This window comes from Photobacterium sp. 2_MG-2023, from assembly GCF_030547675.1.
GTDB lineage: Bacteria > Pseudomonadota > Gammaproteobacteria > Enterobacterales > Vibrionaceae > Photobacterium > Photobacterium arenosum.
Genome location: NZ_JAUOQQ010000022.1, coordinates 1 through 56,769, shown reverse-complemented (window position 1 = coordinate 56,769; position 56,769 = coordinate 1). Strand labels below are relative to the sequence as shown.

The 56,769-nt window shown below is 53.4% G+C and carries 58 protein-coding genes (1 of these 58 only partly in view); 38 read left to right on the top strand and 20 right to left on the bottom strand.

Going from position 1 to position 56,769, the window contains the following annotated elements; all coding sequences use genetic code 11:
- The 3 genes in view from recF to dnaA are tightly spaced (at most 3 nt apart) and all read right to left on the bottom strand, a layout consistent with a single transcriptional unit that may run on beyond the window.
- Nucleotides 1-549: the 5' portion of a DNA replication/repair protein RecF gene (recF, locus tag Q4491_RS16455; RefSeq protein ID WP_303459019.1), read on the bottom strand. The gene continues 543 nt to the left of window position 1, outside the view; only the first 549 of its 1,092 coding nucleotides appear in the window; its start codon is at nt 547-549; its stop codon lies beyond the left edge, outside the window.
- A 3-nt stretch (nt 550-552) separates the two neighbouring features.
- On the bottom strand, nt 553-1,653 hold the full coding sequence (gene dnaN / locus Q4491_RS16450) for a DNA polymerase III subunit beta (RefSeq protein WP_303459016.1): 1,101 nt from the start codon (nt 1,651-1,653) through the stop codon (nt 553-555).
- A gap of 1 nt (nt 1,654) precedes the next feature.
- Nucleotides 1,655-3,037 (bottom strand): chromosomal replication initiator protein DnaA, encoded by a 1,383-nt coding sequence (gene dnaA, locus Q4491_RS16445; RefSeq protein WP_192017650.1) that lies wholly within the window; start codon nt 3,035-3,037, stop codon nt 1,655-1,657.
- 411 nt (nt 3,038-3,448) lie between these two features.
- On the opposite strand from dnaA, the gene Q4491_RS16440 reads away from it, so the two are divergent.
- The 26 genes from Q4491_RS16440 to Q4491_RS16315 all read left to right on the top strand — a co-directional run bounded on the left by Q4491_RS16440 (nt 3,449) and on the right by Q4491_RS16315 (nt 27,514).
- The gene (locus Q4491_RS16440) at nt 3,449-4,204 is read left to right on the top strand and encodes an amino acid ABC transporter substrate-binding protein (protein ID WP_192017649.1); all 756 of its coding nucleotides are present in this window, start codon (nt 3,449-3,451) and stop codon (nt 4,202-4,204) included.
- Nucleotides 4,205-4,327: 123 nt separating this feature from the next.
- Entirely contained in the window at nt 4,328-4,999 is a 672-nt protein-coding gene (locus tag Q4491_RS16435) for an amino acid ABC transporter permease (protein WP_192017648.1), read from the top strand.
- Complete coding sequence (locus Q4491_RS16430; protein ID WP_192017647.1) at nt 4,996-5,733, top strand: amino acid ABC transporter ATP-binding protein; 738 nt, start codon at nt 4,996-4,998, stop codon at nt 5,731-5,733. Before Q4491_RS16435 ends, Q4491_RS16430 begins: the two co-directional genes overlap by 4 nt.
- 235 nt (nt 5,734-5,968) lie before the next feature.
- Complete coding sequence (rpmH, locus tag Q4491_RS16425; protein ID WP_075762025.1) at nt 5,969-6,103, top strand: 50S ribosomal protein L34; 135 nt, start codon at nt 5,969-5,971, stop codon at nt 6,101-6,103.
- 14 nt (nt 6,104-6,117) lie between these two features.
- Complete coding sequence (gene rnpA, locus Q4491_RS16420; protein ID WP_027251744.1) at nt 6,118-6,474, top strand: ribonuclease P protein component; 357 nt, start codon at nt 6,118-6,120, stop codon at nt 6,472-6,474.
- Complete coding sequence (gene yidD / locus Q4491_RS16415) at nt 6,441-6,698, top strand: membrane protein insertion efficiency factor YidD (protein ID WP_081669217.1); 258 nt, start codon at nt 6,441-6,443, stop codon at nt 6,696-6,698. The genes rnpA and yidD overlap by 34 nt, the downstream gene beginning before the upstream one ends.
- Before the next feature lie 2 nt (nt 6,699-6,700).
- A complete protein-coding gene (gene yidC / locus Q4491_RS16410; protein WP_303459004.1) occupies nt 6,701-8,320 on the top strand; it encodes a membrane protein insertase YidC in 1,620 nt (539 codons plus the stop codon).
- A 130-nt stretch (nt 8,321-8,450) separates the two neighbouring features.
- Nucleotides 8,451-9,818 carry a tRNA uridine-5-carboxymethylaminomethyl(34) synthesis GTPase MnmE gene (gene mnmE, locus Q4491_RS16405; RefSeq protein WP_218386754.1) on the top strand — a complete coding sequence of 456 codons (1,368 nt, stop codon included), beginning with the start codon at nt 8,451-8,453 and terminating at the stop codon, nt 9,816-9,818.
- Between the two features lie 396 nt (nt 9,819-10,214).
- Entirely contained in the window at nt 10,215-10,655 is a 441-nt protein-coding gene (mioC, locus tag Q4491_RS16400) for an FMN-binding protein MioC (RefSeq protein ID WP_192017645.1), read from the top strand.
- A gap of 432 nt (nt 10,656-11,087) precedes the next feature.
- Entirely contained in the window at nt 11,088-12,992 is a 1,905-nt protein-coding gene (gene mnmG, locus Q4491_RS16395) for a tRNA uridine-5-carboxymethylaminomethyl(34) synthesis enzyme MnmG (RefSeq protein ID WP_192017644.1), read from the top strand.
- Nucleotides 12,989-13,612 (top strand): 16S rRNA (guanine(527)-N(7))-methyltransferase RsmG, encoded by a 624-nt coding sequence (rsmG, locus tag Q4491_RS16390; protein ID WP_120513851.1) that lies wholly within the window; start codon nt 12,989-12,991, stop codon nt 13,610-13,612. Before mnmG ends, rsmG begins: the two co-directional genes overlap by 4 nt.
- A gap of 17 nt (nt 13,613-13,629) precedes the next feature.
- Entirely contained in the window at nt 13,630-14,424 is a 795-nt protein-coding gene (locus Q4491_RS16385; protein ID WP_027251738.1) for a ParA family protein, read from the top strand.
- 12 nt (nt 14,425-14,436) lie between these two features.
- Complete coding sequence (locus tag Q4491_RS16380; protein WP_192017643.1) at nt 14,437-15,333, top strand: ParB/RepB/Spo0J family partition protein; 897 nt, start codon at nt 14,437-14,439, stop codon at nt 15,331-15,333.
- 177 nt (nt 15,334-15,510) lie between these two features.
- Complete coding sequence (locus tag Q4491_RS16375) at nt 15,511-15,900, top strand: F0F1 ATP synthase subunit I (protein WP_027251736.1); 390 nt, start codon at nt 15,511-15,513, stop codon at nt 15,898-15,900.
- A gap of 8 nt (nt 15,901-15,908) precedes the next feature.
- Nucleotides 15,909-16,715: a F0F1 ATP synthase subunit A gene (gene atpB / locus Q4491_RS16370; protein WP_027251735.1), complete on the top strand. Its 807-nt coding sequence runs from the start codon at nt 15,909-15,911 to the stop codon at nt 16,713-16,715.
- A gap of 65 nt (nt 16,716-16,780) precedes the next feature.
- Nucleotides 16,781-17,038, top strand: coding sequence for a F0F1 ATP synthase subunit C (gene atpE, locus Q4491_RS16365; protein ID WP_005302247.1), 258 nt, complete (start codon nt 16,781-16,783; stop codon nt 17,036-17,038).
- 49 nt (nt 17,039-17,087) lie between these two features.
- Complete coding sequence (atpF, locus tag Q4491_RS16360) at nt 17,088-17,558, top strand: F0F1 ATP synthase subunit B (RefSeq protein WP_192017641.1); 471 nt, start codon at nt 17,088-17,090, stop codon at nt 17,556-17,558.
- A 17-nt stretch (nt 17,559-17,575) separates the two neighbouring features.
- Complete coding sequence (gene atpH, locus Q4491_RS16355) at nt 17,576-18,109, top strand: F0F1 ATP synthase subunit delta (RefSeq protein WP_192017640.1); 534 nt, start codon at nt 17,576-17,578, stop codon at nt 18,107-18,109.
- 16 nt (nt 18,110-18,125) lie between these two features.
- Nucleotides 18,126-19,667 carry a F0F1 ATP synthase subunit alpha gene (gene atpA, locus Q4491_RS16350; RefSeq protein ID WP_027251732.1) on the top strand — a complete coding sequence of 514 codons (1,542 nt, stop codon included), beginning with the start codon at nt 18,126-18,128 and terminating at the stop codon, nt 19,665-19,667.
- A gap of 44 nt (nt 19,668-19,711) precedes the next feature.
- Nucleotides 19,712-20,578, top strand: a complete 867-nt coding sequence (atpG, locus tag Q4491_RS16345; RefSeq protein ID WP_192017639.1) for a F0F1 ATP synthase subunit gamma — start codon at nt 19,712-19,714, stop codon at nt 20,576-20,578.
- A 32-nt stretch (nt 20,579-20,610) separates the two neighbouring features.
- Complete coding sequence (atpD, locus tag Q4491_RS16340) at nt 20,611-22,017, top strand: F0F1 ATP synthase subunit beta (RefSeq protein WP_218386726.1); 1,407 nt, start codon at nt 20,611-20,613, stop codon at nt 22,015-22,017.
- 17 nt (nt 22,018-22,034) lie between these two features.
- On the top strand, nt 22,035-22,457 hold the full coding sequence (locus Q4491_RS16335) for a F0F1 ATP synthase subunit epsilon (protein WP_192017637.1): 423 nt from the start codon (nt 22,035-22,037) through the stop codon (nt 22,455-22,457).
- Nucleotides 22,458-22,683: 226 nt separating this feature from the next.
- The gene (glmU, locus tag Q4491_RS16330) at nt 22,684-24,045 is read left to right on the top strand and encodes a bifunctional UDP-N-acetylglucosamine diphosphorylase/glucosamine-1-phosphate N-acetyltransferase GlmU (RefSeq protein ID WP_218386724.1); all 1,362 of its coding nucleotides are present in this window, start codon (nt 22,684-22,686) and stop codon (nt 24,043-24,045) included.
- A 168-nt stretch (nt 24,046-24,213) separates the two neighbouring features.
- On the top strand, nt 24,214-24,987 hold the full coding sequence (locus tag Q4491_RS16325) for a DeoR/GlpR family DNA-binding transcription regulator (RefSeq protein WP_192017635.1): 774 nt from the start codon (nt 24,214-24,216) through the stop codon (nt 24,985-24,987).
- Between the two features lie 27 nt (nt 24,988-25,014).
- Nucleotides 25,015-26,847 carry a glutamine--fructose-6-phosphate transaminase (isomerizing) gene (glmS, locus tag Q4491_RS16320; RefSeq protein ID WP_192017634.1) on the top strand — a complete coding sequence of 611 codons (1,833 nt, stop codon included), beginning with the start codon at nt 25,015-25,017 and terminating at the stop codon, nt 26,845-26,847.
- Between the two features lie 286 nt (nt 26,848-27,133).
- The gene (locus Q4491_RS16315; protein WP_027251725.1) at nt 27,134-27,514 is read left to right on the top strand and encodes a helix-turn-helix transcriptional regulator; all 381 of its coding nucleotides are present in this window, start codon (nt 27,134-27,136) and stop codon (nt 27,512-27,514) included.
- Between the two features lie 96 nt (nt 27,515-27,610).
- Here Q4491_RS16315 and ilvA read toward each other — a convergent pair whose 3' ends face one another.
- The 5 genes from ilvA to ilvG all read right to left on the bottom strand — a co-directional run bounded on the left by ilvA (nt 27,611) and on the right by ilvG (nt 33,944).
- Nucleotides 27,611-29,164 carry a threonine ammonia-lyase, biosynthetic gene (gene ilvA / locus Q4491_RS16310; RefSeq protein WP_218386752.1) on the bottom strand — a complete coding sequence of 518 codons (1,554 nt, stop codon included), beginning with the start codon at nt 29,162-29,164 and terminating at the stop codon, nt 27,611-27,613.
- A gap of 5 nt (nt 29,165-29,169) precedes the next feature.
- Entirely contained in the window at nt 29,170-31,011 is a 1,842-nt protein-coding gene (gene ilvD, locus Q4491_RS16305; protein ID WP_218386720.1) for a dihydroxy-acid dehydratase, read from the bottom strand.
- A 78-nt stretch (nt 31,012-31,089) separates the two neighbouring features.
- Nucleotides 31,090-32,022 (bottom strand): branched-chain amino acid transaminase, encoded by a 933-nt coding sequence (locus Q4491_RS16300; RefSeq protein WP_120513865.1) that lies wholly within the window; start codon nt 32,020-32,022, stop codon nt 31,090-31,092.
- 15 nt (nt 32,023-32,037) lie between these two features.
- Nucleotides 32,038-32,298 carry an acetolactate synthase 2 small subunit gene (ilvM, locus tag Q4491_RS16295; protein WP_027251721.1) on the bottom strand — a complete coding sequence of 87 codons (261 nt, stop codon included), beginning with the start codon at nt 32,296-32,298 and terminating at the stop codon, nt 32,038-32,040.
- Nucleotides 32,295-33,944, bottom strand: coding sequence for an acetolactate synthase 2 catalytic subunit (gene ilvG / locus Q4491_RS16290; protein ID WP_303459052.1), 1,650 nt, complete (start codon nt 33,942-33,944; stop codon nt 32,295-32,297). The genes ilvM and ilvG overlap by 4 nt, the downstream gene beginning before the upstream one ends.
- Nucleotides 33,945-34,357: 413 nt before the next feature.
- Here ilvG and Q4491_RS16285 point away from each other — a divergent pair, with 413 nt between their 5' ends.
- Entirely contained in the window at nt 34,358-35,884 is a 1,527-nt protein-coding gene (locus Q4491_RS16285) for a YifB family Mg chelatase-like AAA ATPase (protein WP_303458976.1), read from the top strand.
- A 95-nt stretch (nt 35,885-35,979) separates the two neighbouring features.
- On the top strand, nt 35,980-36,474 hold the full coding sequence (locus tag Q4491_RS16280) for a DUF2059 domain-containing protein (protein ID WP_237796190.1): 495 nt from the start codon (nt 35,980-35,982) through the stop codon (nt 36,472-36,474).
- Between the two features lie 429 nt (nt 36,475-36,903).
- Here Q4491_RS16280 and Q4491_RS16275 read toward each other — a convergent pair whose 3' ends face one another.
- The 4 genes from Q4491_RS16275 to Q4491_RS16260 all read right to left on the bottom strand — a co-directional run bounded on the left by Q4491_RS16275 (nt 36,904) and on the right by Q4491_RS16260 (nt 40,539).
- Nucleotides 36,904-37,506: a thiol:disulfide interchange protein DsbA/DsbL gene (locus tag Q4491_RS16275; protein ID WP_192017628.1), complete on the bottom strand. Its 603-nt coding sequence runs from the start codon at nt 37,504-37,506 to the stop codon at nt 36,904-36,906.
- Nucleotides 37,507-37,578: 72 nt separating this feature from the next.
- Complete coding sequence (locus Q4491_RS16270; protein ID WP_192017627.1) at nt 37,579-38,568, bottom strand: serine/threonine protein kinase; 990 nt, start codon at nt 38,566-38,568, stop codon at nt 37,579-37,581.
- 95 nt (nt 38,569-38,663) lie between these two features.
- Entirely contained in the window at nt 38,664-40,094 is a 1,431-nt protein-coding gene (gene ccoG / locus Q4491_RS16265; RefSeq protein ID WP_303458970.1) for a cytochrome c oxidase accessory protein CcoG, read from the bottom strand.
- A 178-nt stretch (nt 40,095-40,272) separates the two neighbouring features.
- Nucleotides 40,273-40,539 (bottom strand): YihD family protein, encoded by a 267-nt coding sequence (locus Q4491_RS16260; protein WP_237796437.1) that lies wholly within the window; start codon nt 40,537-40,539, stop codon nt 40,273-40,275.
- Nucleotides 40,540-40,702: 163 nt separating this feature from the next.
- Between Q4491_RS16260 and Q4491_RS16255 the strand changes: the two genes are divergently transcribed.
- Together Q4491_RS16255 and Q4491_RS16250 are read left to right on the top strand one after the other, a co-directional pair.
- The gene (locus Q4491_RS16255) at nt 40,703-41,497 is read left to right on the top strand and encodes a sporulation protein (protein ID WP_303458967.1); all 795 of its coding nucleotides are present in this window, start codon (nt 40,703-40,705) and stop codon (nt 41,495-41,497) included.
- A gap of 119 nt (nt 41,498-41,616) precedes the next feature.
- Nucleotides 41,617-42,285 (top strand): hemolysin III family protein, encoded by a 669-nt coding sequence (locus Q4491_RS16250; protein ID WP_192017623.1) that lies wholly within the window; start codon nt 41,617-41,619, stop codon nt 42,283-42,285.
- A gap of 20 nt (nt 42,286-42,305) precedes the next feature.
- Here Q4491_RS16250 and Q4491_RS16245 read toward each other — a convergent pair whose 3' ends face one another.
- The 5 genes from Q4491_RS16245 to def all read right to left on the bottom strand — a co-directional run bounded on the left by Q4491_RS16245 (nt 42,306) and on the right by def (nt 48,186).
- Complete coding sequence (locus Q4491_RS16245) at nt 42,306-43,751, bottom strand: TrkH family potassium uptake protein (protein WP_237796439.1); 1,446 nt, start codon at nt 43,749-43,751, stop codon at nt 42,306-42,308.
- A gap of 6 nt (nt 43,752-43,757) precedes the next feature.
- Nucleotides 43,758-45,188 (bottom strand): Trk system potassium transporter TrkA, encoded by a 1,431-nt coding sequence (gene trkA / locus Q4491_RS16240; protein ID WP_327078759.1) that lies wholly within the window; start codon nt 45,186-45,188, stop codon nt 43,758-43,760.
- Between the two features lie 92 nt (nt 45,189-45,280).
- Nucleotides 45,281-46,579, bottom strand: a complete 1,299-nt coding sequence (rsmB, locus tag Q4491_RS16235; protein ID WP_303458959.1) for a 16S rRNA (cytosine(967)-C(5))-methyltransferase RsmB — start codon at nt 46,577-46,579, stop codon at nt 45,281-45,283.
- Nucleotides 46,580-46,716: 137 nt separating this feature from the next.
- Nucleotides 46,717-47,661 carry a methionyl-tRNA formyltransferase gene (fmt, locus tag Q4491_RS16230; RefSeq protein ID WP_218386702.1) on the bottom strand — a complete coding sequence of 315 codons (945 nt, stop codon included), beginning with the start codon at nt 47,659-47,661 and terminating at the stop codon, nt 46,717-46,719.
- A gap of 15 nt (nt 47,662-47,676) precedes the next feature.
- Nucleotides 47,677-48,186 carry a peptide deformylase gene (gene def, locus Q4491_RS16225; RefSeq protein WP_046222118.1) on the bottom strand — a complete coding sequence of 170 codons (510 nt, stop codon included), beginning with the start codon at nt 48,184-48,186 and terminating at the stop codon, nt 47,677-47,679.
- Between the two features lie 264 nt (nt 48,187-48,450).
- Between def and Q4491_RS16220 the strand changes: the two genes are divergently transcribed.
- The 4 genes from Q4491_RS16220 to Q4491_RS16205 are packed head-to-tail and all read left to right on the top strand — an operon-like array spanning nt 48,451 to nt 51,289.
- Nucleotides 48,451-49,134 carry a hypothetical protein gene (locus Q4491_RS16220; RefSeq protein WP_303458954.1) on the top strand — a complete coding sequence of 228 codons (684 nt, stop codon included), beginning with the start codon at nt 48,451-48,453 and terminating at the stop codon, nt 49,132-49,134.
- A complete protein-coding gene (dprA, locus tag Q4491_RS16215) occupies nt 49,127-50,221 on the top strand; it encodes a DNA-processing protein DprA (protein WP_303458952.1) in 1,095 nt (364 codons plus the stop codon). The genes Q4491_RS16220 and dprA overlap by 8 nt, the downstream gene beginning before the upstream one ends.
- A 2-nt stretch (nt 50,222-50,223) precedes the next feature.
- Nucleotides 50,224-50,697, top strand: a complete 474-nt coding sequence (locus Q4491_RS16210; protein ID WP_027251705.1) for a DUF494 family protein — start codon at nt 50,224-50,226, stop codon at nt 50,695-50,697.
- 31 nt (nt 50,698-50,728) lie between these two features.
- Complete coding sequence (locus Q4491_RS16205; RefSeq protein ID WP_237796443.1) at nt 50,729-51,289, top strand: type I DNA topoisomerase; 561 nt, start codon at nt 50,729-50,731, stop codon at nt 51,287-51,289.
- Between the two features lie 91 nt (nt 51,290-51,380).
- Here Q4491_RS16205 and Q4491_RS16200 read toward each other — a convergent pair whose 3' ends face one another.
- The gene (locus tag Q4491_RS16200) at nt 51,381-52,505 is read right to left on the bottom strand and encodes a 5-(carboxyamino)imidazole ribonucleotide synthase (RefSeq protein WP_303458944.1); all 1,125 of its coding nucleotides are present in this window, start codon (nt 52,503-52,505) and stop codon (nt 51,381-51,383) included.
- A gap of 2 nt (nt 52,506-52,507) precedes the next feature.
- Nucleotides 52,508-52,996 (bottom strand): 5-(carboxyamino)imidazole ribonucleotide mutase, encoded by a 489-nt coding sequence (gene purE / locus Q4491_RS16195; protein WP_027251702.1) that lies wholly within the window; start codon nt 52,994-52,996, stop codon nt 52,508-52,510.
- 199 nt (nt 52,997-53,195) lie between these two features.
- Between purE and tsaC the strand changes: the two genes are divergently transcribed.
- From tsaC to Q4491_RS16175, 4 genes are read left to right on the top strand one after another with little or no spacing between them, the layout of a single operon-like run.
- Complete coding sequence (gene tsaC / locus Q4491_RS16190; RefSeq protein ID WP_192017615.1) at nt 53,196-53,753, top strand: L-threonylcarbamoyladenylate synthase type 1 TsaC; 558 nt, start codon at nt 53,196-53,198, stop codon at nt 53,751-53,753.
- A 7-nt stretch (nt 53,754-53,760) separates the two neighbouring features.
- Complete coding sequence (gene hemF, locus Q4491_RS16185; protein WP_192017614.1) at nt 53,761-54,663, top strand: oxygen-dependent coproporphyrinogen oxidase; 903 nt, start codon at nt 53,761-53,763, stop codon at nt 54,661-54,663.
- Nucleotides 54,664-54,719: 56 nt separating this feature from the next.
- The gene (gene aroE, locus Q4491_RS16180; RefSeq protein WP_303458938.1) at nt 54,720-55,559 is read left to right on the top strand and encodes a shikimate dehydrogenase; all 840 of its coding nucleotides are present in this window, start codon (nt 54,720-54,722) and stop codon (nt 55,557-55,559) included.
- A gap of 8 nt (nt 55,560-55,567) precedes the next feature.
- Nucleotides 55,568-55,831, top strand: coding sequence for a DUF1488 domain-containing protein (locus Q4491_RS16175; RefSeq protein ID WP_218386682.1), 264 nt, complete (start codon nt 55,568-55,570; stop codon nt 55,829-55,831).
- Here Q4491_RS16175 and Q4491_RS16170 read toward each other — a convergent pair.
- Nucleotides 55,818-56,372 carry a gamma carbonic anhydrase family protein gene (locus Q4491_RS16170; RefSeq protein ID WP_303458933.1) on the bottom strand — a complete coding sequence of 185 codons (555 nt, stop codon included), beginning with the start codon at nt 56,370-56,372 and terminating at the stop codon, nt 55,818-55,820. The two genes, Q4491_RS16175 and Q4491_RS16170, sit on opposite strands and share 14 nt — an antisense overlap.
- Nucleotides 56,373-56,769 lie beyond the last annotated feature (397 nt).

The following is a 56,769-nucleotide window of genomic DNA, read 5'->3' as shown; positions in this document are numbered from 1 at the left end:
ATCCCAGTAGCTGAGTTCACGGTAGCTGCGCGCGGTTTTCAGCAGCGCATTACGCTGCCTGGTCAGCCGTTTTACCCGGCTCCAGGCCTGATAAAAACGTGGTTCCACGTGAAACACCCCCCAATCGATAAACGCACGACGGAATTTGGGGCCGCCCACCATCAGCTCAAAGCCTTCCGGGGTGATCAGCTGCAGCGGCAGAATCTGCGCCAGCTGTGCTACTTTCTGGCCAGTCTGGCCGGCTATTTTAACCTGAGTTGTACCATCCCGCTGCTTTCTGATCCCCAGCGGTCGCTCCAGATCACCTTTCAGTGCGCTGTCCGCATGCACCCGGCCATGCAGTACCAGTTCATCCTGACCATGGCGGATAATCCGGCTGGTCAGGTGGCTGCGAAAGGAGCGGCCATGGCCGAGAAAATAGATGGCTTCCAGCAAACTGGTTTTACCGCTGCCATTGGCACCGACCAGAAAATTGAAACCCTCCGAGAAGGTGAGATCACAGGCCTCAAGATTACGAAAATCTTTAACAATGAATCGCGTTAACGCCATAGGTTACAGCCGGATCGGCATAACCACGTACAGCGCATCACTGTCAGCGACATCTTCAATCAGGGTACTGGCTGTCGCGTCCGTCATCGAAATCCGCACCTGATCGCACTTCAGGGTATTGAGCACATCCAGGATGTAGCTGACATTAAAGCCAATCTCCAGCTCGTCGCCCTGGAAGTCGACATCCAGCACTTCTTCCGCTTCTTCCTGTTCAGGGTTGTTGGCAGTGATCCGCATTTCATTGTTGATCAGATTCACGCGCACGCCGCGGAATTTCTCATTCGATAAAATGGCGGCACGGGAAAAGGCCTGGCGCAGTTCCTCACAGCTGGCCTGCAGAAACTTGCTGCTGTTTTGCGGCAACACGCGGCGGTAATCCGGAAAACGGCCGTCAACCAGCTTGGAAGTGAAGATGAAATTGTTGACCACAGCCCGCAGGTTAGACTGGCCAATCTGCAGCACGACCTCGGCATCCGGGCTGTCTAACAGACGCATTAACTCCATCACCCCTTTACGCGGCAGGATAATTTGCTTGCCCGGCATGTCAGTCTCGGTATCGACAGTACAGACCGCCATACGGTGCCCGTCGGTCGCCACCGAGCGCAGCTGTTTGCCATCGGTTTCCATCAGCATACCGTTCAGGTAGTAACGCACATCCTGATTGGCCATGGAAAACTGGGTACTTTCGATCAACTGACGTAACTGACCCTGCGCCAGATGCAGTTCCACATCGCTTTGCCAGTCTTCAATATTGGGAAAGTCACTGGCCGGCAAAGTCGTCAGTGAGTAACGACTACGGCCAGAGCGCAGCAGCAGCCTGTCACCCTGCAATTCAATCTTAAGTTGCGCACTGTCTGGCAGTCCGCGGCAGATATCGAGAAATTTGCGGGCAGGTACAGTGGTCGCCCCCGGTTCCCAGTCACCGTCCAGTGCCAGACTGGCCACCAGCTCCACTTCCAGATCGGTAGCCGTCAGAGACAGCTTGCCCGCATCTACCTGCAGTAACAGGTTGCCGAGGATAGGCAGCGCCGGACGGCCACCCAGTGCACCGTTTACCTGCTGCAGAGGTTTAATGAGATGTTCTCGTTCAACGGAAAATTTCATATTACGACGACAATGTCCTGATCAGGTTAGAGTAATCTTCTTTAATATCATGGCTTTCTTCACGCAGCTGTTCGATTTTACGACACGCGTGAAGCACAGTGGTATGGTCGCGGCCGCCAAACGCATCACCGATTTCCGGCAGGCTGTGGTTGGTCAGCTCTTTGGCCAGCGCCATCGCCATCTGACGAGGGCGAGCCACCGAACGGGAACGGCGCTTGGAGAGCATATCAGCCATCTTGATTTTATAGTACTCGGCCACTGTCTTTTGAATGTTATCAATAGTGACCAGCTTTTCCTGCAGCGCCAGCAAGTCACGCAGCGCTTCGCGGACAAAATCAATCGTAATCGCCCGGCCGGTAAAGTTGGCGTTGGCAATCACCCGGTTCAGTGCCCCTTCCAGCTCACGCACGTTCGAGCGCAGGCGCTTGGCAATAAAGAAGGCCACTTCATCGGCCAGGCGAATATTGTGGTCTTCAGCCTTTTTCATCAGGATAGCCACCCGGGTTTCCAGTTCAGGCGGCTCTATGGCCACTGTCAGCCCCCAGCCAAAGCGGGATTTCAGGCGATCTTCCACCCCGCTGATTTCACGCGGGTAGCGGTCTGAGGTCAGGATAATCTGTTGGTTCCCTTCCAGCAGGGCATTGAAGGTGTGGAAAAATTCTTCCTGCGAGCGCTCTTTATTGGCAAAGAACTGGATATCATCGATCAGCAGGGCATCGACGCTGCGGTAGTAACGTTTAAATTCTTCAATCGCATTGTTCTGCAGGGCTTTTACCATGTCCTGAACAAAACGTTCAGAATGCATGTAGACCACTTTGGCGTTCGGTTTGCGATCTGCAATGGCGTTACCCACAGCATGCAGCAAGTGGGTTTTACCCAGGCCGGTACCACCATAAAGAAACAGCGGGTTGTACGCCGCTCCCGGGTTATCCGCCACCTGGCGACAGGCGGCCAGCCCGAGCTGGTTCGATTTACCTTCCACAAAATTGTTGAAGTTATGTTTCGGGTTAACATTGGAGCGGTAACCCTTTTGCGATTCCGGCTGCACCGGCGACGGTGCGGGTTCCCAGGTCGGTGACGGCGGATCGATCTTATTCCCGCTCACCACAGCAGCGGGCTGGGGCGGCGGCACAGTCACAGGTTTGCTGCCCACTTCAAAACGCAGCATTGGGGTATCGGCACCGCAGAATTCATTTAACAGGCGGTTGATACTATTGAGGTACTTATCCCGTACCCAGTCCAACACAAATCGGTTCGGGGCGAACAAGGTCAAGGTGTTGTCGTTTAACTCGGCCTGTAGCGGACGAACCCACATGCTGAATTCCGTGGCAGGGAGTTCTTCCTGAAGGCGTTGAAGGCACTGCAGCCAAAGCGAAGATGACAAGTTCGACTCCACATTGAATAACGAAAATACGAAAAGGGACGCAATTTTATACCTGCTGGCTTAGGATCTCCAGCAAAGAGATCCCAGATCCAGTGAATAAGATCTAAGTTATTCACACAGATCCCACAACCAAAGGCCAGATCAGCACAGTTTAGCCTAGCCTTACCCACAGTTATTTGCACAATCAACAGGATCTTGAGGATAAAAACAGCAGCTTGCCGGTCAAAACGCTATTATTTCAGGTCTTATATAAGCGGTAGCCGCTTTTACCGGCACAAAGTTTTCCGCTTTGCCGGGTAATAGCCCTATAGTTATTACAAATAACTTTTGGTTATTTAAGCATTGTTCTTACTGACAAGTAGGATGATAGGAATCACCCTACAAAAACAACATCATCTCAGGAGCAGACAGATGAAAAACTGGGTTAAAGCTTCATTAACCGCGCTTACACTTGGTCTGAGCGTCAGCCAGGCAGCGATTGCTGCTACTGACGTTAAAGTCGGCATGTCTGGCCGCTACTTCCCGTTCACTTTCGTAAAACAAGATCAGCTGCAGGGCTTTGAAGTCGATCTGTGGAATGAAATCGGTAAACGCAACGATTACAAAGTAGAATATGTCACCGCGAACTTCTCCGGTCTGTTTGGCTTGCTGGAAACCGGCCGTATTGACACCATTTCCAACCAGATCACTATTACCGATGAGCGTAAAGCCAAATACGTATTCAGCGACCCTTATGTGATTGACGGCGCGCAACTGGTGGTCCGTAAAGGTAACGAAAACATCAAGAGCACAGACGATCTGAACGGTAAAACCGTAGGCGTGAATCTGGGCTCTAACTACGAGCAACTGCTGCGTGGCCTGGATAATGCCGATGAGATTACGATCAAAACCTATGACACAGGTATTGAACACGATGTCGCGCTGGGCCGTACTGACGCCTTCGTGATGGACCGTTTGTCTTCTGTTGAACTGATCAATAAAGCAGGCTTGCCGCTGCAGCTGGCGGGAGCGACTTTTGAGCGCATCGAAAATGCATGGCCTTTCCAGAACAACGAAAAAGGCCAGCAACTGCGTGACCAGGTCAACCAAGCGCTGAATGCCATGCGTGAAGACGGTACACTGACCGAAATCTCACAAAAATGGTTCGGTACTGACATTACCCGCTAATTGACAGTAATTAATCCTGCCATTTCAGGTCACCATCCTTATACTAATACGTAATATCAAGACTCACCTTTAGGGTGGGTCTTGTCACTTTCGTTATCAATACTCCACGGAACACGCATCCATATGGGCTTCGATTTTGAATACATGCTGTCACTCATGCCTATTTTGCTCAAATATCTGGGCACAACCATGGGCATGGCGGTATGGGGACTGGTTTTTGCGCTGGTGATCTCCGTTACTCTGGCCTTGGTTCGGGTCTACCGGTTACCCGTACTGGATCAGCTCAGTCAGGTTTACATCAGCTTCTTTCGCGGCACACCTTTGCTGGTACAACTGTTTTTGCTCTACTACGGCTTGCCGCAAATCTTTCCTCCGCTGGTCGGCCTGGATGCGTTCAGTGCTGCCGTGATAGGACTCAGCCTGCACTTTGCCGCCTACATGGCGGAAAGCATCCGCGCCGCCATCATAGGTGTCGACCACAGCCAGCGCGAAGCCAGCCTGTCTATCGGTATGACTGAAATGCAGGCCATGCGCCGCATCATACTGCCACAGGCGACCCGGGTCGCCCTGCCGTCACTGATGAACTACTTCATTGACATGATCAAATCCACCTCGCTGGCATTTACCTTAGGGGTCGCTGAGATCATGGCCAAGGCACAGATGGAAGCCTCCTCCAGTTTCAAATTCTTCGAAGCTTTCCTGGCCGTCGCCCTGATTTACTGGGGGATAGTGGTGGTGCTGACCCGGATACAAAACTGGGCAGAAGTAAAACTTAACAGGGCATACGTACGATGATTGAGCTGCATAACCTCAGTAAACGCTTCGGTGACAACACCATTTTCTCAGGGATTGACCTGTCGATCAGTCAGGGCGAAATCGTGGTGATCATCGGCCCGTCCGGTACAGGGAAATCCACCCTGCTGCGCTGTATCAATTTTCTCGAACACGCCAACACTGGCCATATGACCATAGACGGCATCCATGTTGAAGCCCCGGTAGCAACCAAAAAAGACATACTGGCCATTCGGCGCAAAACCGGCTTCGTGTTCCAGAACTATGCCCTGTTTGCCCATATGACGGCACGTCAGAACATCGCCGAAGGTCTGATCACGGTCAAAGGCTGGGATAAGCAGGCCGCCAACGACAAAGCCCAGCAAATTCTCGATGACATAGGGCTGGGTGAAAAAGGTGACAGCTACCCGGCAGCGCTGTCCGGCGGCCAGCAACAACGGGTCGGGATCGGCCGGGCCATGGCGCTGGAAGCCGAGCTGCTGTTGTTTGATGAACCGACCTCCGCGCTGGACCCGGAATGGGTCGGCGAAGTGCTTAACCTGATGAAAATGCTGGCAACACGTAACCAGACCATGCTGGTGGTGACCCATGAGATGCAGTTTGCCCGAGAAGTGGCAGACCGGGTGATCTTTATGGCCGACGGCGAGTTTGTCGAACAGGGATCTCCGCAGGCGATCTTCAGCCATCCGCAGGATCCGCGTCTGAAAAAGTTCCTGCGCCAGGTTGGGATCCAGTAAGGATCCTTGCACTCCGCCAAACAAAACGTATAATTCAGCGCCCGGGTGCATCCTGACAAAAACAGGATAAAAACCGACCCACAGGCAGGGGGTAAAGATTGACTCCGAGCGGGTCAGTGATTACAATTCCGCCTCTTTGTGGACGTAATGGGTTTTTTGAAGCCCTTCCAGGGGTCCTTCGGGCAACCGGTTAACACAAAAACTTAAAACTGATCAGTAATTTTAAGGTAAAACCATGAAACGCACTTTTCAACCTTCAGTTCTAAAGCGCAAGCGTAGCCACGGCTTCCGTGCTCGCATGGCAACTAAGAACGGTCGCGCTGTAATCAATGCACGTCGCGCCAAAGGCCGCAAGCGTCTGTCTAAGTAATCATTGCGATTATTTTGACTAAGTACGCTTTTTCTCGGGAGTTACGTCTGTTAACTCCCGAAGATTATAAACATGTCTTCCAGCAAGCTCACAGTGCTGGCTCTCCTCACTTCACCATTCTGGCCCGCAACAACGACCTGAACCATCCACGGCTCGGTCTGGCAGTCCCTAAAAAACAAATCAAAACCGCGGTAGGCCGCAATCGGTTTAAACGCCTGGCACGGGAACGTTTCCGTCTCAAGCAACATGATCTGCCTGCTAAAGACTTTGTGGTGATTGCTAAAAAAAGTGCCAGTGAAATGAGCAACGCCGATCTGTGTAAGTTGCTTGATAAGCTATGGCATCGCCTGTCTCGCCCCTCGCGTGGCTAGTCGTAGGACTAGTCCGCTTTTACCAACTGGCAATCAGCCCGCTGATCGGGCCACGTTGTCGTTTCACCCCGACCTGCTCCCAGTATGCGATTGAAGCACTAAAAACTCATGGGGCAATAAAAGGTTGTTGGTTCACGGCGAAACGTCTATTAAGATGTCACCCTTTGAACAACGGTGGCTACGACCCCGTTCCGCCAACCCAGGATAACGACAGAGAACATTAACGATGGATTCCCAACGCAATATTCTGTTAATTGCCCTGCTGTTCGTGTCTTTTCTTCTGTTTCAACAGTGGAATACCGACACCAGCACGCAACCTCAGAACCAGACAGCTGCGCAAAGCGCGACGACCCAGGGCGATGTCCCGTCACACAGTGGCGAGAGTCAGACAATCCCAGGGCCTAGCAGTTCCGACAAGCTGATCCACATCCGCACCGATGTGCTGGATCTGACTGTTGATACTCTGGGTGGTGACATAGTTGAAGCCAGACTGCTGGCCTACGACAACGAACTGGACTCCAGCGATCCCTTCGTGCTGCTGAAAAACGAACCGGCGCACCAGTACATTGCCCAGTCAGGTCTGATCGGCGCCAATGGTATCGACTCTACCGCCGGCCGTGCCCAACTAACAGCAGCAGGCACTGACTTTGTACTGGCCGATGGTCAGGACGAACTTAAAGTGCCACTGACCTACAGCAAAGACGGTATCGAGTACACCAAGACCTTCACCCTGACCCGTGACAGTTACGCGGTGGACGTGTCCTACACCATCAACAACCAGTCTGACGCACCTGCCACAGTGCAGATGTACGCCCAGCTGAAGCAAACCCTGCTCGATGACGGCGGCAGCCTGACCATGCCGACTTACCGCGGTGGTGCTTACTCGGCTGACGACGAAAAATACAAAAAGTACAGCTTTGATGACATGGCCGATAAGAACCTGAACCTGAGCATGGAACAGGGTTGGGCAGCCATGATGCAGCATTACTTTGTCTCGGCGTGGATCCCGCATACCGATGACACCAGTAACCTGTTCTCCCGCACCAGCCAGGGCCAGGGTTACATTGGTGTCCGCCTGCCAAGTGCCACTGTGGCACCGGGTGCCGAGCAGACGCTGACGGCGACCTTGTGGTCTGGTCCTAAACTACAGGACAAGCTGGAAGCAACGGCACCGAATCTGAATCTGACCGCCGATTACGGCTGGCTATGGTTCATTGCCAGCCCGCTGCACAAACTGCTGTCGATTATCCATGATTTCGTGGCTAACTGGGGTATCGCCATCATCATCCTGACGTTTATCGTCCGTGGTGTGATGTTCCCGCTGACCAAAGCCCAATACACCTCCATGGCCAAAATGCGCATGCTGCAGCCAAAACTGCAGGCGATGCGTGAGCGCTTCGGCGACGACCGCCAGCGCATGAGCCAGGAAATGATGGAGATGTACAAGAAAGAGAAAGTGAACCCGCTGGGTGGCTGTCTGCCGTTAATCCTGCAGATGCCAATCTTCATCGCCCTGTACTGGGCACTGATGGAATCAGTGGAACTGCGTCATGCTCCTTTCTTCGGCTGGATTCATGACCTGTCAGCTCAGGACCCGTACTACGTGCTGCCTATCCTGATGGGTGTCACTATGTTCCTGATCCAGAAGATGAGCCCGACCACAGTGACCGATCCTATGCAGCAGAAGATCATGACCTTCATGCCTGTGCTGTTCACCGGTTTCTTCCTGTTCTTCCCGGCAGGTCTGGTACTCTACTGGCTGGTGTCAAATATCGTCACCCTGATTCAGCAGTACATCATCTTCAAACAACTGGAGAAGAAAGGCCTGCACAGCAAAAAAGCGTAAGCCTGCTTCTGACTATAAAGATGACAAGGCGGCCTGTATGGCCGCCTTTTTGTTGCCCGCTCGCAGAGTTGGCTATCCTGATCAACACTGATTACAATAGCGCCCACGCTCAAAGACGAAAGCTATCATGATGACTCAGACAACCGACACTATCGTCGCTCAGGCCACCCCTCCGGGCCGTGGCGGAGTCGGCATTATTCGCGTATCCGGTCCGCTGGCTGGCCAGGTGGCCGAAGCCGTAACCGGACGCAGCCTCAAGCCACGTTACGCTGAATATCTGCCCTTTCGGGCCGCAGACGGCACAGCACTCGATCAGGGCATCGCCCTGTATTTCCCGAACCCGAATTCATTCACCGGTGAAGATGTGCTGGAATTGCAGGGGCACGGTGGCCCGGTGCTGATGGACATGCTGATCAAACGCATACTGCAGATTGAAGGGGTACGCCCTGCCCGCCCGGGCGAATTTTCCGAGCGGGCCTTCATGAACGACAAGCTGGATCTGGCGCAGGCCGAGGCCATTGCCGATCTGATTGATGCCAGCAGTGAAGAAGCCGCCAAGAGTGCCTTCCAATCGCTGCAGGGCGCTTTTTCCCAGCGCGTCAATGCGCTGGTGGAAGCCCTAATCCATCTGCGCATTTACGTTGAAGCTGCAATTGATTTCCCGGAAGAAGAAATTGATTTTCTCAGTGACGGCAAAGTCAGCGCCGATCTGGATACTGTGATGGCAGAGCTCAATGCGGTGCGCCGCGAAGCCAATCAGGGCGCCATCATGCGCGAAGGGATGAAAGTGGTAATTGCCGGGCGGCCGAATGCCGGTAAATCCAGCCTGCTCAATGCCCTGTCCGGCAAAGACAGCGCCATAGTCACCGACATTGCCGGCACCACCCGTGACGTGCTGCGCGAGCACATCCACATCGACGGTATGCCACTGCACATCATAGATACCGCCGGCCTGCGCGACGCCAGCGACGAAGTCGAACGTATCGGGATTGAACGGGCCTGGGAGGAAATCCGCCAGGCAGACAGGGTGCTGTTTATGGTCGATGCCACCACCACAGACGCGACCGACCCGGCAGAGATCTGGCCCGATTTTATCGAACGCCTGCCGGACTCCATGGGCCTGACCGTGATCCGCAACAAAGCGGAGCTGACCGGTGAACCAACCGGGATCTGCCATGTCAGCCAGCCCACCCTGATCCGCCTGTCGGCCCGGACCGGAGACGGCGTGGAAGCCCTCCGCGAACACCTCAAAGCCTGCATGGGCTTTGCCGGGACCACGGAGGGCGGCTTCATGGCCCGCCGTCGCCATCTGGATGCACTGGAACGAGCCGCCATGCACCTGGACACAGGAAAATCGCAGCTGGAAGGCTACATGGCCGGTGAAATCCTGGCTGAGGAACTGCGTCTGGCTCAGCAGCACCTGAGCGAAATCACCGGCGAATTTACCTCCGATGATCTATTGGGCCGCATCTTTACCTCCTTCTGTATCGGCAAATAAAACCGACAGCGCCAACCACACAGCCCTGCCAGACTGGCAGGGCTTTTTTTCACCTTACTGTAATGATCAGCAGGGTGATCCTGCTTGGCAACCATAACAGCTCACCCAGCCCCCGATCCCTGGGTATCGGCAGCGATCAAAAGCCGTTGATAACTGCCGCTTTAAGAACGATCAAGCACAGAGGATCCTTGGGATTAACTGTTGGTAACTGTTCTAATAGACTGAAATTAATAACAATGTTGCATTAATGGTGTCATTACCCATCGCCAACCCCCTTCCCGCCTCTGCCTGGTGCCCAAAAGGCGGACAACAGGCACATTTTTCCAAGGGTTTTCTTATCGCCAACTCAGAGTACAATTCAGCCATTCTGACATTTGTCTATATAAAGAGGCCCCTATGGCGACCATTACCCTGATCACAGGCAGCACTCTCGGCGGCGCGGAATATGTCGCCGATCACTTAGCCGAACTGCTTACTGACGCCGGTCACGACACCGAAACTCTCAACCAGGCCGCCCTGGATGAGCTTAATTCAGAGCATATCTGGCTGCTGATTTGCTCAACCCATGGTGCCGGTGAGTTCCCCGACAATATTCAGCCCTTTGTCAACCAGCTGAAGGATCAGCAGCCCGATCTCGGCGGGCTGAAATATGGTGTGGTGGCCATTGGCGACAGCAGTTACGACACTTTCTGCCAGGCAGGTAAAGAACTGGATCAACTGCTGGCCGATTTGGGCGCCCAGCGTCTTGGTGAACGGCTCGACATCGACGTTTCTCAGGATCCTGTACCGGAAGACCCGGCCGAAATCTGGCTGGACGGCTGGAAAAAGCTCCTTTAAGCCTTCTCTGACTGGCGATAATTACTCCCAATTACGCCAGTTTTTTATTTTTCTTCTGTGTATAACTATAGATCTAAACGGTGATCAACCCTTTGTTATCCAATGAACAACTTAATCGCCAATAACCCCCTGTGGATAAAGTGCCATTTAGATCCCAGGAAGTCCTTACGAAGATCCCACACACCTAACAAGAAGTGATCCTCCCTAACAGCATGATCATTAGGATCAAAAACGACTTATCCACACGATCGGGCGATCCTAATAGTAGATCCAATAAGAGATCTTCTTAAAAAGATCTTATATATATTTAGGATCTCGGCCTCTGATCATTTGATCACCAAGAGTGATTCTTTCTTGCCTGGAAACGAGGTAGAATATACCCCCTTTGCTTCAAGCAAATTGAATGGCTAATTGATCACCTGAGGTAATTTCATGTTTTACCAGGAAAATTTTGATGTCATCGTAGTTGGTGGCGGTCATGCCGGAACGGAAGCCGCATTGGCAGCAGCACGCATGGGTCAGAAAACCCTGTTGCTGACCCATAATATCGATACCCTGGGTCAAATGTCCTGTAACCCGGCGATTGGCGGGATCGGGAAAGGCCATCTGGTAAAAGAAGTGGATGCTTTGGGTGGTTTAATGGCGCAAGCCATTGATAAAGGTGGAATTCAGTTCCGTACCCTGAATTCATCAAAAGGCCCGGCCGTACGTGCAACCCGTGCTCAGGCAGACCGGGCGCTTTACAAAGCTGCAGTTCGTGAAGCATTGGAAAACCAGCCTAATCTGATGCTGTTCCAGCAGGCGGTTAACGATCTGATCGTCGAGCAGGATCGTGCTGTGGGCGTGGTGACCGAAATGGGTCTGAAATTCCGTGCCCGTAGCGTGGTATTAACCGTAGGCACCTTCCTGGGCGGCAAGATCCACATCGGCCTGGAAAATTACAGCGGCGGCCGCGCCGGCGATCCTCCGTCGATCGCCCTGGCGGATCGTCTCCGTGCCTTGCCTTTCCGTGTCGATCGTCTGAAAACCGGTACACCGCCACGAATCGATGCCCGCACAGTGGATTTCAGCCAGCTGGAAGCCCAACATGGTGATAATCCGACTCCGGTGTTTTCTTTCCTCGGTAAACACTCGGATCATCCACGCCAGATCCCGTGTTTTATTACCCATACCAATGAAAAGACCCATGATGTGATCCGCAATAATCTGGATCGCAGCCCTATGTATTCTGGGGTGATTGAAGGTATTGGCCCACGTTATTGTCCGTCTATCGAAGACAAGGTGATGCGCTTTGCGGACAAAAACAGCCACCAGATTTTCATTGAGCCGGAAGGCCTGACGACACACGAACTGTATCCGAACGGTATCTCCACCAGCCTGCCGTTTGATGTGCAGATGCAAATCGTCCGTTCAATGAAAGGCTTTGAAAATGCCAGTATTATTCGCCCAGGCTACGCCATTGAATACGATTTCTTCGATCCGCGTGATTTGAAACCCACGCTGGAAACCAAATTTATCAGCGGTCTGTTCTTTGCCGGCCAGATCAATGGCACCACAGGTTATGAAGAAGCCGCTGCCCAGGGGCTGCTGGCGGGCATGAATGCCGCTTTGCAGTCACAGGATAAAGAAGGTTGGAGCCCGCGCCGCGATCAGGCTTACCTGGGCGTACTGATTGACGATTTGTCGACCATGGGTACCAAAGAACCGTACCGCATGTTTACCTCGCGTGCTGAGTATCGTTTGTTGCTGCGTGAAGACAACGCCGATATTCGTCTGACCGAGCTGGGTCGCCAGTTTGGTCTGGTGGATGACGAGCGCTGGTCACGTTTTAATGAAAAAATGAACACCATCGAGCAGGAGCGTCAGCGCCTGAAAGACATCTGGATCCACCCGGCTTCTGAGCACGCGGCGACGATCAATGAGATTTTGAAAACCCCGCTGACCCGTGAAGCCAGTGGTGAGGATCTGCTGCGCCGTCCGGAAGTGACCTATGAGCAACTGACGGCTCTGGCTCTGTTTGGCCCGGCCAGCACCGATGCCGAGGCCAGCGAGCAGGTTGAGATCCAGGTTAAATACCAGGGCTATATCGACCGCCAAAGAGAAGAGGTGGAAAAATCTCTGCGTCATGAGCAGAGCAAACTGCCGGCTGATCTGGATTACAAGCAAGTGAAAGGCTTGTCAAATGAAGTGATTGCCAAGCTGAACGACGCAAAACCTGCGACTATCGGCATGGCGTCACGTATCTCAGGCGTAACCCCGGCTGCCATTTCGCTGCTGCTGGTGTACCTGAAAAAACACGGCCTGCTGAAAAAAGGCGACTCGGAGGTGGCAGCGTGAAGGAGCGTCTGGCACAGCTGATTGCAAAAACTGAACTCAAGGTCACAGAACAACAACTTGAGCAACTGGTGGGCTATGTTAGCCTGCTGCACAAGTGGAACAAAGCGTATAATCTGACGTCAGTACGGGACCCCAATGAGATGCTGGTTAAGCACATCATGGACAGCCTGGCCGTCAGTCCTTACCTGTCACAGGGAACGCGGTTTATTGATGTCGGTACCGGGCCTGGTTTGCCGGGTATTCCGCTGGCTATCATGCTGCCCGAGAAGCAATTTACCCTGCTCGACAGTCTGGGTAAGCGAATACGTTTTATCCGTCAGGTTATTCATGAACTGAAGATTGACAATGTCACACCGGTGCAAAGCCGGGTCGAGGCCTTTATCCCAGAACAGGGGTTTGATGCTGTACTAAGCCGGGCATTTGCGTCCATGTCTGATATGGTTAACTGGTGCCGTCATCTGCCTGCTGCGGAAGGTCAGTTTATGGCGCTCAAAGGCCAGGTTACTGAAGAGGAACTGACAGAATTACCAAGCTGGTGTTCTGTGAGTGAGGTCAAATCTTTGCATGTCCCCGACTTGGAGGGGGCGCGTCATTTAGTACTCTTGACGGCAAAGGAATGAATTAACGAGGGTGTTTCGTGGGAAAAGTCATAGCTGTTGCCAACCAAAAAGGTGGTGTGGGTAAAACCACAACCTGTGTCAATTTAGCTGCGTCACTGGCCGCCACCCAGCGTAAAGTGCTGGTGATTGATCTCGACCCGCAAGGGAATGCCACCATGGCCAGCGGTGTCGACAAGTATCAGGTTGATGCCACTGCCTATGAGCTTCTGGTCGAAGAAACCCCGTTTTCAGAAGTCGTGATCACCGAAAATGCCGGTGGATACCATCTGGTGGCCGCCAACGGTGATGTGACTGCTGCAGAAATCAAATTGATGGAAGTGTTTGCCCGCGAAGTGCGGTTACGTACTGCGCTGGAACCGGTACGGGATAAGTACGATTTTATTTTTATCGACTGTCCCCCTTCCCTCAACCTGCTGACCATCAATGCGATGACAGCGGCGGATTCTGTTCTGGTGCCAATGCAGTGCGAATATTTCGCTCTGGAAGGTCTGACGGCCCTGATGGACACCATCAGCAAGCTGGCTGCCGTGGTCAATGCCGATCTCAAGATAGAAGGCTTGCTCCGCACCATGTATGATCCGCGCAACAGGCTGGCGAATGAAGTGTCCCAGCAACTGAAGAAGCATTTTGGTGATAAGGTGTACCGCACCGTGATCCCACGTAATGTGCGTCTGGCCGAAGCCCCGAGTCATGGCTGTCCGGCCATGTACTACGATAAGACCTCCAGCGGTGCCAAGGCCTACCTGGCGCTGGCCGGAGAGATGATTCGTCGTGAGGAAACCGCGCGGGAACCTGCTCAGGTAGAGGCGTAAGCAAGCATGACCATGAATAAACGAGGCCTGGGAAAAGGCCTTGATGCACTGCTGGCCACCAGTTCGGTGGCCCGAGAAAGACAACAGGCCACAGAGGCTGTCAGCAAGGAAGAAACGGTACCGGAAGAAGGCGCGCTGCGCGAACTGCCGGTCAGTCAGCTGCAACCGGGTCAGTATCAGCCACGTCAGGATATGTCAGCAGAAGCGCTGGCGGAACTGACTGATTCTATCCGTGCTCAGGGGGTGATCCAGCCTATAGTGGTTCGCCAACTGGCCCCGCAACAGTATGAAATCATTGCCGGCGAACGTCGCTGGCGGGCGTCTCGCCAGGCAGGCCTGTCTAAGGTTCCCTGTCTGGTCAAAGACGTGGATGATCGTGCCACCGTCGCGATTGCCCTGATTGAAAACATCCAGCGTGAAGATCTCAATGCTATTGAGGAAGCTCAGGCGCTGGAGCGATTGCAGAATGAATTCTCCCTCACCCATCAGCAAATTGCCGAAGCGGTCGGCAAGTCCCGCGCTGCTGTGTCTAACCTGCTGCGTTTAAACCAGCTGGAGCCACAGGTTAAGCGGTTGCTGGCCCAGCGGCAGCTGGAAATGGGTCACGCCCGTGCATTGCTGTCACTGGTTGCTGAACAGCAACTGGAAGCGGCTCACACCGTCGTGGCGAAATCTCTGACGGTAAGGGATACCGAGCGTTTGGTGAAAAAACTGCTCACCCCTGCCCCGGAGGTCGCCCCTGTCTCTGTCGATCCCAAGGTTGAAGCGATGGAAAATCGTCTGAGTGAGCAATTTGGCACTCAGGTTGCGATTAATCAAAGCAAAAGCGGTAAAGGTAAAATAATCATAAATTTTGACGAGCCCCAGAAGTTACAGCAACTTTTGGCAATGTTAAGTTCAGAAGTGTGACCGGATTCTTACTATTTTTGCCGTAAAAATGACCACTGCGTGATCGGGATAATGTGTTATAAATTCTAACTGTTTTTTTATTGTGATTAGATTGCATTCAATCTAATGAACCGTATAATTTTCGCAGTTTTCCCAGCACGACGTATGTGTAGTGGAACGGACTCGAGGAATGAATACATGGTTTCGACGCTAGTCAGGCCGGGACGCCAATTGGCGAAGCGGTTGTTGTTACTACAATCTGGCGTCGTTTTGACAACGGCAATCATGGCAGTGTTTGCTGTCAATGTTGACTGGGGAATCTCTGCACTTATCGGTGGCGGCATCTTTGTGATAGCTAACGCCGCTTTTTCTGTGTGCGCTTTTCTCTTCGGCGGGGCCACTAAGGCCCGTCTGGTAATGGCGTCATTTTACGGCGGAGAAGTGCTGAAAATCCTCATTACAGTCATCTTGTTTTCCCTTGTCTACCTGTATGTCGAGGTGGAACTTGTTCCCCTCAAGCTGACCTATTTGCTGGCTCTGGGTATTAATATCTGTGCGCCGGTTTTATTCATTAACAACAACAAATAGGATGAGTTATGGCTGCGCCAGGTGAAGCGCTTACACCTTCCAGTTACATCACTCACCACCTGACAAACTTATCAACCGATAAGCTGGGTCTGGTGGCCGAGGGAAGTTTCTGGGCGGTACACATCGACAGCCTTTTCTTTTCTGTGTTGACAGGTGCGATCTTTCTGGGATTGTTCCGTCTGGCAGCGAAGAAGGCAACCTCAGGGGTGCCGGGTAAGCTACAGTGTTTTGTGGAAATAATGGTGGAATTCGTTGACAACAGCGTTAAAGAAACCTTTCATGGCCGCAACGCGCTGATAGCTCCGCTAGCTCTGACGATTTTCTGCTGGATTTTCTTGATGAACGTCATGGACCTGGTTCCAATCGACTTCATTCCGTATCCGGCGGAGCATTGGCTTGGTATTCCTTATATGAAGGTAGTACCGTCAGCTGATGTTAACATCACCATGGCAATGGCGCTGGGTGTCTTTGCATTGATGATCTACTACAGCATCAAGATCAAAGGCCTGGGCGGTTTTGCCAAAGAACTGGCACTGCACCCGTTCAATCACCCGGTTATGATTCCGTTCAACCTGCTACTGGAAGTAGTTTCGCTGCTGGCGAAGCCTATTTCTCTCGGCATGCGTCTGTTCGGTAACATGTTCGCCGGTGAGGTGGTGTTTATTCTTATCGCGGCGCTGATGCCGTGGTGGGCACAATGGCTGGGCTCGGTTCCGTGGGCAATTTTCCACATCCTGGTCATTACGATTCAATCTTTCGTCTTTATGATGCTGACTATCGTGTACCTGTCTCAGGCTCACGAAGACAATCATTAATACGTAAACAATTTTATTTTTTATTTACTGGCATTTAGGCCGACAACAATAAACTGGAGATAGTGATGGAAACTTTACTAAGCTTTTCTGCAATTGCCGTGGGCATCATTGTAGGTCTTGCTGCCCTGGGTACTGCGATTGGTTTCGCCCTGCTGGGTGGTAAGTTCCTTGAAGGCGCTGCTCGCCAACCTGAAATGGCTCCTATGCTGCAAGTTAAGATGTTCATCATCGCAGGCCTGCTGGATGCGGTTCCAATGATCGGTATCGTTATCGCTCTGCTATTCACATTCGCTAACCCATTCGTTGGACAGCTGGCTGGTTAATCCACGAACGTAACGGACCCATAGCTACCCTGTTTAAGGAGATGCCGTTGTGAATATGAATGCAACATTACTGGGTCAGGCTATCGCGTTTTTCCTGTTTGTGGTCTTCTGCATGAAATATGTATGGCCACCAATTATGGAAGCGATTGAAGAGCGTCAGAAAAAAATTGCTGACGGTTTGGCAGCAGCGGATCGCGCTGCCAAAGATCTCAACCTGGCGCAGTCAAATGCTTCTGATCAACTGAAAGAAGCAAAACGTACTGCAACTGAACTGATTGAGCAAGCTAACAAGCGTAAAGCTCAAATCATCGAAGAGGCCAAAGCGGAAGCGACGGCCGAGCGTGAAAAAATTCTGACTCAAGGTCGTGCTGAAATTGATGCAGAACGTAATCGCGCGCGCGATGACCTAAGAAAACAAGTTGCAACTCTGGCTGTGATTGGTGCTGAGAAAATCATTGGGCGTACTATCGATAAAGACGCTCATGCTGATGTTCTTAACAAAGTCACTGCAGAACTGTAATAGAAGGGGCAAGCACCATGTCGGAAATGACTACTATCGCACGCCCCTACGCTAAAGCAGCCTTTGATTATGCGGTTGAGAAAGGTGAGCTGGCCCAGTGGTCAGAAATGCTCACCTTTGCTTCGGAAGTCGCTAAAAACGATACCATTCTGGATGTACTGGATGGTGGTTTTGCGGCAGACAAACTGACGGAAATCTTTCTGTCAGTGTGCGGCGAGCAACTCAACGACGCCGGCCAGAACCTGATTAAGGTCATGGCCGAAAACGGACGCCTGAAAATTCTTCCTGAAGTCTGTACTCAGTTCCTGTTCTTGAAAGATGAACTGGAAAAAACCATCGAAGCCAGTGTGATCTCTGCGATCACCCTGGACGAAGGTCAAATGAGTGCAATCATCAGTAAGCTGGAACAGCGTCTGGCGCGCAAGGTTAAGCTGAACTGCAGTGTAGACGAGACCCTGATTGCCGGGGTTGTAATTAGAGCCGGAGACTTAGTCATCGATCAGTCAGTACGAGGCAAGCTTGCCCGTCTGAACGATACTTTGCAGTCTTGATTTGGGGAATTGGAGCATGCAACTTAATTCCACGGAAATTAGCGCACTGATCAAGCAACGGATTGAAAATTTCAATGTTGCCAGTGAAGCGCGTAACGAAGGCACCATCGTTTCTGTAAGCGACGGTATCATTCGTATCCACGGCCTTGCAGATGTCATGCAAGGTGAAATGATTGAACTACCAGGCGGCCTGTACGCACTGGCACTGAACCTTGAGCGTGACTCGGTAGGTGCTGTTGTAATGGGTCCATATGCCAGCCTTCAGGAAGGCATGAAAGTGACCGCAACCGGTCGTATCCTGGAAGTGCCTGTCGGCCCTGCCCTGCTGGGTCGTGTTGTCAACACTCTGGGTGAGCCGATTGATGGTAAAGGTCCGATTGAGACCGATACTTTCTCTCCGGTAGAAGTGATCGCACCGGGTGTAATCGACCGTAAATCTGTTGACCAGCCTGTTCAGACTGGTTACAAGGCGGTTGACTCAATGATTCCAATCGGCCGTGGCCAGCGTGAGCTGATCATCGGTGACCGTCAGATTGGTAAAACTGCTCTGGCGATCGATGCCATCATCAACCAGAAAAATTCTGGTATTTACTCTATCTATGTCGCTATCGGCCAGAAAGCGTCCACTATCGCCAACGTGGTACGTAAACTGGAAGAGCACGGTGCACTGAAGAACACTATCGTTGTAGTGGCGTCTGCTTCTGAAGCGGCAGCACTGCAATACCTGGCACCATACTCTGGTTGTGCTATGGGTGAATACTTCCGTGACCGCGGTGAAGATGCACTGATCGTATACGATGACCTGTCTAAGCAGGCTGTTGCTTACCGTCAGATCTCTCTGCTGCTGCGCCGTCCACCAGGCCGTGAAGCCTTCCCTGGTGATGTTTTCTACCTCCACTCCCGTCTGCTGGAGCGTGCTGCTCGTGTTAGCGAAGAGTACGTAGAAAAGTTCACTAACGGTGAAGTGAAAGGTAAGACTGGTTCTTTGACTGCTCTGCCAATCATCGAAACTCAGGCGGGTGACGTATCTGCGTTCGTACCGACTAACGTTATTTCGATCACCGATGGTCAGATCTTCCTGCAAACAGAACTGTTCAACTCTGGTATTCGTCCAGCGGTTGACCCAGGTATCTCTGTATCGCGTGTAGGTGGTGCTGCTCAGACCAAGATCATCAAGAAACTGTCTGGTGGTATCCGTACTGCACTGGCTCAGTATCGTGAACTGGCGGCCTTTGCCCAGTTCTCCTCTGATCTGGACGACGCGACTAAGCGTCAGCTGGACCACGGTCAGAAAGTAACTGAACTGATGAAGCAGAAGCAGTACTCGCCAATGTCTGTTTTCGAGCAGGCGCTGGTGATTTTCTCTGCTGAGAAAGGTTACCTGAAAGATGTTGAGCTGACTAAGCTGGCAGATTTCGAAGCTGCGTTACTGTCTTACGCCAAGAGTCAATTTGCTGAGCTGGTAGCTCAAATTGATGAAACGGGTGCGTGGAACAATGAAATTGAAGCCCAGTTCGTGAAACTGGTTGAAGATTTCAAAGCGACCCAGACTTGGTAATTGGTTGGTGATCGCATGCGATCACCAGCTCAAGGAGAGTAACGATGGCCGGCGCAAAAGAGATACGTAACAAGATCGGTAGTGTTAAAAACACTCAGAAGATCACTAAAGCGATGGAGATGGTTGCTGCGTCTAAAATGCGTAAATCGCAAGACGCTATGGAATCATCACGTCCATACGCACAAACAATGCGCAAAGTGATCGGTCATATCGCCCTTGGTAGCCTCGAATATAAGCATCCTTATTTAGAGGAGCGTGAGGCCAAGCGCGTAGGTTACATCATTGTTTCAACTGACCGTGGTCTGTGTGGCGGTTTGAACGTGAATCTGTTCAAACAAGCTATCGCAGGGATGAAGTCATGGTCAGATCAGGGAGCAGAGGTTGAACTGGCGCTGATTGGTGCTAAAGCCACTGCTTTCTTTAACAGCTACGGTGGCCGTGTTGCGGCTCAGGTAACAGGTTTAGGCGATAAGCCTTCTGTTGATGAGCTGATCGGTACCGTAGGTGTGATGCTGAAGAAATATGATGAGGGCCAACTGGACCGTTTGTATCTGGTGTACAACAAGTTTGTCAACACCATGGTTCAAGAGCCAGTGATCGATCAATTGCTGCCTTTGCCTAAGTCAGAAGACGAAGAAATGAAACGTAACCATGCTTGGGACTACATTTATGAGCCTGAGCCTAAACCTCTGCTGGATACCTTGCTGGTTCGCTATGTCGAATCTCAGGTCTATCAGGGTGTGGTCGAAAACCTTGCCTGTGAGCAAGCGGCCCGAATGGTTGCGATGAAAGCGGCAACGGATAACGCAGGTGATCTGATTGACGAACTGCAACTTGTGTACAACAAAGCCCGTCAGGCTGCGATTACACAAGAGCTGTCGGAAATCGTCTCCGGTGCTTCCGCTGTTTAAGGCAAAGAATTAATAAGTTTAGAGGATTAACGATGGCTACAGGTAAGATCGTACAGATCATCGGTGCGGTAGTCGACGTAGAGTTTCCACAGGACTCTGTACCACAGGTATATGATGCCCTACACGTTGATGCCAAAGAAAAAGGTACGCTTGTACTGGAAGTTCAGCAGCAGCTGGGTGGCGGCGTAGTTCGTGGTATCGCCATGGGTAGTTCTGATGGTATGCGTCGTGGTCTGACTGTTGAAAATACAGGCCGACCAATTGAAGTACCGGTAGGTACAGCGACTCTGGGACGTATCATGAACGTTCTGGGTCAACCTATTGACGAATGTGGTGAGATCGGTGAACAAGAGCGTTACGCTATTCACCGTGCAGCACCAAGCTATGAAGAGCAGTCTAACGCGGTTGAACTGCTGGAAACCGGCGTAAAAGTTATCGACCTGGTTTGCCCATTCGCTAAGGGTGGTAAAATCGGCCTGTTCGGTGGTGCTGGTGTAGGTAAGACCGTTAACATGATGGAACTTATCAACAACATCGCCCTGAAACACTCAGGTCTGTCGGTATTTGCCGGTGTAGGTGAGCGTACCCGTGAAGGTAATGACTTCTACTACGAGATGCAGGAAGCCGGGGTTGTAAACCTGGAAAATCCAGCTGAATCAAAAGTAGCAATGGTTTACGGTCAGATGAACGAGCCACCGGGTAACCGTCTGCGCGTTGCTCTGACTGGCCTGACTATGGCTGAAAAGTTCCGTGATGAAGGCCGTGACGTACTGCTGTTCATCGATAACATCTATCGTTATACCCTGGCCGGTACTGAAGTATCAGCACTGCTGGGTCGTATGCCATCTGCAGTAGGTTATCAGCCTACGCTGGCAGAGGAGATGGGTGTACTTCAGGAGCGTATCACGTCGACTAAGACGGGTTCTATCACTTCTGTTCAGGCCGTTTACGTTCCTGCGGATGACTTGACTGACCCATCACCAGCGACCACGTTCGCCCACTTGGATGCGACGGTTGTACTGTCTCGTCAGATCGCTTCTCTGGGTCTGTACCCAGCGATCGACCCACTGGATTCTACATCACGTATGCTGGATCCTCTGGTTGTTGGTCAGGAGCACTATGACATTGCACGTGGTGTACAAAGCACCCTGCAGCGTTATAAAGAACTGAAAGACATCATCGCCATTCTGGGTATGGACGAGCTGTCTGAAGACGACAAGCAAACTGTTGCCCGCGCACGTAAGATTGAGCGTTTCCTTACTCAGCCTTACCACGTAGCACAGGTCTTCACTGGCGACCCTGGTATCTATGTTCCTCTGAAAGATACTCTGCGCAGCTTCAAAGGCCTGCTGGCTGGCGAATACGATGATATTCCAGAGCAGGCATTCATGTACTGCGGCGCGATCGAAGACGCACTGGAAAACGCGAAGAAGCTGTAAGCTGAACAGGAGGCGATATGGCAGCGATAACTTTCCATCTGGACGTAGTAAGCGCAGAAAAGAGTCTTTTCTCTGGTCGTGCTGAAAATATCCAGGTGACCGGTAGCGAAGGTGAACTGGGTATTCACGCAGGCCACACCCCGCTGCTGACCGCTATCACGCCAGGAATGGTTCGGATCGTTAAACAACACGGTGGTGAGGAAGTCATTTACCTCTCCGGCGGTATGCTGGAAGTGCAGCCAGGTGCAGTCACTGTACTGGCTGATACTGCAATCCGTGGTGTTGATCTGGACGCAGCCAAGGCTGAAGAAGCGAAACGTCAGGCTGAGGAGCGTATCCACAGTCAGCATGGCGACATCGACTTCGCCCAAGCGGCCAGTGACCTGGCTAAAGCAATCGCCCAGCTTCGAGTGATCGAGCTGACAAGGCGTAAGCGTTAATCAGGTATCTGTGCAAAAAAGCGGCCTTAGGGTCGCTTTTTTTTTTTGCCTGCAGGCAGTTGCCCGGCTCCCGGTTGGCAGTGAAATGTCTTGGATGAGTTCACAAAGCCGTGGTTTGTCAGTGTATGCTGTGTCAATAATGATCGACAAAGACTTATATCGGATGCAGCGAGCCGATACAATGCATCCAGATATCCACCACATTGATAAGAAGGGACACTGATTCATGAGCTTCAGCGCTGTGATCCTGGCCGCGGGTAAAGGTACCCGCATGTATTCTGCTCTGCCTAAAGTTTTGCATACTCTGGCAGGTAAGCCGATGGTAAAACACGTAATCGATACCTGTAGCGATTTGGGTGCCGCGAATATTCATCTGGTGTATGGCCATGGCGGCGATCTGATGCAGGCGCGTCTGGCGGAAGAATCCGTGAACTGGGTACTTCAGGCTGAGCAGCTTGGTACCGGTCATGCTGTGAATCAGGCATCGGGTGATTTTGGTGATGATGAGCAGGTACTGATTCTCTATGGCGATGTGCCACTGATCAGTGGTGAGACGCTGGAAAAATTACTGGATGCACAGCCAGAAGGCGGCATTGGTCTGCTGACTGTAGTGCTGGATGATCCAACCGGTTATGGCCGCATCGTGCGCGAAGATGATGCTGTCGTCGCCATCGTAGAGCAAAAAGACGCCACGCAGGCACAACAGCAAATTTGTGAGATCAACACAGGTGTAATGGTCGCCAATGGCGGTGATCTCAAGCGCTGGCTGAGCCAGCTGAAAAACGACAATGCGCAGGGTGAATATTATCTGACTGACGTGATTGCCATGGCCCATGCTGAAGGCCGTCATATCCAGGCGGTCCACCCGGCCTTAGCGGTCGAAGTGGAAGGCGTTAACAACCGCCTGCAACTGGCGCGTCTGGAACGTGCTTACCAGAGCCTTCAGGCTGAGCGTTTGCTGGTACAGGGCGTAATGCTGCGTGATCCGGCTCGTTTTGACTTGCGCGGTACCCTGCAATGCGGCCAGGATGTCGAAATTGATGTCAATGTCATCATTGAAGGCCATGTCACCCTGGGTGACAATGTGGTGATCGGTGCGGGTTCGGTGCTGATTGACTGCGAAATCGATGATAATACTCTGGTGCGCCCTTACAGCATTATTGAAGGGGCGACGGTCGGTGAAGACTGTACTGTGGGGCCGTTTACCCGCCTGCGCCCGGGCGCTGAGCTGGTGGGTGATTCCCATGTCGGTAACTTTGTCGAAATGAAGCAGTCCCGTCTCGGTAAAGGCTCTAAGGCCAGCCACCTGACATACCTGGGCGATGCGCAAATCGGTGATCGGGTCAATATCGGCGCCGGAACCATTACCTGCAATTATGACGGTGCGAATAAGTTCCGGACTGAAATCGAAGACGATGTTTTTGTCGGTTCAGACACGCAGCTGATCGCCCCGGTGAAAATTGGTAAGGGTGCCACTATCGGAGCCGGCGCCACCATTAACCGCGATGTGGGTGACGGTGAGTTAGTAATCACTCGTGCCCCGGCCCGGACAATAAAAGGCTGGAAGCGACCGGAAAAGCAAAAATAACCCGGAACGGCTAACAGACAGGCAGCGCTCAGGCGCTGCTTTTTTTTGCCGTAAACTCAGCTTGCCGCACAGCTTATTGGCTGCCATCTTGGTATTTTCTTGATCTTACTTCTTTTGGTTTGCTATATTTGGTTTCAGTTCGAAACTTAAATAATAAGTAAAACTTACATGTCGAAACGAAACACCCAGCAGAGACGCCATGCCATTGTCGCTCTGGTCAATGAACAGGGCGAGGTCAGTGTCGATGCGCTGGCCCAGCAATTTGCCACCTCCGAAGTGACTATCCGTAAAGATCTTGCTGCGCTGGAAAAAGCCGGTCTGCTGTTGCGCCGCTATGGCGGGGCGATTGCCATGCCCTCAGAGATTGTGGCGGCGGGTCATGAACCGGAAGTTTCGATTCGAAAGCAAGCGATCGCTCAGGCTGCCGCGGCCCGTATCCGCGATCATAACCGCATTATCATAGACAGCGGCAGTACCACGGCCGCTCTGATTGGCCTGCTGGGTGACAAGCAGGGCCTGATAGTGATGACTAACTCACTCAATGTCGCTAATGCCCTCAATGAGCTGGAAAACGAGCCGACCCTGCTGATGACGGGGGGCACCTGGGATCCGCATTCCGAAGCGTTTCAGGGCCAGGTCGCCGAGTCTGTGCTGCGTTCCTATGATTTTGACCAGCTGTTTATTGGTGCCGACGGCATTGATATCACTCGCGGTACCACTACTTTCAACGAACTGATCGGCCTGAGCCGGGTGATGGCAGAAGTCTCACGGGAAGTGGTGGTGATGGTCGAATCCAGCAAAATCGGACGCAAAATCCCGAATCTTGAACTGCCGTGGAACAGCATCAGCACCCTGATCACCGATCAAGGTCTGGATCCGGTTGCCAGGGCAGAAATCGAACAGCAAGGGGTGCAGGTGATCTGCGCCGCCGTCAAAGTATAAATCTTAATTTTTTCAGGAGTATTTTCTATGTGTGGAATCGTCGGGGCGGTAGCCCAACGCGATGTGGCTGGTATTCTGATTGAAGGTTTGCGCCGGCTGGAATACCGGGGTTACGACTCTGCCGGTGTGGCTGTGGTGGACAGCGACAATGCCCTGCAGCGAGTTCGCCGTCTGGGTAAGGTGCAGGAGCTGGCTGACGCCGTAGCCACCAACCCGCTGTCCGGCGGCACTGGTATTGCCCATACGCGCTGGGCGACCCACGGTGAACCTTCCGAAACCAATGCTCACCCCCATGTGTCCGGCGAGCACATCGCGATTGTTCATAACGGCATTATCGAGAATCACGAATCGCTTCGTACTGTGCTCACCGAACGCGGCTATACCTTCGTTTCTCAGACAGATACCGAAGTGATTGCTCACTTGGTGGACTGGGAACTGCGCAGCGCCGACAGCCTGCTGCAAGCGGTGCAGAAGACAGTGTCTCAGCTGGAAGGTGCCTACGGCACTGTGGTGATGGACAGCCGTGATCCGAACCGGATTGTGGTGGCCCGCTCCGGCAGCCCGCTGGTGATCGGCTATGGCGTTGATGAGCATTTTGTTGCCTCAGATCAGCTGGCCCTGCTGCCGGTGACCCGCCGTTTTGCGTTCCTGGAAGAAGGGGATGTTGCGGAAGTGACCCGTTTTGAAGTGAACATCTTCGATAAACAGGGTGAGCCGGTTGAGCGCGAGATCAAAGAATCGGAAGTGTCGCACGATGCCGGTGACAAAGGTCAGTACCGTCATTACATGCTGAAAGAAATCTATGAACAGCCGGTAGCGCTGCAACGTACCATGGAAGGCCGGCTGGCGAATGGTAAAGTGCTGGCATCAGCCTTTGGCGATAACGCCGAAGCCCTGCTGCAGAAAGTGAAACATGTTCAGATCATTGCGTGCGGAACCAGTTATCACGCCGGTCTGGTGGCGCGTTACTGGCTGGAGCAATGGGCGGGTGTATCCTGTAATGTCGAGATTGCCTCTGAGTTCCGTTACCGCAAATCACATGTGTATGAGAACAGTCTGCTGGTCACCCTGTCTCAGTCTGGTGAAACTGCCGATACCCTGGCCGCGCTGCGTCTGGCCAAGGAAATGGGTTACATGGCCAGCCTGACCATCTGCAACGTGCCTGGCTCGTCGCTGGTGCGTGAATCCGACCTGGCCTACATGATGAAAGCCGGGGCGGAAATCGGTGTGGCGTCCACCAAAGCCTTTACCGTGCAGCTGGCCGGCTTGCTGATGCTGGTGGCGGCGATTGGCCGCGGTAAAACCATCGATGATGCGCTGGAAGCCAAGCTGGTGGCGGCACTGCAAAGTCTGCCGGCCAAAATTGAGCAGACGCTGGCGATGGCGGACGACATTGAAGCCCTGGCAGAAGATTTCGCCGACAAGCACCACGCCCTGTTCCTGGGCCGCGGCGAGCAGTCTCCGATTGCCATGGAAGGTGCGCTCAAGCTGAAAGAGATCTCTTATATCCATGCTGAAGCCTATGCTGCGGGTGAGCTGAAACACGGCCCGCTGGCCCTGATTGATGCCGACATGCCTGTGATAGTGGTGGCGCCGAACAACGAGCTGCTGGAAAAACTGAAGTCGAATGTCGAAGAAGTGCGTGCCCGTGGCGGCCTGATGTATGTGTTTGCCGATGTGAATGCCCACTTCGCTAGTGACGACACTATGACAGTGCTGAACGTACCGCATTGCGACGAGTTCATTGCCCCTATCCTCTACACCTTGCCGCTGCAGTTACTGTCGTACTATGTGGCGCTGATCAAAGGCACGGATGTTGACCAGCCGCGCAACCTTGCCAAATCGGTGACAGTAGAATAAGACACGGCTGTCTTAGCCCTGAGATAAAGGCGTCAATTGTGGCGCCTTTGTTCGTTTTACCCTTCGCCCCTACTCCCAGCGTCTATGATTTAGTACAGAAGTGACGTTTTTTGTTTGCGAAATCAGATGCTTTGGTTGAATTCTTCCTGTTTTGCGTTGCGCTTTGCAATCCCGAAATGTCGCCTTCTATAACATATTGATATTTTTATAAAAATAATAACACCTGAGTTGGCTGATTTTATGCTGGCCTGTTTGGTCGGAACATATTGCAGTGGTGGAGGTATTGATGACAGATCCTAAAGCGAAGATCGCCTCGCGGATCAAGGAAGCGCGAGAGTGGAAAGGCCTGACTCAGGTACATATGGCTCAGCAACTGGGGGTCGCCCGGCAAACTTATCTGGACCTGGAGACAGGAAAAACCGAGCCTAAAGTGCGTTTGCTGTCGGCGATTTCAGAAATCACTGAGCGGCCGCTGACCTGGTTCGTGTACGGGGATGAAGGATTGGAAATTCTGGAAAGCGAATATAAAGAAGAAATTGACCGCTTGCTCCAGTATTTCAGTCGTCTGCCCCATTCGGCCCGGAATGTGATTTTGCAGCAGAGTATCAATCTGGCCGGTTTCATGGCGGAATACACCCGGGCGCTGACCCAGAAAGATAAATCCTGACGGGAGCGATAAGGGTAGTGAAAAGGATAAAGGTGAAAGAAAACAGCCCCGTTTATTCGGGGCTGTGTTTTTTGGCCGGTTTACTGATCTATTTGCTTACTGGGCGAGGAAGAACTGGTAGGCCGGATTGCCGGTCTCGTCTTTCCATTGGTAACCCAGTTCACGCAGATGGCTGGTGAAGGACAGCAGGTCATGATCTTCGAGTTCAATTCCGCATAGCACACGACCGTAGTCGGCACCGTGGTTACGGTAGTTGAACAGGCTGATGTTCCAGTGGGTACCTAATGTGGTCAGGAATTTCAGCAATGCCCCCGGATATTCCGGAAACTCAAAGCTGTACAGGCGCTCCTGCAGCGGCTTGGACGGGCGGCCGCCAATCATGTAGCGCACATGCACCTTGGCCATTTCATCATCAGACAGATCCACCACAGGATAGCCGCCTTTTCGCAGATCGGTAATGATGCTTTCCAGCTCTTCCTGCCCCTGCAGCAAACGGACACCGACAAAGACATTGGCCAGTGTGTCGTCGTTGTAGCGATAGTTGAACTCAGTGACTGCCCTGCCGCCCAGCAGGTGACAGAAATCGAGAAACGCGCCCGGCCGTTCCGGCACAGTGACGGCCAGCAGACCCTCACGCTTTTCACCCAGTTCGCAACGTTCAGACACATAGCGCAAGCCGTGAAAGTTCAGGTTGGCACCCGACAAAATCGAAGCCAGCTGCTGACCTTGCAGCTGATGCTGCTCGCTGTATTTCTTCAGACCGGCCAGCGACAGTGCCCCTGACGGCTCGGCGATCGCGCGGGTATCTTCAAAAATGTCTTTTACGGCGGCGCAGATTTCGTCACTGCTGACCGTAATCACATCATCGAGATACTGCTGGCACAGCCGGAAGGTCTCGTCGCCGATCCGCTTCACCGCCACCCCGTCGGCAAACTGGCCAACCTGATCCAGAGTAACCGGCTCACCGGCATCCAGTGCGGCACGCAGGCAGGCGGAATCCTCGGCTTCAACACCTATTACCTTGATTTCCGGCATCAGTTGTTTGAGCAGTACCGACACCCCGGCGGCCAGACCGCCGCCGCCGACAGGCACGAACACATAGTTGAGATGGCCGTTTTGCTGGACCAGCTCAATGCCGATTGTGCCCTGCCCGGCAATCACCGCCGGGTGGTCGAACGGAGGAATAAAGGTGAATTGGTGCTTCTCAGCCAGTTCAATCGCGTACGTTTTGGCTTCATCAAAGTTGCTGCCATGCAGCACCACTTCGCCACCGAAGCTTTTGACCGCTTCTACTTTGATATCCGGGGTGGTGCGCGGCATGACAATCACAGCTTTGACGTCCAGCTGGCGGGCTGACAATGCCAGACCCTGTGCATGATTGCCCGCTGACGCGGCAATCACACCTGCCTGGCGTTGTGCTGCGGTCAGCTGAGACATCATGTTGTAGGCACCACGAAGTTTGAATGAGTGCACTGGCTGGCGGTCTTCGCGCTTGATCTGGATACGGTTACCCAAACGCTGGGATAACCTTTCCATGTCCTGAAGCGGGGTGACCTGCGCCACCTCGTATACGGGGGCGCGCAGTGTTTCCCTTAAATAGTCAGCGCCGCTGAGAAACTCAGCAGCTCTGGCCTGTGTCACCTCACTCATCATACTTACCCTTCCAGTTTGGATTTATCGCGGACCGCGCCTTTATCGGCACTGGTCGCCAGGTTGGCGTAGGCACGCAGGGCAAAAGAGACGCTGCGCTGACGGTCGACCGGTTTCCAGCCGCGTTGATCGGCGGCGGCACGGCGCTGTGCCAGGGTGGCATCGTCCACATTCAGCTCAATACCGCGGTTAGGGATGTCGATAGTGATCAGATCGCCGTTTTCAATCAGGCCTATGGTGCCGCCATTGGCTGCTTCCGGTGACACGTGGCCGATAGACAGGCCGCTGGTACCGCCGGAGAAACGGCCGTCAGTGATCAGGGCGCACTCTTTACCCAGCCCCATTGATTTGAGGTAAGTGGTCGGATACAGCATTTCCTGCATGCCCGGGCCGCCTTTAGGGCCTTCATAACGAATCACCACCACATCACCGGCTTTGACCTTGCCGCCGAGTATGCCTTCAACCGCGGTTTCCTGGCTCTCGAACACCACGGCCGGGCCTTTGAAGGTCAGGCAGCTTTCATCGACGCCTGCGGTTTTCACGATACAGCCGTCGACCGCCATGTTGCCCGACAGCACGGCCAATCCGCCATCCTGACTGAAAGCGTGGGCTTTGTTGCGGATACAGCCGTTCTCGCGATCGTCATCCAAAGTGTCCCAGCGGCAGTCCTGTGAGAAGGCCTGAGTGGTACGGATACCGGCCGGACCGGCGCGGAAGAAGGAAGCGACCTCTTCTGAATCGGTTTGTTTGATGTCGTAGCGGGCCAGGGCTTCTGACAGCGTCATGCCCAGCACGTTGGGAACGTCTGAATGCAGCAGGCCGGCACGGTCCAGCTCACCGAGAATGCCGTACACGCCCCCGGCACGGTGGACATCTTCCATGTGGTATTTCTGCGTCGACGGCGCCACTTTACACAGGTGAGGCACCCGGCGCGACATGCGATCGATGTCTTCCATGGTGAAGTCGATCTCGCCTTCCTGCGCCGCCGCCAGCAGGTGGAGCACGGTATTGGTGGAGCCGCCCATGGCAATATCCAGCGCCATGGCATTTTCGAAGGCTTTCTTGCTGGCAATGTTGCGCGGCAACACGCTGTCGTCGTCCTGCTCATAATAACGCTTGGTCAGACCGACAATGCGCTGACCGGCGGTGATGAACAGCTCTTTACGATCGGCATGGGTGGCCAGACATGAACCGTTACCCGGCTGACTCAGGCCAAGGGCTTCGGTCAGGCAGTTCATCGAGTTGGCGGTGAACATGCCTGAGCAGGATCCGCAGGTCGGGCAGGCTGAACGCTCGATCTGCTCGCTTTGCTCGTCAGAGACTTTCGGATCGGCGCCCTGGATCATGGCATCGACCAGATCCAGTTTCAGGATCTGATCAGAGAGTTTGGTCTTACCGGCTTCCATCGGGCCGCCTGAGACGAAGATCACCGGAATATTGAGGCGCATGGACGCCATCAGCATGCCCGGGGTGATCTTATCGCAGTTGGAGATACAGACCATGGCGTCGGCACAGTGGGCATTGACCATGTATTCGACCGAGTCGGCAATCAGCTCGCGCGACGGCAGGGAATACAGCATGCCGCCGTGACCCATGGCAATTCCGTCATCAACGGCAATGGTGTTGAATTCTTTGGCAATCCCACCGGCTTTTTCAATTTCAGCGGCAACCAGCTGACCCAGATCTTTCAGGTGAACATGACCTGGTACGAACTGGGTGAAGGAGTTAACGACAGCGATGATAGGTTTGCCAAAATCTTCATCTTTGACGCCGGTGGCACGCCACAGGGCGCGGGCACCCGCCATATTACGGCCGTGGGTGGTGGTGGCTGAACGGTACTTAGGCATAACGTGAAATTCCTTTTTTGGCCGCCGGTGCCGTAAAGCACCAGCGGGGACATTACTTCTCTTGCTTATAAGTGTGGCTTATTTTGCCGGATATACAGGATCCAGCCAGCCCCACTTGTCTTCAGTCTGGCCGTTGAACAGGCCAAAGAAAGCCGCTTGAATCTTTTCGGTGATCGGGCCGCGTTTGCCTTCGCCGACTGTGATCTGATCAACGCTGCGTACCGGGACGATTTCCGCCGCGGTACCTGTCATGAAGACTTCATCGGCCAGATACAGCGCCTCGCGGGCGATGTTTTCTTCGCGGATCTCATAACCCATGTCTTTGGCCAGCGTCACTATGGCATCGCGGGTAATGCCCGGCAGAATGGCGCTGGTGGCCGGTGGGGTAGAAATCACCCCGTTGCGGATCACAAAGATGTTTTCACCGGCCCCTTCAGAGAGGTAGCCGCGCACATCCAGCGCAATGCCTTCGGCATAACCGTGACGACGGGCTTCACCACCGACTAACAGCGAAGACAAGTAGTTACCGCCCGCTTTGGCAGCAGTCGGAATGGTATTCGGCGCGGCGCGGTTCCAGCTCGACACCATGGCGTCGACCCCGTTGGCCAGTGCTTCTTCGCCCAGGTAAGAGCCCCAGGAGAACGCGGCGATGATCAGATCCATTTCCGTGCCGTTCGGCGGACAGACACCCAGACCCACGTTAGGCACATAGCCCAGCGGACGGATATAGGCAGAATTGAGTTTGTTGGCGCGCAGGGTTTCGCGGCAGGCTTCCATCAGCTCATCAACAGTGTATGGGATCGGGAAGCGGTAGATCTTGGCAGAATCTTTCAGTCGGGCCATGTGCTCACGGTGACGGAAGACCACAGGTCCGTTTGGCGTTTCGTAGCAGCGAATGCCTTCGAACACGGAAGTACCGTAGTGCATCGCGTGAGTCAGTACGTGTACTTTCGCGTCTGCCCAAGGCACCATGTCGCCATTAAACCAAATGTAATCTGCTGTGTTTGCCATTGTGTAATCCTTTCGTTATGCGCTGATTTGTTGTTTTTGTTGTTGCTCTAAAATGGTGACGCCGTTGACATCCCACAGTTTGTCCAGCTGGTGATAGAGGGCACTGATGGGACGCTCGCTGTCTACCGTGACTTCAATGTCGACGGACTGACAATCTTCACTATGCGCCATTGAAAACTGTTTTACCATGAATCCGCGGTGGCGTGTGATTCTTAGAACACGTTCCAGTAATTCCGGACGGCTGGTGGCTTGGATAGTCAGGGTGTGCTGGGTCATACAGGTTCCTCCATCATGTCGTGGTTGGCACCACCGGGTGGAACCAGCGGCCAGACGTTATCAGCTTCAGAAATGGCAACGTGCAGCAGGTAGGCTGTCTCGCTGGCCAGCAGGGTATCCAGCGCAGGACCGACCTGATCTTTGCGCGTAATGGTCTGGCCCGGGATGCCGAAGGCACTGGCCAGGGTGACGAAATCCGGGTTATCGGACAGGTTGGTTTCGCTGTAGCGGCCATCAAAGAACAGCTCCTGCCACTGGCGCACCATGCCAAGACGCTGGTTATCCAATAGCACAATCTTTACCGGCAGGCCGAGACGGCGAATGGTGCCCAGCTCCTGCACATTCATCATGAAAGAGCCGTCGCCCGAGACCAGGACAGACTGATCGTCCGGACGGGACAGCTTGGCACCGATAGCGGCCGGCAGGCCGAAGCCCATAGTGCCCAGCCCGGCCGAGGTCAGCAGATTCTGCGGTTGTCTGTGGTTCATATGCTGGGCCACCCACATCTGGTGCTGGCCGACATCTGTGCTGATGACAGTGTTGTCATCCATTTTGTCTGACAGTTGTTTCAGCAGCAGCGGCGCGAAAATACGCTCGCCCGGATGGTCATAACGCCAGCCGTTGTCTGCCATCAGGCGGGTAACGTGTTGTTGCCAGGGCGCCAGCGCCATCGGACGGGCCAGTTGCGGCAGCACCTCATTGATATCGCAGCGCAAAGCGGCATGGGCCTGACGCAGCTTGCCCAGCTCGGCGGTATCGATATCCAGATGGACCACTTTGGCATGAGGCGCGAAGGTATCCAGTTTGCCGGTCACCCTGTCGTCGAAACGGGCACCGACCGCAATCAGCAAATCGGCTTCCTGTACCGCCAGGTTGGCGGCTTTGGTGCCGTGCATCCCCAGCATGCCCAGGTGGTACGGGTAGTTTTTCTCAACACAGCCCAGCCCTTTCAGGGTCGACACTGCCGGCATGTGCGTGATGTCGAGAAACGCGCGCACACTGGCGACGGCATCTGCCAGCTGTACACCGCCACCGACATAAAGAATAGGACGCTGGCTGTCGGCAATAAGCTGCTGAGCCAGAGCAAACTGTGCAGGGTCGGTTTCGGGTAACGCAGGTAATTCATGCAGTGGGGCAAGCGGGTGTTCGATGGCGGCGACTTGTACGTCTTTGGCGATATCCACCAGCACAGGGCCAGGGCGGCCGCTCAGTGCCACTTCAAAGGCCTCGCTCAGTACGGCGGGCAGTTCTGCCGGGTCTGTTACCAGAAAACTGTGCTTGGTGCACGACAGTGACATCCCCAGGACATCGACTTCCTGAAACGCGTCAGTGCCTATCATAGGGCTGGCGACCTGACCTGTGATAGCCACTAACGGGATGGAATCCAGCATGGCGTCGGCCAGTCCGGTGATCAGATTGGTGGCACCCGGCCCTGAGGTGGCCAGGCAAACCCCTATCCCTTTGCTGGCTCTGGCATAGCCGATAGCGGCGATGGCAGCCCCCTGTTCGTGGCGGCACAGCACGTGCTTGACGCCGCCATCGTACAAGGCATCGTAAATTGGCATGATGGCACCGCCCGGATATCCGAAGACTGTGCTCACCCCCTGTTGTTTCAAGGCTTCTACTACTAACTCTGCGCCTGTCATCATGGCTCCCTGTTTCTTGATGACCTCTGCCAGTGCTGCGGTTTATTGGAATAGTGCAGTCTTCTGGCATCAGGTATGAAAAAAGCCCCCGGACCTTTCGGTGCGGGGGCTTTTTTAGCGTGTGTTTGCGTATGTGCTATTTTACGCCTGCCAGCCCCCGTCGCGGTGAGATAATCACCACGATGACGTTAATAATGAGGACCAGTAGGTTGACGTTTAATAGCATTGGCTTGTCTGTCCAAAATTCTTGTTTATATGTTGTGCGTCCTTAGTCTTAACACAGACATTCGTCGCATGACAAGAAATTTGTTGTGGTTATTTTCAATCCGCCTTGGATATCTTACGTACATTATGCTGATAAAACGTGTTTATCCAGTGATATGGCAGTTAATTAATTTATTGAGAGGTTGAAAATGACGTTGGCGATAGTTCACAGCAGGGCTTGTGTCGGGGTGGATGCGCCGGCGGTTACGATAGAGGTTCACCTCAGTAATGGCCTGCCGGCGGTCAATCTGGTGGGGTTACCTGAAACCACAGTGAAGGAGGCCAGAGACAGAGTCAGAAGCGCGATAGTGAATGCTAATTTCGAGTTTCCGTCGCGCCGGATCACTGTCAATCTGGCCCCGGCCGATCTGCCCAAAGAGGGCGGGCGCTTTGACTTGCCCATCGCGCTGGGCATTTTGGCCGCATCCGGCCAGATCCCCGACACTAAGCTGCACGATCATGAATTTTTGGGCGAACTGGCCCTGTCTGGCGAGTTACGTTCCATCAAGGGCGCGCTGCCGGCGGCGCTGGCGGCCAAGCAGAAGAATCGCTGCCTGGTGCTGCCCTATGCCAATGGCGATCAGGCGGCGCTGGTGGGCAGAGAGATACACAAATCAGCGGCCAGCTTACTGGCCGTGTGTGCCTACCTGTGTGGTCAGGAAGCGTTGTCGCTGCATTGTCGCGCGCCCGGTCAGGCAGTGCCGATGGTCAATGGCCGCGACATGCAGGACATCATAGGCCAGCAGCAGGGCAAAAGGGCGCTGGAGATCGCCGCGGCAGGCGGTCACAATTTGCTGTTTGTCGGCCCGCCCGGCACCGGCAAGACCATGCTGGCCTCACGGTTGTGCGATTTGCTGCCTGAGATGGATGTCGAGGAAGCGCTGGAAACGGCCGCTATCACCTCCCTGACCGCGCAGTCACTCCATGCCGGCAACTGGCGCAACCGTCCGTTTCGCGCCCCGCATCATTCCAGCTCGATGGCAGCGCTGGTGGGCGGCGGCTCCATCCCCCGCCCCGGTGAAATTTCGCTGGCCCATAACGGGATTCTGTTCTTAGATGAAATGCCGGAGTTTGAGCGAAAAGTGCTGGATTCTTTACGGGAACCGCTGGAATCTGGCGAGATCGTGATTTCCCGTGCCACCAGCAAAACCACCTTTCCGGCGCGGTTTCAGCTGATTGGCGCCCTCAATCCCAGCCCGACCGGTTACTACGAAGGCAGCCAGACCCGTACCAATCCGCAGGCCATACTGCGTTATCTGGGGCGTTTGTCCGGCCCGTTGCTGGACAGGTTTGATATGTCGATTGAGATCCCCGCCCTGCCCCGTGGCACCCTGGCACAGGGCGGCGACAGAGGGGAAAACACAGGGGTGATCAAAGAGCGGGTGAAGGAAGCTCGGGGCCGGATGCACAGCCGCGGCGGCAAGATCAACGCTCTGCTCGGTACCCGTGAACTGGACCAGCACTGTGCGCTGACCAAAGCCGACGCCGAGTTTCTCGAAACCGCCCTGCACCAGCTCGGCCTGTCAATCCGCGCCTATCACCGCATCATCAAAGTCGCCCGCACCATCGCCGATCTGGCCGGCAAACCCGAGATCGAACGGGTCCATCTGGCCGAAGCCTTAGGCTACCGCGCCATGGACCGGCTGCTGAAGCAGATCACCAGTCAGGTGGTGTGACTATCAGGGAGAGAATTAACGCTGTGTAAAACAGACTAATTATGGTTAAATTTATATGGTTTTGATTTCATATTGGTATTGATTTGATGAAGTACGTGTTTGTATGGGTTGTTCTTTTTTTTCCTTTTTCCACATTGGCGGATGATGCTGCTCATATCAGATCTGCTGAAAAGTTAGTTGATGTGCTGAATATTAATGAATCAATAGATGTAACAGTGGAAGGTCTCAGATCTGTAGCCTTAAGCCAATATGCACAGTTTATTGATGTTGATAATGAAGATGAAGCATCGTTAGCGGTTAGTTATAGTTATATGCATAAGCAAGTTTTATCCGAGTTTTATCATTCAAAAAAAGTAATGAACTTAATTGTTACGCTTTATAAGGAAGCATTTACAAAAGAGGAACTGGATGAGATTTTTGATTTTTATATGTCCTCTACGGGTAAAAAACTAATCCAAGAACTACCTCGGATACAACAAAAGATGCAGCCAGTGATGATTTCTGAAGTGAAACAACTTCAGCCAGTAACGGATGACCTTATGATCGAGTTTAAGAAAGAATTACAAAGAATGAGAGACAGTAACCGTTAATGCTGTGATAAAAACCACTGAGGTTATAAAGGATATTGGCGTGGATGATTTATAGAGAGAAGAGATCGAAACTAAAAGATCACCCATTTTCAATAGCAGAAGGCCGGAAAAAACTCCATCGTTTTCTACGTTTTACGCTGATGAATATTGCATTTGCGATTGATGGCGTTTTGATCACAATTTTTATCAATATGATCCCTAGCTTATTTTATTTTGATATTGATGCCCCTGTCATGAATATGACAAATAAATGGTTGGTTATTGGTCTTATTTTTCTGATAGGTTTGGGGTTTGTTTTCTTGATTTATTATTCTTTGCGAACCTGTGACTGGCTCTGCAAAAAAATCAGGATCTAGTGGTTGTTTATTTTGATGATGCATCAAGATACAAAAAAGGGCCTTTCGGCCCTTTTTCACAAAGAAAACACACTTACTGCTTGAGCAGGAAGTTGATCAGCTCGAAGTATTCATCAGCGGATTTCACTTTGTCGGTTTTCACCAGGTATTTGTTGTTGACCACCACGGCTGGGACACCGGTCAGGCCGCTGTCGCGGAAACCTTTGTTGAAACGGTTGACCATAGAGTTGACGGCGAAGCTGTTGAAGGCGCCGTCGAAGTCTTCGGCTTTCACGCCGTTATCCAGAAAGATCTGGCGCAGCTCTTCATCGTTGCGCGGCGGTTTGTTCGCCTGATGGATCTGGCTGAACAGTACCGGGATCATTTTGTCATCAATACCCAGGGTGACCGAGGTCGCGTAAGCCTTGCTCATGGAGGTGCCCATGTTGCCGCCCATGAAGGAGACATGGCTTTTCTGGAACTTGGCGTTGTCCGGGATTTTGGTTTTCAGCTGTTGGATCAGCGGTTCAAAGTTAAAGCAGTGCGGGCAGTAAAACGAGAAAAATTCGTTCACAACCGGTGTGGATGATTTTGGCAGTTCCAGCACCTGATAGTAATCGCCTTCGCTAAACTTGGCGGCATGCGCGGAAAAAGAAAGCAGCGCTGCTGTTGCCAGCGCAAAAAGTGTTTTAAACATGTAAGGGTTCTCCCTGAAAAATCAATACAATACCTTTTACAGGTACGGCTGTTCGGATTCAAGTCAGACTGATTACCATTGCGGCATCAGCTGCAGTGGCGGCTCTTCAAGGGCAGCCAGTTGTTCTTTAATGGCCAGTACCTGACCTTCCCAGTATTTTGCATCAGCAAACCAGGGGAATGCACGCGGGAAAGCCGGATCCTGCCAGCGTTTTGCTAGCCATGCCATGTAATGCACCAATCTAAGACCACGTAATGGTTCAATAAGTTGCAATTCACGCGGATCAAAATCGGCAAATTCGCCATACGCTTCCAGCAGGGTATCCAACTGCATCAGCTGATCCTGGCGGCTGCCGTTTAACAGCATCCATAGATCCTGCACCGCCGGGCCGTTTCGCGCATCGTCTAAGTCGACAAACAGTGGGCCGTCGCGCCACAGTATGTTGCCCGGATGGCAGTCACCGTGAATACGTTGCGACTGCCAGTCGCTGTGCCAGCGTTCGCTCAATAAGGCGATAAGGCGGTCCAGATCGCCGAAAAAAGCCGATTCCAGATGCGTCGGGATAAACCCGGACTGCTCCAGAACGAGCCGGGGCTGAACCAGATATTCTTCCAGGCCGATGGTCGGTCTGTGGCTGAACAGGGTGCGCTGACCGACTTTGTGGATGCGGCCCAGGAAGCGGCCGACCTGCTCAAGCTGGTCTGCATTATCGACTTCAAACTGGCGGCCGCCGACGCTGGGAAACAGCGCGAAACGGTGGTGTTCATAGTGGTGCAGGGTTTGGCCGTTCATGACCAGGGGCGCTGCCAGCGGAATTTCCTGCGCAGCCAGCTCGGCGGCGAAGTCATGTTCTTCCTGGATCTGGGCGTCACTCCATCGCTGCGGACGGTAGAATTTGGCGACGTAGCGGCGGCCGTCATCACTGCTGAACTGGTAGACCCGGTTTTCATAACTGTTGAGGGGCAACAGTCCCGATGAGGCATAGATACCCGTGCTCTCCAGCGCATTGAGCAGTAAGTCCGGTGTCAGATCAGCAAAGCTGAAATCATCAAGTGCTGTCATAGTGGTACAGCCATGGTTATAAATGTCGCATCAGTATACAGCATAATGAAAAAGGGCCGTAATCGGCCCTTTATTTCCTGATTGGCGTGAGGTGGCTATCGTAACTCGCCGATAAAGCGGCTGTCGGTCACCAGACGATTTGTTTCCTCGCTGCCCTGATGTTCCATGATAAACCGGATATCGACAATTGGTCGTTCCAGCTCATAAGGGTCAACACCCAGGCTTATCGGCAGGGTAAATACTTCACCGGCATTGACATTAACCTGCTGAGGGCCATACCACTGGGCATTGTCCAGACCTTCAACCTGCAGCTGATAAGTGGCATCCTGCTGGGTTTTATTGAGAATTTTCAGGGTGTAGGTATTCTCGACCAGCCCTTCGGTATTGATACGGAACAGCTGGTTACGGTCGCGGATCACATCCAGCCCCATCGGCTGTACGGAAACCACCAGATAGGCCATCAGGCCGAACATCGCCAGCATCACAGCGCCGTAGCCGATCAGTTTTGGCCGCATGACATGGGTTTTCTTGCCTTCCAGCTTGTGCTCTGTGGTGTAAGTGATCAGATCGCGCGGGTAGCCCATTTTGTCCATCGTTTGGTTACAGGCATCCACACAGGCACCGCAGTTAATGCACTCATACTGCAGGCCATCCCGGATATCGATCCCGGTCGGGCAAACCTGCACGCAGAGGTTACAGTCGATACAGTCACCCAGCCCCTGCGCTTTATGATCGGTTTTGCGTGAGCGCGGGCCGCGTTTTTCGCCTCGGGCAGCATCATAGCCGACGATATAGGTGTCTTTGTCGAACATGGCTGACTGGAATCTGGCATATGGACACATGTGAATACAGACGATTGAACGCATCCAGCCAGCGTTGCCATAGGTGCAGAAGGTGAAGAACAGCACCCAGAACACGGCCAGGAAGCTGGCACTGAAGGTGAAGAAGCCGGGGACTAATTCACGGATAGGCAGGAAATAGCCGACGAAGGTCAGGCCGCTGATCAGGGCAACCAGCAGCCAGGCAATGTGCTTGAGTGTTTTACGCACGACAAGATCGGCGGTCAGTGCCTTGTTGTCCCGAGAGCGGCGCTTGTTGGCCGGCCCTTCCAGTTTTTCCTCAAACCAGATGTAAATGAAGGTCCAGACCGTTTGCGGGCACATATAACCACACCAGACCCGGCCGAGGAAGGTAGTGACAAAAAACAGCGCAAAGGCTGCGACCATCAGCAGGCTGGCCAGTAACATCAGATCCTGAGGCCAGAAAGTGGTACCAAAAATGTTGAACTGCTGGCGGCCGATATCAAGCAAAATTGCTTGCCTGCCATTATAGGTGATCCACGGCAGTATCAGGAACAGGCCCATCATTAACCACCCCATACGCTGGCGCAGCTGCTGATAGACTCCTTTCATGGCCCGCACATAAATACGGTTACTCGGGTTGAAGCGGTCGTCGCCGCCTTTATGGGTCTTAGGATTGTACTCTTTGGGAGTGACGTCCTTAATTTTGATTCTCTCTTGATTCATGGCATTGCATTCCTTGGGCATAGCCAGTCTGTACGCTGGCAGATGTGCCCGGGTGCATCGCCTGGGCAATCATAAATTCAGGTGCTATTGGCCCTGATAGTAATAAGCTCGGATTATACATTATCTAACTGGTTGAATATTCTACCTCGCTCAAATAATGCGCTTAAGGTTTTTGGGGTTATTTGATGATCCCTCTGGCTTGGAGTATGGCGGTTTTGAAATCTGGCTCGCAGTCTTTCGCCAGGCCAGGAATCATGGCCTCTCGCTTTTCCTGCCGCATTTTCAGCTGATAAATCAACATATCATCGCTCACATCGATCAGTGATCCTTGGAAGCCGGCTTCGTTTGCCAGCTGTGCCATGATCTCTGCCAGGTTTAAATCCGGGAAATGCTGCCAATAAGGCTTGAGTAGTGCCAGCAGTTCAGCAATGCGGTGCTCAGCCATTATCTGGCTCCTTTTCTTAAGCTTACTTTTAGTGGGGATTATACCAGACGGTTTTGCCTGAACCCAAACGCTGTCAGTTTCAGTACATGCCTTGCTCAACCAGAATTGGCTATATAAACTGGTTTCATACTTCGTTACGGATGAATACGGACAAGGAGCCATTATGTCGCTTTTTCATAAAACACTGGCCAGTTTCGGTTTGGGTGGTGCCAGAGTTGATACAGTATTGGAAACCGAAGTGCTGATCCCGGGTCAGGCTCTGCCCGTTCGTATTGAGGTCAAAGGCGGCAAAGTTGCGCAGGCGGTGGATAATGTGCATTTGTATCTGTGCTGCAGCTTTGAAGATGAGCAGGCTGTCAGCCGGGGTGACAGCGAACGGCGGATGGAAAAAATCACCCGAACACATACTCTGGCACAGTGGCATTTGCCGCAGGCCTTTACGCTGGCTGCCGGTGAAGATCGCCAGTTTGACTGCCGGTTTGAATTGCCGCTCAACACCCCAATCACTATCGGCTATTCGGGTGTGTGGCTGGAAACGCACCTGGATGTGCCATCGGCCTTGGATCCCAAAGATAAAGACTCCCTGACCGTGCGGCCTGATCCTTTGCTTGACGGTGTGTTTACTGCCCTTGAGCAAGCAGGACTGCGTATATTACAGGTGGAATGTGAAGCGGTGCGCGGTTTTGATCTGCCCTTTGTACAGGTGTTTGAGTTTGTACCTGTTTCTGGCCCTTTTCATGGCCGTTGGCGTGAACTGGAGTTGATCACTCAGCGTGAAGATGACTGCCTGAAGCTGTGGTTCTCGATTGATCGTCGTCAGCGCGGGGTGGGTGGATTGCTGTCGGGCCTGCTCGGCAGCAGTGAGCTCAAACGCCAGTTGCGTTTGCCGTTGGAGCTGTCTCCGTCAGAAGCCGGGGAGCGGGTGATAAGGTATCTGGAGCAGGTCGACGATCTCTGAGTCACGCACCATGAATACAGCTAACTGTGCTGTCACGGCGGTGCCATAAAATTCAGCTTACACGTGTAAGCTAAACTGTGCCATACTGCTGGAAAGTTCAAAGACAACGGATAGCATTGATGGGCAAGCAACAAAAAATGGCGTACTCGGTAGCTGAGGAAATCGCCAACAGCCTCAGTCACGGCGCCGGGATGATTTTCGGCATAGTCGCTCTGGTGATGCTGCTGATGCGGGCAGTGGAAGTGAATGCCGATGCGCTCAGTGTGGCCAGCCTGAGCATTTATGGCGCCAGCATCATTTTACTGTATCTCGCCTCCACCCTGTATCACGCTATTCCGTTTGAGCGGGCAAAGCGCGTTCTGAAAACCTTAGATCACTGTGCGATCTACCTGCTGATAGCCGGCACTTACACCCCTTTCCTGTTGATTACCCTGCGGACGCCGCTGGCGGTGACGCTGATGGCCGTGATCTGGGCGGTAGCCTTGCTGGGGATCATGTTCAAAGTGGTGTTTATCTATCACTTCAAGCGTTTATCTCTGGTGATCTATCTGGCGATGGGATGGTTGTCTCTGGTGGCTGTGTATCCGCTGGCGATGGCCATGTCGGCGGCCGGACTGATATGGCTGGCCGTAGGCGGTGTGGTGTATTCCCTTGGCGTGGTGTTCTACGTTAATCAGCGGATTCCCTACAATCACGCCATCTGGCATCTGTTTGTGCTGGGCGGCACGGTCTGCCATTTTCTGGCTATTTACTGGTATGTGGCGCCAACGGCCGGGCTGCCGGGTTAGACCCGGCAATGTGCAACGGGTCAGTTTTTCCAGAAAGCCGGGAATGCCAGTACCAGTACCGTCAGGATCTCTAATCGACCCATCAGCATGCCGAGGCTGAGGATCCATTTGGCGGCATCCGGCAGGGAGGCGAAATTACCTGTCGGGCCAATAATAGTGCCCATGCCCGGCCCCACATTGGCCACGGCTGTGACTGAGCCGCTGATACTGGTGATCGGATCTAATCCCAGCATCGCCAGTAATGCGGCAATAATGATGATGGTCATAATAAAGGTCAGGGCGAAGGCCACCACAGAGCGGACAATCGCATCTGTGACCGGTCTTTGATTATACCGCTGAATAAACACCCCTGACGGGTGGATCAGCTGCATCAGCTGTTTGCGCAGCAAGGCGATGGCAACCTGAAAACGGAACACTTTGAAGCCGCCGGCAGTCGATCCTGAGCAGCCGCCGACCAGCATCATGAAGGCAAATACCACGGTCGGAAATGCGCCCCAGGCGGTAAAATCTTCCAGCCCGAACCCTGTCGTGGTGATCACGGAAACGATATTGAACATCGCTACCCGAATGGCATGACTGAAATCATACCCATTTTGCCAGCACAGCCAGAGCGCGACCATCAGGCTGACTATCAGGACAGTGACCGTGTACCCCCGGACCTGCGCGTCCCGCAGCAATGAAGCCGGCTGCTTTTTGCGCAGCACCTGCACAAAGAGCAGAAACGGCAACCCGCCGGCAAACATAAACACAACGGCTATCCAGTGCGCTGCCGGTGAGAAGTGGTTCATCGAGCCGTCTGAGGTGGAATAACCACCGGTTGATAAGGTGGTGAAAGCATGGTTGACCGCATCGAAGGTGTTCATGCCCGCTGCCATATAGCCGAGAATACACAGCCCTGTCAGACTGAGATAGACGGTCACTATGTTGGAGGCTACGTTTTTGGTACGCGGGGAACTTTTCTCCGACCAGTCCGAAGACTCGGTCTGGAACAAGCGCATTCCGCCAACGTTCAGCATTGGCAAAATAGCCACCCCCATCACGATAAAGCCGATCCCGCCCAGCCATTGTAAGGTGGAACGCCACAGCAGAATGCTGGGGGCCATGTCATCGAGCCCGCTCAGTACCGTTGACCCTGTCGTGGTGATGCCCGACATGGTTTCGAAATAGGCGTCGGTAAAACTGATGTGGTTAATCAGCATAAAGGGCAGCGCGGCAAACGCACTGGCGACAGTCCAGACCAGAGTGGTCAGCAGGAACATGTCCCTGACCCCGAGCTTGAAATCTGTGACTTTGCCGAAGGTCAGGCAAGCAAATGCCACGATATGGGTAATGATGACTGCGGTTGCAAAATCAATGAAACCGCCCGAACCGGTCAAAAATGCCAGAATGGTGGGCAGGTACATAAAGAGGGCGATCTTGGACAAGACCAGCCCTATGACAAAGATGATCGGACGAAGATTAACCATAGCTGCTCAGAGGAAGAATGGACTGGGCTGGAACAGACGTTCTACATCCGGGATGTACTTCTTGTCGACCAGGAACATGACCACGTGGTCGTCCTGTTCAATCACGGTACGGTCATGAGCAATCAGTACTTCTTCACCGCGCACTATGGCGCCAATAGTGGTGCCCGGCGGCAGCTTGATATCCCCTATGGCTTTGCCAACCACTTTCGAGGTGCTGGCATCGCCGTGCGCTATGGCCTCAATCGCTTCTGCCGCTCCGCGCCTCAGCGAGGAAACGTTGACGATATCGGCTTTACGCACATGGGTCAGCAAGGCAGAAATCGTGGCCTGCTGCGGCGAAATCGCAATATCGATGGTGCCGCCCTGCACCAGATCGACGTAAGCGCCGCGCTGGATTAGCACCATCACCTTCTTGGCACCCATGCGTTTGGCCAGCATGGCCGACATGATATTGGCTTCGTCATCGTTGGTGACGGCGATGAAGACGTCTATCTGCTCGATATGCTCTTCGCTCAGCAGTTCCTGATCAGAGGCATCACCACAGAAGACTATGGTGTTGGTCAGCATTTCCGATAAGCTTTCCGCCCGCTGCGGGTTGTGCTCAATCAGCTTCACGCTGTAGCTGTTCTCCAGCCTTTTCGCCAGACCGGCACCTATGTTACCGCCCCCGACTATCATCAGCCGCTTGTAGGGTTTTTCCAGTCGCTGCAGCTCACTCATCACTGAACGGATATGGTTGCTGGCGGCGACAAAAAATACTTCATCATCGGCTTCGATAATGGTGGTCCCCTGCGGACGGATAGGCCGGCCCTGACGGAAAATTGCCGCGACACGGGTATCGACGTGCGGCATGTGCTCACGCAGTGCGGACAGTGCATTACCGACCAGTGGGCCGCCGTAATAGGCTTTTACCGCCACCAGCCCGACTTTATTATCGGCAAAGCCCACCACCTGCAGCGCCCCCGGATAGGCAATCAGGCGTTCGATATAACCTGTCACCAATTCTTCCGGTGCAATCAGGTGATCGACCGGCACTGCGTCGGTATGGAACAGCTGATGTTTTTCTTTGAGGTATTCCGGTGAACGGATACGGGCCACCCGGTTCGGGGTATTGAACAGAGAAAAGGCGATTTGACAGGCAATCATGTTGGTTTCGTCAGAATTGGTGACTGCGACCAGCATGTCTGCGTCCTGCGCGCCGGCATCCCTGAGGGTGCGGGGATGGCTGGCATACCCCTGCACTACCCGCAAATCGTATTTGTCCTGCAATTCGCGCAAGCGTTCAGGGTTGGAGTCGACAATAGTGATGTCATTGTTCTCGCCAACCAGGTTTTCTGCCAGCGTACCGCCGACCTGGCCTGCGCCAAGAATGATAATTTTCATAGCTGATGCCTGATGAGTGTTCTCAGATCCTTGCTGTTTGTCGTTAGGGTACACTGAGTTGGCGAGAGAAGCAGCAATTTCAACCCGTTTGCACAAAGACTTAACCTTGCTTTGCGGAATACGCAGGGACTTCTCTCACCACGGGATCAGACCGTCAGGCGTTTCTCCAGCACCGCGTAATAGAAGCCGTCCATGTCCTCTTCACCTGGCAGGATTTGGCGCCCTGGCGCATCAGGGGTGCCGTTCTCTGTCCCTTCGGCCAGCACAGCGTCTGGCGTGCGCGACAGGAAGGCTTTCACTTGCTCGCGGTTTTCCTGCGGCAGGATGGAGCAGGTAGCGTACACCAGCGTGCCGCCCGGTTTCAGCTGTTGCCACATGGCATCCAGAATTTCTGCCTGCAGGGTCGCCAGTGCCGCAATATCGTCGGCGCGGCGCAGCCATTTGATGTCCGGATGGCGGCGGATCACCCCGGTTGCCGAACACGGTGCGTCGAGCAAAATCCGGTCAAAGGCACTGCCCTGCCACCATTGCTGCGGGTAACGGGCATCGGCGCACAATACTTCTGCGTCCAGTTGCAAGCGCTGCAGGTTGTCTTTGATTCTCAGCAGGCGCTGCTCATCACAGTCGATGGCGACGACACTGGCGCCCGGTTCGTGCTCCAGAATATGGGCGGTTTTGCCGCCCGGCGCGGCGCAGCAGTCAAGGATCAGCTCGCCGGCCTGTGGCTTGAGGTAATCGACCGCCAGCTGTGCGGCGGCATCCTGCACTGATACCCAGCCATCGGCAAAACCCGGCAGCAGCTGAACATCGCAGGCGCGCTCCAGTTTCAGCGCATCGCCGGCCTGTGGATGTACAGTCGCTCTGATGTCTGTGCCGTCCAGCAGGGCCAGGTACTGATCCCGGCTGTGGTGACGGCGATTCACCCGCAGCCACATCGGGGCTTTGGTGTTGTTGGCGGCGGTTACAGCGTCCAGTTGCGTCGGGTAGTGCTCGCGCAACAGCTTGAGTAACCAGCCTGGATGGCCGTATTTACCGGCATCATGGCTCATCGCTTGCTGATCCAGCTCTTCTTGCTGACGCTGATAGTTACGCAAAATAGCGTTGATCAGGCCACGCAGCTGAGGCTTTTTCAGTGTCTTGGTTGCATCGACTGTCTCGGCCACGGCGGCATGCGCTGGTATGCGCATATACCCGAGCTGGTACAGACCGACCAGGATCAAATGATGAAACACACGTTGTTTGCCCTTCAGCGGCTTGTCCATCAAGGATTGAGTGACAGATTCCAGGCGCGGCAGCCAGCGCAGCACGCCGTAGCAGATTTCCTGCAGCAGGGCGTGGTCACGGGGTTTGATACCCTGTTGCGCCGCCGGCAGAGCAGTAGCAAGCGATTGGCCCTGATCCACCACCTGATAGATCACCTCGGCCGCAGCAGCTCTTACATTCATGATTGAATTCCTGACTAGATGAGCTTATGACAGTTTACTGACTGCCATGGTTGCCGCGTGAGCGGCGAATGAAAAAGCCAGCGCAACAGCAAATCTGCTGTTCACTGGCTAAAAAACGTTTGCAGGGGCACGGCTGTTTACAGCACGGCACCCGGGGTAAACCACTCGCGGCGTGAGTTCAGCAGATCCTGAGCTGCCATGGCTTTCTTGCCCGGCGGTTGCAGTTGTACCAGACGCAACGCGCCTTTTGCGGTGGCAACCACTATGCCATGTTTGTCGGCTGACAAAATGGTGCCGGGCGCCTGGCCCTGGTTATCGGCTTCCACTTCGGCCTGCCAGACTTTGACGTTTTGCTCTGCCACGGTAAAAAAGCTCATCGGCCATGGATTGAAGGCGCGAACACAGCGCTCAATCGTTTCGGCGTCCATGGTCCAGTCGATTTTCGCTTCTTCTTTGCTGAGTTTTTCTGCGTAATTGGCACGCTCGTCATTTTGTTTTTCCGCCACGGCACGGCCTGCGGCGATATCGTCCAGGCAGCTCAGCAGGGTGTCCGGTCCCAGTTCGGCCAGTTTGTCGTACAGGCTGGCGCTGGTATCTGTTGCGGCAATCGGCAGTGAGGCGATTTTCAGCATGTCGCCGGTATCCAGACCTTCATCCATCTGCATGATGGTGACACCGGTTTCGGCATCCCCCGCCCAGATAGAGCGCTGGATCGGCGCTGCTCCCCGCCAGCGCGGCAGAATCGAGCCATGGACATTAATACAGCCCAGACGCGGGGTATCCAGTACCACTTTGGGCAGGATCAGGCCGTAGGCCACCACTACCATGAGGTCGGCATTCAGGGCGGCCAGTTCCTGCTGGGCGGTTTCATCGCGCAGGGTTTTCGGCTGGTAAACCGGGATATGCTGTTCCAGCGCCAGGTGTTTGACCGGGCTGGCGGTGAGTTTCTTACCGCGACCGGCAGGCTGATCCTGACGGGTGTAAACGGCTATAACCTCGTGCTGTGAAGATAATAACGCCGCCAGATGACGGGCGGCGAAATCAGGCGTACCAGCAAATACGATACGTAAAGGTTGGCTCAAGATAACCTCGGCTTCTTAGACTTGCTCTTGGTAGCGCTTCATTTTTTCCAGCTTTTTCTGGATACGCTGGCGCTTGAGAGGTGACAGGTAATCAACGAAAAGTTTACCGGCCAGATGGTCCAGCTCGTGCTGTACACAGATAGCCAGCAGATCGTCGGCTTCAAAAGTGTATTCCTTGCCGTCACGGTCCAGTGCGCGCACTGTGACTTCCGCGGCGCGGGGAACCAGCGCACGGGCGCCAGGTACCGACAGGCAACCTTCTTCGATGCCGTCTTCGCCGCGTTTTTCCAGGATTTCCGGGTTGATCAGCACCATGGGCTGGTTGCGTTCTTCCGAGATATCAATGACAACGATTCGCTGATGAATATCAACCTGTGTGGCCGCCAGGCCGATACCATCTTCGTCATACATAGTGTCCAGCATGTCATCGACGATTTTCTGGATTTCAGGCGTGACCGCTTCGACTGGCTTGGCGACAGTACGCAGGCGATCATCAGGGAAAGTTAACACGTTTAAAACAGACATAGATTCCCGTAAATATTGACGTATAAAAAAGGACAATAGCTTATTTGCTCTAATTCTAGTCATTTTCATCATCAAAGAACAGCTTTCGACGCCTTTGTCTGCCGGACAACCGGCTGTGATACCGGCCGTCAGTACCATTACCGGTACGATGAAACCCGAATCTGAAAGCGAGAATTCTGCCGCAAAGATCCAATCATCAAATAGTAACAGACGTCTTTGCCTGACAAGCTGCAGTATGAGTGTAGCGAGAAGGGATTATTGACGATGCGTATGTGTGTATGGCTGAGTGTGTTGTGGCTGTCGACGCTAACGCCGGCCGTTGCCGGATTCGGGTTGCCGGGGCGTTTAGTAACCGCCGAGCAACTGGGATTAGCCCCGAGAGTGATACCTGTGATGAACGGGCGTCAATACCTGACCCACGAAAATGAACTTCTGGTCAAAGAAGTGCTCGAGAATGGCAGTACCTGGCATATCTATCGTCCGACGCGGGCATTCAGCACGACTGAACCTTCCTATCATTCCGCCGCCGATGTGTGGGGTATGCTGCCGGTGGCCAGCGTCACAGTGGTGACCAATGATGATCAGGGCAGCCGGCTGGCCGTTACCGCAGGGATGCAGGAAATCCGCCCGGGTGATCGCCTGCTCAGGCCCACGACTCCCCATTCAGCCGAGCAGTCCGATGTCCCTCCGAAGGCTGTCAGAGTGCTGGGAGGTTTGCAGGACCACCATTATATGCAGGACTGGCTGGTGCTGGATCACGGCGCGGAGCACGGTCTGGAGCCCGGTCAGCGCTGGCGGATTGAGCATCAATTGCTGGGACAGCGGCTGGTGGCCGATGTGGAAATTGGCGACACCCTTGACCAATTCAGCCTCGCCCAGGTCATTAGCAGTCAGGGTCCGATAAAAATCGGCGATATCGCTAAACGCATTGATCGCGAACATGAGTGACAGGGAAGACTGGCTGGCACTGGCGGCAGTGCCCGGCTTGGGCGGACAGCGGATCCAGCAATTGTTAGAGCAGGCCACAGTGACTGAGATTCGCAAAATGCCCGAATCGTACCTGATGGCAATGGGGCTCAAAGGGTCACAAATCTCCCTGTTGCGCCAGCCGGACAGCAAGCGCTTGCAAGAAGCTCTGCGCTGGTGCGAGCAGGATAATCAACAACTATTAGTATTAAGTGACCCGGCTTATCCTCGCTTGCTCAAGGAAATCAGCTCACCGCCGCCTGTCCTTTTTATTCGTGGAGAACCACATTGGCTCTGTGAACCGCAACTGGCGATTGTCGGCAGTCGGCATGCCAGTCTTGACGGCCGTGAGGCGGCACGGGAGTTTGCCGCAGCTATGGTGGCAGCGGATTATGTGGTGACCAGTGGCCTGGCGCTGGGGGTCGATGGTCATGCCCATGACAGCGCACTGAAAAATGGCGGTGCGACTGTGGCGGTGCTGGGCTCTGGCCTGGGACGCATCTACCCCGCGGCCCATCGGGAACTGGCGGGTCTGATTGCGGAGCAGGGAGCCCTGGTCTCCGAGTTCTGGCCGTCAGAACCCCCCAGACCGCAGCATTTTCCCCGCCGCAACCGCATTATCAGCGGACTGTCCGTCGGCGTTCTCGTGGTGGAGGCCGCACTCAAGAGCGGCTCGCTTATCACAGCACGCTATGCGCTGGAGCAAGATCGCGATGTGTTTGCACTCCCCGGCTCTATTTATGCACCAGGCAGCAAAGGCTGTAACGCGCTGATCAAATCCGGTGCTAAACTGGTGGAAAGCCCGGTCGACATCTTTGAGGAGGTTGGCGCACTCACCCACTGCGCAAAAAGTAGTCAAATGAGCGTATCGCTGCCACATCCTGAAAATGAGCAATTGCCATTTAATGCGGTGTTGGCTAACGTAGGCAATGAAGCAACACCCGTAGATGTGGTTGCTGAACGTTGTGATCAACCTGTCCATGAAGTAATGACGCAATTGCTGGAGTTAGAATTGCAAGGGGTTATCACTTCAGTGCCCGGTGGCTATATCAGATCGAGGAGGGGCTAGTCATGATGGATATACTCATGTACCTGTTTGAAACCTATATTCACAGTGACGCTGAATTAATGGTAGATCAGGACGAACTGTCCGAAGAATTGCTACGCGCAGGATTTCACCAAGAAGATATTTATAAGGCTCTGAACTGGCTAGAGAAACTTGCAGCGCTGCAAGATACCGACCACACCCCTTATATGAACACCAGTGCGGTAACCTCGATCCGTGTTTATACACAGGATGAGATGAATCGTCTGGACGTTACTTGTCGTGGTTTTCTGACTTATCTGGAACAGATCCATGTACTGAGTTCTGACACTCGGGAGATGGTGATAGACAGAGTTATGGAGCTGGAAACGACAGAATTTATACTCGATGATCTGAAGTGGATTATCCTGATGGTGCTGTTTAATGCGCCAGGCAATGAAAGTGCTTACAGCCAGATGGAAGAACTGCTTTATGGTGCAGAGGACGGCTATCTTCATTAATTGCGACATAACAGAAGCGAAGGCCTGAGGTATGGCCAGTAAAATTAACCCTGAGCTGTTTTCCCACCAGGTTCACCAAGAGACGCCCTGCCCTCAATGCGGGGCGGCTCTGTTAATGCGCCATGGAAAACACGGTCCCTTTTTAGGTTGCAGCGCCTATCCGGCCTGCGATTACATCAAACCGCTGCATCAGAATGATGGTCATATAGTTAAAGAGCTGGGCGTACCTTGCCCCGAGTGTCAGCATGAGCTGGTCCTGCGCCAGGGACGCTACGGTATGTTCATCGGCTGCAGCAATTACCCAGAATGTCACCATATAGAAACGCAAAATGCGCCACCTGCAGAACCGCAACAGCATACTTGGTTATGTCCTGAATGCGGCACTGGCCATCTGGTGAAGCGTAACAGTCGTTACGGCAAGGTGTTTTATGGCTGTGATTGCTATCCCAAGTGTAAATTTGCCGTCAATGCGCAGCCCGTTGCCGGAGAATGTGAAGCCTGTGGCTATCCGTTGCTGGTACAAAAAAAGCTCGCCAACGGTGAGAAACACCAGTGTGCTAACCGTAAGTGCCAGCATATCCAGTCGTCCTGATCTGGCGGCCTTTCCTTTGGAACAGCGGCTGTTAAGTCTGGATGACTCGTTGAAAGGACGCAGACAGCTCATGCCGCCTGCGTATCAAGGTTTAGTTGCGGTATTGCTGCAGGGCCGGGAAAGTGTGAGGGTTTAAGATCTCTGCCAGCGAAGCAAGGCGCGATTCCAGCAGGCTGTTGTTGTCGGCGCAGACATTGATATGCCCCATCTTGCGCCCCGCGCGTTTTTCCTTGCCATACCAGTGAATATGGCAGCCCGCCATGGCCAGCAGGTCTTCAGGCAGGGTGTCTTCCCCCAGAATATTGATCATAGCAGTGTGACGAATCAAATCCGTGCTGCCCAGTGGCAAGCCGCACACCGCCCGTAAATGGTTTTCGAACTGACAGGTTTCCGCGCCCTGCTGGGTCCAGTGTCCTGAATTGTGCACCCGGGGAGCAATTTCATTCACCAGCAGATGGCCTTGTACATCAAAGAACTCCAGCGCCAGTACGCCGACATAATCCAGACTGTCCGCAACTGCGGTGAACATCTCTTTGGCTTGTTGTTGCAGCTCAGGGCAATGGATCGCGGTAGACAGGCTCAGTACACCATCGGTGTGCACATTTTCTGCTAACGGATAGACAGCAATGTCCCCGTTTTTGCCACGGACACCCACTAAAGAGACTTCGCGATCAAAAGGCACGAACTGTTCAGCCACAATAGCCTGAGTCGGGGTGGAGGCGATGCATTGTGCCATTTCCGGCCAGATAAGATCAGCATCGGCGGAATCTTTCAGCCGCCACTGGCCTTTGCCGTCGTAGCCGCCCAGGGCACTTTTCAGCACCATAGGGACACCGACATGTGCAATGGCGGTGTTTAAGTCGTCGCGGCTTTGAATCACAGTGTATCGGGCATTTTTTACGCCGGCCTTATCCAGCAAGGCTTTCTCAATGCGTCGATCACCACCGGCTTTGATCGCCGCTGTCGCCGGCAGGAACTTTCCGCTTTTCTCGCAAGTATCCAGGATATCATGCGGGATATGCTCGAACTCTGCGGTGATGACGTCGCACTGGGCAATCGCGCTATCCAGTCCGTGGCCGAGCACAGTTTGCGTCAGCGGGTGCATTATGTTTTCGCTGTTTACGTCGTAGGCGATAACATCAATATTTAACGGGGCACCAGCCAGTGACATCATGCGGGCCAGCTGCCCGGCACCTAAAACCAGAACCTTTTTCATTATCATGCGTCCTCAGACGGATCTGGCTGGCTCAGCACTGTGTCAGTCTGCTCTTTGCGGAAGGCATCTATCGCTGCCATCACGCCGGCATCCTGAGTGCCTATGATTTGTGCTGCCAGTAAACCGGCATTGGCCGCGCCCGCTTCACCAATGGCCAGTGTTCCTACCGCAACACCTTTTGGCATCTGAACAATCGACAGCAGCGAGTCCATGCCTTTCAGCGCACGTGACTGCACAGGTACGCCAAGCACCGGCAGGCTGGTGAAAGCGGCGGTCATGCCCGGAAGGTGGGCGGCACCGCCAGCCCCTGCAATAATCACTGAAATGCCGCGCTGGTGAGCGGTTTCGGCGTATTCGGCCAACAGGTGCGGAGTCCGGTGTGCGGAAACAACTCTGGTTTCGTAGGCAATATTGAAGCGATCCAGCATCTCAGCTGCATGTTGCATGGTTGGCCAGTCAGATTTTGAGCCCATGATAATACCGACTTTCATCCCGAACTCCTTAGGGTTATGTTAATCAGGCAAGAGGGTTTGCCGCGCATTATACGGAGATTTTTCCTTAAGGAAAACGTTTGCGTCGCGGTCTGGGGCGTAATTGATGCAGTTCGCTGAGATTGAGTTAAAATAACGACCCAGAGAATAACAGCCGTCGCCAGCGGGTCTGGTGCGGTATCAAGCCATTGAGGACAGTGTGGATAATTTAAGCCAAGTGGTCACCGCGTTACAGCAAGGTGAAGTGATAGCCTATCCGACAGAAGCCGTCTTTGGGGTGGGCTGCGATCCCGATAATCCGGAAGCGGTTGCCAGGCTGCTGGCTCTGAAGCAACGGCCGATAGAAAAAGGGCTTATTTTGATCGCAGCCGATTATGCCCAGCTGGCGCCCTATATAGATGACAGCCAGCTTACCGATGAGCAGAAAGCGCGCATATTGGCCACCTGGCCGGGTCCGGTGACCTGGGTCATGCCAACCAAACCCCAGGTACCGGCCTTTCTGACCGGGCAATTCACCACCATTGCGGTTCGGGTGACGGACCATCCGCTGGTGCAGCAGCTGTGCCGTGAATTTGGTAAACCGCTGACCTCGACCAGTGCGAATCTGACTGGCGAACCGCCTTGCCGGACAGTTGATGAGGTGGTATCCCAGTTGGGCGATCACCTGAGTACCATCCTGCACGGTGAAACGGGCGGCCGTGACAATCCGTCTGAAATTCGCGATGCTGCCACAGGGCACATTTTTCGACAGGGATAACTTACGCATGCAAGACGTTAACAAACACGCCGTGAAGGCGTTCTTACTGGAGCTGCAAGATACCATCTGCCGGGCACTTGAAGCGCAGGATGGTCAGGCCAGCTTTGTCGAAGACAGCTGGGAAAGAGAAGAAGGTGGTGGCGGCCGCAGCCGTGTGTTGCGTGATGGTGCTGTTTTTGAGCAGGGCGGCGTCAATTTCTCCCATGTTTTTGGCGCCCAGATGCCGGCTTCGGCAACGGCTCACCGGCCTGAACTGGCAGGACGCCGCTTTGAGGCGATGGGAGTTTCTCTGGTGATCCATCCCAAGAATCCCTATATCCCGACGTCTCATGCCAATGTCCGCTTCTTCATTGCCGAAAAAGAGGGCGAAGATCCGGTCTGGTGGTTTGGCGGCGGCTTTGACCTCACTCCCTTTTATCCGTTTGACGAAGACTGCCGTCACTGGCATCAGGTGGCCAAAAACATATGTGCGCCTTTCGGCGATACTGTCTATGCCGATCATAAAGCCTGGTGTGATAAATACTTCTTTCTGCCACATCGTCAGGAAACCCGAGGTGTCGGCGGCTTATTCTTTGATGATCTCAATCAGTGGGGATTTGAAAAGTCCTTTGCTTATATGCAGTCGGTGGGTATGGGTTTTCTGGATGCTTATCTGCCTATAGTGGACAAACGCTGCCCTACCCCTTACGGTGAGCGTGAACGTCAATTCCAGCTATATCGCCGTGGCCGTTATGTCGAATTTAACCTGGTGTATGACCGTGGTACCTTATTCGGCCTGCAAAGTGGTGGGCGCACTGAGTCTATTTTGATGTCTATGCCTCCTCTGGCACGGTGGGAGTATTGCTTTCAGCCAGAGCCAGATTCACAGGAAGCCCGCTTGTGCGATTACCTGACTCCCCGAGACTGGTAGTCCGGCGCCGGTGAATATTAAGTAAGTGATTAAGTGATAAGGAAGACACAGCAGCCATGAATCAGGCCAAGGATAAATATGTCGTATTCGGTAACCCGATTGCTCAGAGCAAGTCACCGTTGATTCATACCCTGTTTGCGCGTCAAACAGCACAAGACATGGTGTATGAAGCCCGGCTGGCACCTGTGGAGGGTTTTCAGGCTGCCGCGGATCAGTTTTTCTCTGCCGGAGGGCGTGGTTGTAATATTACTGTGCCTTTTAAAGAGCTGGCTTTTACCTATGCCACACAACTGACAGAACGGGCGCAATTGGCCGGCGCCGTGAATACGCTGAAGAAACTGGATGATGGCGGTATTCTCGGGGATAACACGGATGGTGAAGGTCTGGTGCAGGATTTACTGCGAAATCAGGTTGCAATCCAGGGGAAGCGCATCCTTCTTATAGGAGCAGGAGGTGCGGCGCGTGGTGTCATTTTGCCTTTGCTGGCACAGGCCCCTGCCAATCTGGTGATTACCAACCGAACCTTTACCAAAGCAGAAGAATTGGCCGCCATGTTTGCCGCTTATGGCGAGGTTGCGGGTATGGCATTGGGTGATCTGGCTGATGCGCCGCATTTCGATGTGATCATCAATTCGACCTCTGCCAGCCTGAGCCAGTCGCTGCCGGGGGTTCCTTCTTCCCTTATTCATCCTGAAGTAGTGTGCTACGACATGGTTTATGGCCAGGAGCAAACGACATTTAATCAGTGGGCAGAGACATTAGGAGCCCGTCAGGTGATTGATGGCTTGGGTATGCTGGTGGGTCAGGCTGCTGAGAGCTTTATGCTGTGGCGAGGCATGCGGCCTGGTACAGAACAGGTACTGCGTGAATTACGTCGTACTTTACAGGCAAAGTAGAGAATTCTATGAATCAAGATATTTTATTTGCCGACTTGCAGAGCTGGGACAGTGAGCGCCAGGCGGTGTGTTTCCCTGCACAGCAGGCCGGAGCGTTAATTCGTTGCTGGGTCAGGTTGGACTGGTTAGAAAAGAAAGCCGATATGGCACTGACTGACGAGGCGGCCATTTTAGCCGCCTTTGCCGAGTACCGTTTTGATCTTGAAGAGCTCGCCGAATCTTCGATTGACGAAGAAAACTTCAATCAAGACGGCGAAATCATGATTGGCTGATCTTATTCTCTTCCAGATACTCGTCTTTTAGTCGGACATAGTTATCGGCTGATTGCGGAAGAAATGCTAATTCAGCATCGGTTAATGGCCTCGCCTGTTTGGCGGGGCTGCCGACATACAAATAACCGCTTTGCAATACCTTGCCTGGCGGCACTAAAGTCCCTGCCCCGATAATCACATCATCTTCGATCACTGCCCCATCAAGAAGAATAGCGCCCATCCCTATCAGGATCCGGTTACCCACCCTGCAGCCATGGAGCATAGCTTTGTGGCCAATTGTCACATCATCGCCAATAATAAGAGGATGGCCATCAGGGTTGCTGTTGCTTCTTCGGGTGACGTGCAAGACAGTCCCATCCTGTACGTTGGTACGCTCTCCTATCTTGATATGGTTTACGTCACCCCGTGCTGCCACCAATGGCCAGATACTGCTGTGGTCGGCCAAGTGAATATCTCCTACCAGTACGGCTGATGGGTCGATATAGACTTCTTCGCCTATTGTGGGAGTGATTCCTTTATATGACCGGAGTGAGTTTTGCATCTGGTTACCTCGATTATCTGGAGCAGGATTACTGAGTCTCGGAACTTCTCCGGTGTTTATACCACCAAAACCACAGGGGGTTGTGTGAATCTTGGTCGCTTGGGCGAAAATGACAAAATTATTTCAACTTAGCTATTGCCAACGTGATCGAACTCTCTATAATGCCGCCTCACTGACACGGCAGAGCAGCAAAACTGAAACGCTAGGCAGTGTAAGCGGTTAGAAAAACAAATTGAAAAAAGTGTTTGACACTTCACTTCGATTGGTTAGAATGGCCGCCCGTTTCGAGAGATTAATCACAAAGATTTATATCGAAACAAGCTCTTTAACAATTTGACCATGCAATCTGTGTGGGCACTCGACAATGATACAGTCATAAAAGATTTATCAGTGAACT

Bases quoted from the DNA above. Each gene is read 5' to 3' on its own strand.
- dnaN (WP_303459016.1), bottom strand. From the start codon at position 1,653: ATGAAATTTTCCGTTGAACGAGAACATCTCATTAAACCTCTGCAGCAG.
- Q4491_RS16440 (WP_192017649.1), top strand. From the start codon at position 3,449: ATGAAAAACTGGGTTAAAGCTTCATTAACCGCGCTTACACTTGGTCTG.
- Q4491_RS16435 (WP_192017648.1), top strand. From the start codon at position 4,328: ATGGGCTTCGATTTTGAATACATGCTGTCACTCATGCCTATTTTGCTC.
- Q4491_RS16430 (WP_192017647.1), top strand. From the start codon at position 4,996: ATGATTGAGCTGCATAACCTCAGTAAACGCTTCGGTGACAACACCATT.
- rpmH (WP_075762025.1), top strand. From the start codon at position 5,969: ATGAAACGCACTTTTCAACCTTCAGTTCTAAAGCGCAAGCGTAGCCAC.
- yidD (WP_081669217.1), top strand. From the start codon at position 6,441: ATGGCATCGCCTGTCTCGCCCCTCGCGTGGCTAGTCGTAGGACTAGTC.
- yidC (WP_303459004.1), top strand. From the start codon at position 6,701: ATGGATTCCCAACGCAATATTCTGTTAATTGCCCTGCTGTTCGTGTCT.
- mnmE (WP_218386754.1), top strand. From the start codon at position 8,451: ATGACTCAGACAACCGACACTATCGTCGCTCAGGCCACCCCTCCGGGC.
- mioC (WP_192017645.1), top strand. From the start codon at position 10,215: ATGGCGACCATTACCCTGATCACAGGCAGCACTCTCGGCGGCGCGGAA.
- mnmG (WP_192017644.1), top strand. From the start codon at position 11,088: ATGTTTTACCAGGAAAATTTTGATGTCATCGTAGTTGGTGGCGGTCAT.
- Q4491_RS16380 (WP_192017643.1), top strand. From the start codon at position 14,437: ATGAATAAACGAGGCCTGGGAAAAGGCCTTGATGCACTGCTGGCCACC.
- Q4491_RS16375 (WP_027251736.1), top strand. From the start codon at position 15,511: ATGGTTTCGACGCTAGTCAGGCCGGGACGCCAATTGGCGAAGCGGTTG.
- atpB (WP_027251735.1), top strand. From the start codon at position 15,909: ATGGCTGCGCCAGGTGAAGCGCTTACACCTTCCAGTTACATCACTCAC.
- atpE (WP_005302247.1), top strand. From the start codon at position 16,781: ATGGAAACTTTACTAAGCTTTTCTGCAATTGCCGTGGGCATCATTGTA.
- atpH (WP_192017640.1), top strand. From the start codon at position 17,576: ATGTCGGAAATGACTACTATCGCACGCCCCTACGCTAAAGCAGCCTTT.
- atpA (WP_027251732.1), top strand. From the start codon at position 18,126: ATGCAACTTAATTCCACGGAAATTAGCGCACTGATCAAGCAACGGATT.
- atpG (WP_192017639.1), top strand. From the start codon at position 19,712: ATGGCCGGCGCAAAAGAGATACGTAACAAGATCGGTAGTGTTAAAAAC.
- atpD (WP_218386726.1), top strand. From the start codon at position 20,611: ATGGCTACAGGTAAGATCGTACAGATCATCGGTGCGGTAGTCGACGTA.
- Q4491_RS16335 (WP_192017637.1), top strand. From the start codon at position 22,035: ATGGCAGCGATAACTTTCCATCTGGACGTAGTAAGCGCAGAAAAGAGT.
- glmU (WP_218386724.1), top strand. From the start codon at position 22,684: ATGAGCTTCAGCGCTGTGATCCTGGCCGCGGGTAAAGGTACCCGCATG.
- Q4491_RS16325 (WP_192017635.1), top strand. From the start codon at position 24,214: ATGTCGAAACGAAACACCCAGCAGAGACGCCATGCCATTGTCGCTCTG.
- glmS (WP_192017634.1), top strand. From the start codon at position 25,015: ATGTGTGGAATCGTCGGGGCGGTAGCCCAACGCGATGTGGCTGGTATT.
- Q4491_RS16315 (WP_027251725.1), top strand. From the start codon at position 27,134: ATGACAGATCCTAAAGCGAAGATCGCCTCGCGGATCAAGGAAGCGCGA.
- ilvA (WP_218386752.1), bottom strand. From the start codon at position 29,164: ATGAGTGAGGTGACACAGGCCAGAGCTGCTGAGTTTCTCAGCGGCGCT.
- ilvD (WP_218386720.1), bottom strand. From the start codon at position 31,011: ATGCCTAAGTACCGTTCAGCCACCACCACCCACGGCCGTAATATGGCG.
- Q4491_RS16300 (WP_120513865.1), bottom strand. From the start codon at position 32,022: ATGGCAAACACAGCAGATTACATTTGGTTTAATGGCGACATGGTGCCT.
- ilvM (WP_027251721.1), bottom strand. From the start codon at position 32,298: ATGACCCAGCACACCCTGACTATCCAAGCCACCAGCCGTCCGGAATTA.
- ilvG (WP_303459052.1), bottom strand. From the start codon at position 33,944: ATGACAGGCGCAGAGTTAGTAGTAGAAGCCTTGAAACAACAGGGGGTG.
- Q4491_RS16285 (WP_303458976.1), top strand. From the start codon at position 34,358: ATGACGTTGGCGATAGTTCACAGCAGGGCTTGTGTCGGGGTGGATGCG.
- Q4491_RS16275 (WP_192017628.1), bottom strand. From the start codon at position 37,506: ATGTTTAAAACACTTTTTGCGCTGGCAACAGCAGCGCTGCTTTCTTTT.
- Q4491_RS16270 (WP_192017627.1), bottom strand. From the start codon at position 38,568: ATGACAGCACTTGATGATTTCAGCTTTGCTGATCTGACACCGGACTTA.
- ccoG (WP_303458970.1), bottom strand. From the start codon at position 40,094: ATGAATCAAGAGAGAATCAAAATTAAGGACGTCACTCCCAAAGAGTAC.
- Q4491_RS16260 (WP_237796437.1), bottom strand. From the start codon at position 40,539: ATGGCTGAGCACCGCATTGCTGAACTGCTGGCACTACTCAAGCCTTAT.
- Q4491_RS16255 (WP_303458967.1), top strand. From the start codon at position 40,703: ATGTCGCTTTTTCATAAAACACTGGCCAGTTTCGGTTTGGGTGGTGCC.
- Q4491_RS16250 (WP_192017623.1), top strand. From the start codon at position 41,617: ATGGGCAAGCAACAAAAAATGGCGTACTCGGTAGCTGAGGAAATCGCC.
- Q4491_RS16245 (WP_237796439.1), bottom strand. From the start codon at position 43,751: ATGGTTAATCTTCGTCCGATCATCTTTGTCATAGGGCTGGTCTTGTCC.
- rsmB (WP_303458959.1), bottom strand. From the start codon at position 46,579: ATGAATGTAAGAGCTGCTGCGGCCGAGGTGATCTATCAGGTGGTGGAT.
- def (WP_046222118.1), bottom strand. From the start codon at position 48,186: ATGTCTGTTTTAAACGTGTTAACTTTCCCTGATGATCGCCTGCGTACT.
- Q4491_RS16220 (WP_303458954.1), top strand. From the start codon at position 48,451: ATGCGTATGTGTGTATGGCTGAGTGTGTTGTGGCTGTCGACGCTAACG.
- dprA (WP_303458952.1), top strand. From the start codon at position 49,127: ATGAGTGACAGGGAAGACTGGCTGGCACTGGCGGCAGTGCCCGGCTTG.
- Q4491_RS16210 (WP_027251705.1), top strand. From the start codon at position 50,224: ATGATGGATATACTCATGTACCTGTTTGAAACCTATATTCACAGTGAC.
- Q4491_RS16205 (WP_237796443.1), top strand. From the start codon at position 50,729: ATGGCCAGTAAAATTAACCCTGAGCTGTTTTCCCACCAGGTTCACCAA.
- Q4491_RS16200 (WP_303458944.1), bottom strand. From the start codon at position 52,505: ATGAAAAAGGTTCTGGTTTTAGGTGCCGGGCAGCTGGCCCGCATGATG.
- purE (WP_027251702.1), bottom strand. From the start codon at position 52,996: ATGAAAGTCGGTATTATCATGGGCTCAAAATCTGACTGGCCAACCATG.
- hemF (WP_192017614.1), top strand. From the start codon at position 53,761: ATGCAAGACGTTAACAAACACGCCGTGAAGGCGTTCTTACTGGAGCTG.
- aroE (WP_303458938.1), top strand. From the start codon at position 54,720: ATGAATCAGGCCAAGGATAAATATGTCGTATTCGGTAACCCGATTGCT.
- Q4491_RS16175 (WP_218386682.1), top strand. From the start codon at position 55,568: ATGAATCAAGATATTTTATTTGCCGACTTGCAGAGCTGGGACAGTGAG.
- Q4491_RS16170 (WP_303458933.1), bottom strand. From the start codon at position 56,372: ATGCAAAACTCACTCCGGTCATATAAAGGAATCACTCCCACAATAGGC.